A 57,191-nucleotide genomic window follows, 5' to 3' on the forward strand; every position below is an offset into this window, starting at 1 on the left:
TGATTCATTTATTAATAAAACTCATCATAGCGCATCTGATTTTGAAATTTGTGCATACAAGGAGTGAGCAATGCCAAGCACCATCCATACCCTGGGATTTCCGCGCATCGGCGCGCAGCGCGAACTGAAATTCGCGCTGGAACAATACTGGCGCAAGGAGATCAGCCTGCAAGCCCTGGAGGCGACCGGCGCCGAGCTGCGCCAGCGCCACTGGCAGGCCCAGCGAGACGCCGGACTTGATCTGGTGACCGTTGGCGACTTTGCCTTTTACGACCATATGCTCAACCACATCCAGTGGCTGGGGTGCGAGCCGGCGCGTTTCGGCTTTGACGGCGCGGAGGCCGACCTGCTGCGCGCGTTCGCCATGGCGCGCGGCGTGGCGCAGGAAGACGGAGCGGCCGAAGAGGGCGGCACCTTCGCGCTGGAGATGACCAAGTGGTTCGATACCAACTACCACTATCTGGTGCCCGAATTCCATCCCGACACGCGCTTTGCCGGGCAGGCCGACCGCCTGCTGGCGGAAGTGGAGCAGGCGCAGGCGCTGGGCCACAAGGTGAAGGTGGTGCTGGTGGGCCCGCTGAGCTTCCTCTGGCTGGGCAAGGAAAAGCAAGCCGGATTCGACCGCTTCAAGCTGCTCGACGATTTGCTGGGTGCCTACGAGCGCATCCTGGCGCGGCTGGCTGAGCGCGGCGTGGAATGGGTGCAGCTGGATGAGCCCATCCTCGGCCTGGATCTGCCTGATGCCTGGCGCCATGCTTTCGAGCGCGCGTACTGGCAGCTGGCCCGCAGCGCACCGCGCATCCTGCTGGCCAGCTATTTCTCGCCGCTGGATGACAACCTGCGCATGGCCTGCCAGCTGCCCGTGGCCGGCCTGCATGTGGATGCCGTGCGCGCACCGGCCGAGCTGCTTCGCGTGGCCGACTGGCTGGCGGCGCCACACAAGGTGCTGTCGGTCGGCATTGTCGACGGGCGCAATGTGTGGCGCACCGATCTGGACGCTGCGCTGGCACGCCTGCGCGAAGTGGCAGCCAAGCACAAGGGCGAGCTGTGGCTGGCGCCGTCCTGCTCGCTGCTGCACGTGCCGATCAGCCTCGAGTCGGAAGAGCGGCTTGATCCCGAGCTGCGTTCCTGGCTGGCCTTCGCACAGGAAAAACTGGCGGAACTGGGCTTGCTGCGTGCGGCGCTGGATCTGGGCGGTCAACTGCCGGCGGCGCAGCAATCCGCGTGGGACAGCGCCCGCGCGGCCCTGCAGAGCCGCCGCAGCAGCACCCGGGTCCACCGCGAGGAAGTGGCGCGGCGTATCGTCAGCAGCGTACCCGGTGACGACCAGCGGGCATCTGCCTTTGCCGTGCGGCAGGCGGCACAGCGCGCGCATCTGAAACTGCCGCTGCTTCCCAGCACCACCATCGGCTCGTTCCCGCAGACCCCCGCCATCCGCGCCGCGCGCGCGGCATTGCGCAAGAGAGCGCTGACCGAAGAAGCCTACCGCACGCGCATGCAGGAGGAAATCCGCGATGTCGTTCGCCGTCAGGAGGCGCTGGGGCTGGACGTGCTGGTGCATGGCGAGGCCGAGCGCAACGACATGGTGGAATACTTCGGCGAGCAGCTCGACGGCTATGCCTTTACCGCCAATGGCTGGGTGCAGAGCTATGGTTCGCGCTGCGTCAAGCCTCCGGTCATCTACGGCGACGTGCTCCGCCGCGCGCCCATGACAGTTGCGTGGACGCAGTATGCGCAAAGCCTCACGCCGCGCTGGATGAAGGGCATGCTTACCGGCCCCGTCACCATGCTGCAATGGTCCTTTGTGCGCGATGATCAGCCGCGCGCACTCACCTGCGAGCAGATTGCCTGGGCCATCCGCGACGAGGTGGTGGATCTGGAAAAAGCGGGCATCGCCATCATCCAGATCGACGAACCGGCTTTCCGCGAAGGGCTGCCGCTGCGCCGTGCCGGCTGGCGCAGCTACCTCGACCAAGCGGCACGCGCCTTCCGCATCAGCGCCAGCGGCGTGCGTGACGAAACGCAGATCCACACCCACATGTGCTACAGCGAGTTCAACGACATCCTGCCGGATATCGCCGCGCTGGATGCCGACGTGATCACCATCGAAACCAGCCGCTCGGACATGGAGTTGCTGCGCGGCTTCGGCGACTTCCATTACCCGAACGAGATTGGTCCCGGTGTGTACGACATCCACTCGCCGCGCGTCCCGGAGGCGCAGGAGATGGAGCGCCTGCTGCGCAAGGCGGCAACGGTGGTGCCGGTCGAGCGCCTGTGGGTCAACCCGGATTGCGGCCTGAAAACCCGCGGCTGGCCGGAGACCGAGGCGGCGCTGTCCCGCATGGTGCAGGCAGCGCAGCGGTTGCGGACGGAACTGGGCGGTGCGGCTGCCGGGGAGCGCGAGCGGGAGCCAGCCCTGATCGCCTGATCGCCCCGGGGCCATTGTGGCCGGGAGCCTGCAACCGGCCCGTTCAGGCCTTCGTCCTGCGCAGTTGCTCCAGCCGTGCAATCACCGCTTCATCCGGTTCGCGCACCGTGGCAATCAGCCCCGGATAAACCAGCCCGGCGTTGCCGTCCAGCGTGATGGTATCGCCTTCGCGCAGCGCCAGTTCGCCCAGCTGGATGCTGCGGTCGCCGATATCGATGCGCAGCGTTTCGCAGCCCACCAGGCACACCTTGCCCAGCTGGCGTGCCACCACCGCCGCGTGCGAGGTGCGCGCACCGTTGCGCGTCAGCAGGCCGACGGACTGCTCCAGCGCCCCGATGTCATTGGTCTCCGCATCATTGCGCACCAGAATCACGGGGTGGCCCTTGGCCGCACGCTTGGCTGCGCGTTCCGCATCGAGCGCGATCTCGCCACTGCTCACCCCCGAGCAGGCGCTGGCTGCCTGCGCCACGGGGCTGGCCGGGGCACCGCAGTCGCTGGCCAGATGGGCGGTGCACAAGTCGTCCTCCGCCAGCGTATCGGTGCGCTGCAGTGCCGTGGTGCGGTCGATCAGACCCTCTTCATGCAGGTCCAGCGCAATGCGCGCCGCCGCCAGCGGCGTGCGCTTGCCGGAACGCGCCTGCAGCAGGAACAGCTCGCTGTCCTCCACCGTAAACTCGAAATCCTGCATGTCGCCGAACAGGCGCTCCAGCGTGCGCGTGGCTTCCGACAGCTCGTTCCAGGCATCCGGTGCCAGATCGGCCAGCGCCTCGTGCCCGTGCGCATTGCGGCGGCCGGACACCACGTCCTCGCCCTGGGCATTGGCCAGAAAGTCGATCCACAGCGTCGGCTCGCCATTGCTCGGATTGCGCGTGAAACCCACGCCGGCGCCACTGCGCCCCCCTGCGTTGCCGAACACCATGCGCTGGATGGTCACGGCCGTGCCCATGGCGCTGTCGATGCCATTGAGCTTGCGGTACTCACGCGCCTTGGCCGAATCCCAGGAGGCAAACACCGCCAGCACGGCACGCGCGAGCTGCTGGCGCACATCCTGCGGGAACGGGTGGCCGGCATGCTCGGCATACAGGGCCAGATAGGTCTGCGTCAGCTGGCGCAGTTCGCTGAAATCGAGCAGACGCTCGTCGCGGCCCTGGGTCAGGTCCTGCAACGCATTTTCGAACAGGCTGGCCGGCAGGCCTTCGACCACTTCGCCATAGCTCGCCACCAGGCGGCGATAGGCATCCCACACCAGTCGCGGGTTGCCGGTCTGGCGCAGCAGGCCGGGCAGCGTGGCATCGCACAGTCCGATGTTGAGCAGGGTTTCCATCATGCCGGGCATGGAGATGGGCGCACCCGAGCGCACCGACACCACCAGCGGCTTGCGGATATCGCCAAAGCCATAGCCGGAGCTTTGTTCCAGCGCCGGAATGCCGGTGTCGAACAGCGGGTGGATGCACTGCTTGCGGTGGTGGGCGTAGTGCGTGCCCAGCACCAGTGCGGGCGGTACCGGCAGGCCCGCCTCGGCCATGCGCAGCAGGTTGTGCGCCTTCGACCCCATGGTTTCGCGGCTGGGCGACAGGCCGTTGCGCACGTAGGCAGCATGCTGCCTGTCGGGATGATCGACCAGATACAGGTGGTCGGGCCAGGGGAAGGGGTGGTGGTGGCTCATGCCGGGACTCCTGTCTTGAGGAAGGCCATCTGGCGCAACGCGTAACCAGTGGCCACCAGCGCGTCGGAAGCGCCTTCGATGGTGGTGGCGAGTTCGGTGGCCAGCAGCATGGCCGCCGGCTGCGCATGCAGCGTCTGCACGATGTGCTGGCGGGCCGTGCGCAGCAGATCGTCGCATTGGCGCTCGGCACGCAGCATGCGCCACAGAATCTGCAGGAAGGCATCACTGTCGGTGGTGTCGATGCCGGCATCGAGCAGGCGCGCGATCTCGATCGCCTTCACCAGATCCTGGATCGCCACCAGCGTGGTATCGGCCAGCTTGCCCAGCACCTCCATCACCGAGGGCGGCAGGCCGTTGATGGGTTCGGCCAGCGTCAGCGTATAGACAAAGGTGGATTCTTCCAGCGCATCGGCCACGTTGTCGGCCTGCACCAGCAGATCGACCACGGCGCGCCAGTGCGGCTGGCGCTCGGCCCGCTGGCGCGCGGTGGTGAGCAGATGGTCGGCGCGGTGCTCCCAGTTCTTGGCGCGCAGCACCACCTGTTCGCAATGGCCGTTGCAGCCCTGCGTCAGCACATCGCTCAGCGTCTGCGCCAGCGCATGGCAGAAGGCGGCGTGCTCGGCCAGCAGGTCGAACTCGACATGGCGTTGCTGCAGCACGCGGCCCAGCAGCAGGCGCGCCTTGTCCTGCACCAGCGTGAGCGGCTGCTGCTGTTGCAGCAGCTCGCTGCAGTTGCGCAGCAGCTCGATCAGGAAGGCGCGTGCGCCGTTTTCGCCCAGCACGGCATCGAGTCGCTCGCCGATGCGGAAAGTGTCGCTGCCCACGGCTTCCATGGTGTCGTACACCAGGAACTCACCACCGGCCAGCAGCCAGCCCATATGGCCCCAGCGGTGCTCCGAGGTGTGCTGCAGGATGGCCACCGCCTGCGCCTTGCTCACGAACAGCTGCAGGCGCTTGCGCGCACGGTTCCAGTCGATCACGAACACGATGCAAGAAGCGATGTCTTCCAGGCCCTGTTCCAGTGCAGCCTGGTCGGCGGCCTCCAGCGTGGCGATGCCCACGGTATAGGGCTTGCCCTCGTTCAGGTCGCGCGAGATGACGGGCTCGGACACTTTCCAGACAAAGCCGGCGTTCTCCAGCAGGCCCTGGAAGAACTTGAAGCGCGGCGGGTGCAGGTCGGAGTAGGTCAGGCGGATGGTCTGGCCTTCCACTTCGATCACCAGCACGTGCGCATCGTTGGTGCCGATGTCGTTCTGGATCAGCAGGCGCTTGCCATCACGCGTGACGGCGGTGTCCAAGCCGGGGTGGCTGAATTTGAGTGGCGCCGTGCTGTGCAGGCCGCGCATGAAGGCGCGCACCAGTGCGCGGTCGTCCTTCTGGATGTTCCAGACATGGGCGCCGTCGAGATTCTCGGTGGCGACGCTGCTGGCCAGGGCGTTGATCTGCTTGTGCAAATCCATCACCAGCAAGTGGAAGCTGTCACCGGCCTTGCGTTCGCCGTGGGTGAGGGAGGTGAGGGCGTCCTGCTCCAGACCTTCTGCATCATTCAATGCCTGCAGCACGTGCAGCCAGTGGTCGCGCCGCTGCACGAAGTCGGGGGCGTTTTTCACCATGCCGCCATCGACCACCGGGCGCGCCATCACCTGCAGGTCGTCGCCCAAGGCCTGCAGCAGTTGCGGCATGTGCGAGAGCACCAGCGTGTTTTCATCGTAATAGGCATGGCGCACCAGATCCTGCGTCCAGCCGGCATCGCGCAGGCCGGCGCGGGCCAGTTCCTGGCTCCAGTTGCCAATGCTGTCCTCGGGCTTGCGCGCATGCTGCGCGGCGGCCTGGGTCAGCGAGAGATAGAGCTTGAGTCGGTCATTGGCCGCCAGGGCGGCGGTGATCCAGGCCGGCATCAGCAGCGTCTGCTGGCCGAGCGAGGCCACGGCTTTGTCTTTGAGCAAGGCTTTGTCCTTTCCATGCTGCGAGGGCAGCATTAAAAAGACAATTTTGCGAACGTTATGTGAAAGCCCTATGTCTTCTGCACGGCCGTGCACCCTGAAGATGCGGGTTGCTTGCGCGCGCAGCGATCATGACCGCTGTCGCTGTTCACCAGCGAACCCTGTGGCTGCCCGCAGCCGGGCACAGGCTGCGGCGCCAACTGGCCTTACTGCCTGAACGCCTCAATCTGCGCAATGATGCGCACCTTCTTCGGCATGCCCATCTTGACGCCCCAGTCCATGCCCCATTGCGTGCGGTCGATCTCGGCCACGAAGTCGCCGCCGCAGGCTTCGGTCTTGGCGATGGGGTTGGGGTAACAGGTGAACTGGTTTGCCTTGAAAGTGATTGGGTGCGTCTTGCCCAGCAGGGTCAGCTTGCCTGTCACCTCCTTGAGGGTGTCGCCCTCGTAGACGAACCTGTCGGAGACGAAGCGGATGCTGGGGTGCTTCTCCACGTTGAAGAAGTCCGCGCCCATCAGGTGCTTGTCGAAATCCGGAGTGCCGCTGTTGATGGAGCGGGCGTCGAACTCCAGCGTGACCTTGCCGGTCTTCTTCAGCTTGTCGAACTCGACCGTGCCGCTCTTCCTGTCGAAACGGCCACGGTTGACCGAGGCGCCGAAGTGGTCGATCTCGAAAGTGGCGAAAGTGTGGGCCGGATCAATCTTGTAGCTTGCGGCCTGCGCGGGCAGGGCGGCCAGCAAGGGCAGAGCAGCAACGACGGAAACGAGGGTGGTTTTGCGCATGGGGCGTCCTTTCGGCAGGGAAACTCCGGTTTATGGGAGGGGCAGTCAATGCAAATGACTCGCAACGAATAATATAGCATTGCGCCCGATCGCCTAAGAAGATGCAAGGTCTTTGCCGGTGTGCACACAAAGGGTTGCCAGTGCCTGCCGGTGCGGGAAGGGGGTATGTGCTGCTGTCACTGAAAGGCGCTGGCAAGCCACTACAATCGGTTGCAAACCTGCTGTTCTCCACCCAATTTCCCGGGCCATGAAAATCCTTATCTGCAACGACGATGGCTACCAGGCCACCGGCATCGAGGCGCTCTACCAGGCGCTGCGCGGCGTGGCCGACGTCGAGGTGATCGCACCCGAATACAACAACAGCGCCAAGTCCAACGCACTCACGCTGCACTCGCCGCTCTACCTGCAGCAGGCTGCCAACGGCTTCCGCTACATCAATGGCACCCCAGCCGATTGTGTGCACATCGCGCTCACCGGCCTGCTGGACAATCCGCCCGATCTGGTGGTCTCCGGCATCAACAACGGCGCCAACATGGGGGACGACACCATCTATTCCGGCACCGTGGGCGCCGCCATGGAAGGCTATCTGTTTGGCATTCCGGCCATCGCCTTCTCGCAGGTAGAAAAGGGCTGGGAGCATATCGAGGCCGCGGCCGAAACGGCCAAACGCCTGGTGCTGCACATGGCGCGCTTCCTGCCGGAGCAGCCCGGCATGGCGCCGCCCTGGTTGCTGAACGTGAACATTCCCAACCTGCCGCTGGAGCAGCTCAAGCCCATGCGCCTGTGCCGCCTGGGCCGTCGGCATTCGGCCGAACGCGTCATCACGCAGCAGAACCCGCGCGGCGAAACCATGTACTGGATCGGCAATGCCGGTGCCGTCAAGGACGATGCCGAGGGCACGGACTTCCACGCCACCGCCAACGGCCATGTCTCGGTCACGCCGCTCAAGATCGACCTGACCGACCACGAAGCGCTGGGCTACTGGGCGCAGGCCTTTGCCGCCCATGCGCCGGATGCGGGAAGCGGAGGAGTCTGAGTCATGGGGCGTCCCACCTTTCCGGCGCGCAACCAGTGGAGCGCGGATACGTTACAGCCGGCGCGCCCGCCGGCGCCGCGTGCCGTGCCCCGGGTGCCGCCGGGCAGCGGCCCGCTGGTGCCCACGCTGCCGCTGGACGCCAGCCAGTACGACCGCATGACGGCCATGCAGCAATCGCGCCCCGCACCGGTACGCCCGCATGTGGTGCCGGTCCAGACGCGCAGTACCGTGGGCAACACAGGCCTGGGCAATGCTGCGGCCATGCGCGCCCGCATGGTGCAGCAGCTGCAGGCCGAGGGCCTGCAGGACCCGCGCGTGGTGCAGGCCATGCTGGCGGTGGAGCGTCACTGCTTTGTCGACAGCGCCTTGCTGAGCCAGGCCTATCTCGACACCAGCCTGCCGATCGGCCTGCAGCAGACCATCTCCAAGCCCAGCGTGGTGGCGCGCATGATCGAACTGCTGCTGTCCAGCCCGGCCATGCAGCGCCAAGCGCGCGATGCCAAACTGGGCCGCGTGCTCGAAGTGGGCACCGGCTGCGGCTACCAGGCCAGCGTGCTGAGCCAGGTGGCGAGCGAGGTCTACAGCATCGAGCGGCTCAAGGGCCTGCACGAAAAGGCACGCGACAACCTGCGCCCGTTCCGCATCCCCAACATCCACCTGCTGCTGGGCGACGGCATGCAGGGATTCGAGTCCGGTGCGCCCTACGCCGGCATCATTGCCGCGGCCGGCGGGCAGGCCATTCCGCAGGCCTGGGTCGACCAGCTGGCCATGGGCGGGCGCATCGTGGCGCCGATGGCCACCGGCCCGCAAAGCCAGGTGCTGGTGGTGCTCGACAAGACGGCGAACGGTTTGCAACAAACTGTGCTCGAGCCAGTGTTTTTTGTTCCCTTAAAATCCGGACTGGCATAGCCCGTACCCCTGCTGCCAGCCCTCGGGCTGGCCTGACTTTATCCGGGGTACTGTTCCAGGTTGCACAACAAGGATGGATTGCATGACTTTGAAACAAAGCCCTGGCCTCGGCGGACGCCTGTTCCGCGTGGCCGTGTGTGCAGGTATTGCTGCAGTACTGGCAGCCTGCGGCTCTTCCCCGCGTGCTCCGGTCGAGAACCGTTCCACGGGCGGTGTTAGCGTTCCCCGCGTCGATCCGGCCACGCTGCCGGGCTACGAATTCCGCAACAAGCCGGGCTACTACTCGGTGCAGCCGGGTGAAACCATCCGCAGCATCGCCCGCAACAACAATCTCGACTGGCGCGACATCGTGCGCTGGAACAGCCAGTGGGTGCCCAACCCCGACCAGATCGAAGTAGGCCAGGTGCTGCGCATCGAGCCGCCGGCCGGCTCTGTGGCCCGCGCCGCGCCGGTGGCCCCGCGCGTCACGCCGCCCGCCAGCACCACGCCGGCGCCGCGCGTCACGCCGCCGTCCGACGCCGGCGCTGCCAGCATCGCGCTGGCCTGGCCGACGCAGAGCCGCACCATCGTCACCCCGTTCGACGACGTGAAGAACAAGGGCATCGGCATTGGTGGCCGCGAGGGTGATCCCGTCACCGCGGCAGCCGACGGCACCGTGATGTACGCCGGCTCCGGCCTGCGTGGCTACGGCAATCTGGTGATCCTGAAGCACAACACCACCTTCCTCACGGTGTACGCCCATAACAGCAAGCTGCTGGTGAAAGAGAACCAGAACGTGAAGAAGGGCCAGACCATTGCCGAAATGGGCAAGACCGACGCCGACCGCGTGAAGCTGCACTTTGAAGTGCGCCGCAACGGCAAAACGGTGAATCCGCTGAGCTACCTGCCGCGCTGATCCGCATTACGCCTGCAGGCTGCCAGCCCGCTTCCCGTGCCTTGTGATGCGGGAAGCGGTTTTTGTTTTTTGAGTGATAGATGCCATGAGTAGCACCCAGTCCGACCGTCTTTCTGAATCTGCTGTTGCTGGCGCCGAGGCTGCCTGTATGCCTGCGTCCGGGGCTACGCCGGTGCCTCCCGTTGGTGCCGGGGCGGGCGCAGCTCCTGCCGGATCGGACCTTGGCTCCGCCCAAGCCGGTGGAACCGGCGACAAGCTGGCCGCCTTGCTGCCGCATTTCGGCAAACGCCCGCCGCACGCGCAGGACGACTGGCTGCTGGTGCACGCCCTGGATCTGGACGCCAAGGGCGTCGCACGGCGTGCCGACGGCAAGGTCATCTTCATCGAGGGCGCCTTGCCCTACGAATGGGTCAGCGCCACCAGCCACCGCAAGAAGGACGCCTGGGAAGCAGCCACGGTCACCGCCGTGCACAAGGAGTCCTCCCAGCGCGTCACGCCGCGTTGTCCGCATTTCGGGCTGCATGCCGGGGCTTGCGGCGGCTGCAAGATGCAGCATCTGCACCCGGCTGCCCAGGTGGCGATGAAGCAGCGCGTGCTGGAAGACAACCTCTGGCATCTGGGCAAGTGCAAGGCCGGCCATCTGCTGCGCCCCATCCACGGGCCGGACTGGGGCTACCGCTGGCGCGCGCGCCTGTCGGTGCGCCATGTGATCAAGAAGGGCGAGGTGCTGATCGGCTTCCACGAGCGCAAGAGCCGCTACATCGCCGACATGCAGAGCTGCGCCATCCTGCCGCCGCACGTCAGCGATCTGCTGCTGCCGCTGCGCGCGCTGATCGCCGGCATGGATGCACGCGACACCTGCCCGCAGATCGAACTGGCCTGCGGCGACCATGTGACCGCGCTGGTGCTGCGCCATCTGGAGCCGCTCAGCGAGGGCGACCTGGGCAAGCTGCACGCATTTGCGGCCGCACACCCGGGCGTGCAGTGGTGGCTGCAGCCCAAGGGGCCGGATACGGTGCATTGCATCAGCGAGAACACGCCGCAACTCAGCTACAGCCTGCCCGAGTTCGGTATCACCATGCCGTTCCGCCCGACCGATTTCACGCAGGTCAACCCGCACATCAACCGCGTGCTGGTGAGCCGTGCACTGCAGCGCCTGCAAGTGCAGCCGCAGGAACGCGTGATCGACTGGTTCTGCGGCCTGGGCAATTTCACGCTGCCGCTGGCGACGCAGGCGCGCGAGGTGCTGGGCATCGAAGGCAGCGAGACGCTGGTGGCGCGCTCGCGCGAGAACTACGCGGCCAACAACCCGAACGTCTACGGCCGCACGCTGGCGCCCACGCAGTTCGTGGCGCGCAACCTGTTCGAGATGACGCCGGAGATGCTGGTGCAGGACGGTATGGCCGACAAGTGGCTGGTCGATCCGCCGCGCGAGGGTGCGTTTGCGCTGTCCAAGGCGCTGGCAGACATCCACCAGCAACGCATCGGCCTGGGCGCGGAAGGCGCCTTCGTGGCCCCGGCCGACTGGCAGCCGCCCAAACGCATCGTCTACGTCAGCTGCAACCCCGCCACGCTGGCGCGCGATGCCGGCCTGCTGGTGCATCAGGCGGGCTACAAACTGGCTGCAGCCGGCGTGGTCAACATGTTCCCGCACACGGCGCATGTGGAGAGCATGGCGGTGTTCGAGCGGCACGATGGGGCGTGGGGGCTGACTGGCTGACTGGCAGGGCGCATGATGTGCGTTGCACGGGAGCAGCGCTGAACCGAAGCGGCTACACAGGATCAGGAGCGAAGCGGGCGGCGATGATGCGCCGTGCATTCAGGCGCTTGCAGCTGGTAGCCTGCTTGCCTCGTCAACTGGTACGAAAAAGCCCCTTGGCCATCCGGCGCAAGGGGCTTTGTCTTGAGTGCGTCAGCGCTTAGTCGCTGCTGCCACCAATGCCGAAGATGGCCAGGAAGCCCTGGAACACGTTGTAGATGTCCAGATACAGCGCCAGCGTGGCGCTGATGTAGTTGGTCTCGCCGCCGTCGACGATGCGCTTGAGGTCGTACAGCATGTACAGGCTGAACACGCCGATCAGCAGCACGGACAGCGCCATCATGCCGGCGGTGGAGCCGACGAAGACGTTGACGATGGCGCCGAAGAACACCACCAGGGCGCCCACGAACAGCCACTTGCCCATGCCGGACAGGTCACGCTTGATGACGGAGGACAGCACGGCCATTACGCCGAACACACCGGCGGTGGCGGCAAACGCCGTCATGACGATCTGTTCGCCATTGCCCATGCCGAGCACGACGGACAGCATGCGCGAGAGCATCAGGCCCATGAAGAAGGTGAAACCCAGCAGCACGGCCACGCCGGTCCCGGAGTTTTTGGTCTTCTCGATGGCGTACATGAAGCCGAAGGCGCCGCCCAGGAACAGCACCAGACCCAGGCCGCCGCCGAGGCGGGCCGTGATGCCGGTGGTGACGCCGATCCAGGCGCCCAGGACGGTGGGCAGCATGCTCAGGGCGAGCAGCCAGTAGGTGTTGCGCAATACCTGGTTGCGCTGGGCGGCCGTGCTGACGGCATTGCCACGGCCCCAGCTGTGACCGAGGGGGCTGTTGCCGGTTTGCAGACGGTTGTCCATAAGGTCAATCTCCATTCAATTGATGTGCTTGCCGGAGCGGGACCATCCCGCAACGGCAGACCGCATCATACATGCGGATTTTTTCACGGAATTCAAGCGCTTGCGCGCCGGTTTCAGCGCAGGCCGGACGAGGTGGTGGTGCGGCCGTTGACCGTGGTGCGGGTAGTGCCCACCCCGACGTCGACCACGCCGTACATCTGCACGCCGCTGTCACTGGAGCCGCTGATGCCGATCCCGCTGGAGCCCAGGGGCGGAGTGGTCTGGCCTACCGGTTGTGAATGGCCTGCACAGGCCGTCAGGCTCGTCAGCACCAGGGCGACGCCAGTTGCTGCAAGCCACCGGGATACTGCGCGGTGGGAGGGTGGTGTCATGTAGTGATACTCCTTTGTATCGCAAAGAGTAACGTAAAACATGGCCAATAGTGGACAAAACGGCCATGCGCAATGGTTTCCATTGGTAAGCGCGACCTTGCCGGGACCCCTATTTGGTCAGGATCAGTTTGCCCTGGCGCGTCGCCTGCAGGCGGTAGGTGATGCCATTGTGCCGGATGGCGATGGTGCGGTGACCTCGCATGAGTTCGCTGCTGGCGAAGCAGGGCGGGGTGTCTGTGTCCGGCCCGGCCTGGGCAGACAGCGAGGCACGCACCTCGCGCATAGCCGGCACCGGAAGCGTTGCCTGTGTTGCCGGCTCGGGATGCTGCCTGTGTTCCGGCCAGGCGGGGAGTTCGCTCATCGCACCGGCTCCGTCACGAAGCCGATCCGGGTCAATCCGGCCTGCTGCGCGGCGGCCAGCGTGCGCGCCACGGCGTCGTAGCGCACATTGCGGTCGGCGCGCAGTTGTACCGCCGGCTGCGGCTGCTTGCCCGATTCGGCACGCATGCGTGCCGGCAGTGCGTCGGCGGAGACCGGCTGGCCGTTCCAGAACATCCCGCCCTGCGCGTCGATGGCGATCTGGATATGGTCGGGCTTGAGTTGCTCGGGGGTGCTGTTGGCGCTGGGAAGTGAAAGCGGCACCGCATGCTGCAGCACCGGCACGGTGATGATGAAGACGATCAGCAACACCAACATCACGTCCACCAACGGGGTCATGTTGATTTCGCCCATCACGGCATCTTCATTTGGATGATGGAAGGACTGCATGGCCATGTGCTCACCCCTTGCTGGCGACGCGTGCGCCGGTAATCAGGTAGGCGTGCAGATCGTGCGCGAAACGCTGCAGCTGGAGCAGCACGCGGCGGTTGCCGCGCAGCAGCGCGTTGTAGGCCAGCACGGCAGGAATGGCGACGGCCAGGCCCAGCGCGGTCATGATGAGGGCTTCGCCGATCGGGCCGGCCACCTTGTCGATGGTGGCAGCGCCGCTGGCACTGATGCCCATGAGTGCGTGATAGATGCCCCAGACCGTGCCGAACAGGCCGACGAAGGGGGCGGTGGAGCCAATCGAGGCGAGGATGGACAGGCCGGACTGCAGGCGCGCCTGACTGCCGTCCATGCTGTTGCGCAGGCACATGCTGATCCAGTCGCTGGCGCTCAGGCTGCCGTGCAGTTCGTTGGCATTCTGGCGGTGATGGGCGAGGGCTTCCTGGCCCTGGGTGGCCAGCTGGTGGAAGGGGCTGTCGCTCGCGCCCAGGTGGCGCATACCTTCGGGCAGGCTGGCGCTGTGCCAGAACTGCTCGGCGCCTGCGGCCTGGCGGCGCGCACGCCACAAATCCCAGCTCTTGAGGGCAATCACGCTCCAGGTGGCAATGGACATGGCCAGCAGCAGCAGGGCGACGCTGCGGGTGACCCAGTCGCCCTGCGTCCAGAGCAGGGACAGGTCCATGGCGGCTACGGGGGAGGGGCTTGTCATTCGAAACGACCTTTCGGAAAACGCTTGGGGAAATGGAAGGGGGGTTATTCCAGACGGAAGGCGATGGGGACCGTGTATTCCATGGCAACGGGTAGTCCGTTGCGCTTGCCAGGCACGAAGCGCCAGCGGCGCACGGTGTCCAGCGCGGAGGAATCCAGGGCGTCGAAACCGCTCGACTTCTTCAGGGCAACGCGCTCCGCACTGCCGTCGGCACCCACCAGCACGCGCAGCAGCACGGTGCCGGTTTCGCCCAGACGCTTGCTGGAGGCAGGATAGGGCGGCTTGGGGTTGTTGAGGTAGCTGGCACGGGTGCTGGGCAGTTCGACTGCGGGGGCCGCAGGCACATCGTCTTTGGCCTGATCCAGCCCGGTGCTGGCTGCGCCCGCGCGGGCGGTGGCAGGCGGAGCAGGGTCCGCGCGGCCATCGGCGGGTGCGGGCCGGACCGGGGGCTCTGTGACGGCTCCAGGTTCGGGCGCCGGGACTTCCCGGGCCGGTGTTCGGGGACGTGGAGCGGGGTCGGGTTTGCGCTCCGGGTTGGCGGCGGGCTTGGGCAGAGCGGGACGTTTGGGTGCTTGTGTGCGCTGCTGCGCTCCGGGTAGGGCTGGCGCCGCTGCGGGCTCAGGCGCGAGTGCGACAGGTGTGGGCTCCGGTGCCAGGGCGATCAGTTGCACCGGAGTGACTTCCGGCAGGGTGGCAGGCGTGGTGGCACGGGCTGCCAGTAGCCCGAATACGACGAGGTGCAGCAGCGTGATGCCGGTGCTGACGAGGACGTGTCGGGAAGATCCGGAAAAAGACAGAGGCAAGGACATGCGGAGGCGGGAGAAACATCAAGGACGCAGGATGAGCCAGCAGGCGGGGGCAACAATCAGTGCGGCAATCAACAGGCTGTAGGCCATGGTGGAACTCCTCAGGCTTGGAAAGCGATGCACGAATTATAAATGAGAATCATTAGCAATGATAGGAGGGGCCGAAGTATAAAGGTGACGGAGACCGATGTCGTCGACAGAAGCGCAGCCGCAGAGCGTCATGCAGGCTTCGAACTCGTCGCGCAACTGGCGCAGCATGCTGGTGACGCCGACGGCTCCGGCCGCTGCCAGGCCATGGATTTGCGGCCGTCCGATCAGGACTGCCTTGGCGCCCAGGGCCAGCGCCTTGAAGACATCTGTGCCGCGGCGGATGCCGCCATCCACCAGAACGGGGTAGCCGGAGCCGACGGCGGTGCGTATGGCTGGCAGCAGGGTGGCCGTGGCAGGCAGGGTGTCCAGCGTGCGTCCGCCATGGTTGCTGACGACGATGCCGGTGGCTCCCAGCTCGCGGGCCAGTTGCGCGTCCTCGGGGTGGGTAATGCCCTTGAGCCAGACGGGCAGCTGTGTTTGCTGCAACAGCCACTGCACATCGTCCCAGTCGGGGGCCAGCGCGGCCAGGCCATGGCACAGGCCGCCGGGGGGACGGTCTGCTGCGGTTGCCGGCAGAGCAAGCAGATCATGCAAATGGGGGGCGGGAAACTGCGCCGGCACGCGAAAACCGGTGCGCCGCTCCAGATCGCGTACGCCTTGCACCGGTGCATCGACGGTCAGCACCAGAGCTTCACAACCGGCCGCTTCGGCGCGCCGGACCAGGGCCCGGGTGTGTGCGCGACCGTGCTGCCAATAGAGCTGGAACCAGAGCGGCGGTGCGCTGGCAGTGCCTTCCGAGTGAAGAATGGCGCGGATGTCTTCCACCGTGACGCTGGACTGGGTGCTCAGCACCATGCCGGTGGCACAGGCGAGCGCGGCGTGGGCCGTCGCGATTTCTCCATCCGGGTGCGCGAGACACTGGTGTGCGACGGGTGCCAGCAGCACCGGCCAGTCGATCGTGCGGCCGGACAACACGGTCCGGGTATGGCTGCCGGCCAAAGTGCGCAGCACGCGTGGCTGCAATGGCAGATCGCTCCAGGCGCGATGGTTGGCGCGCAGGGTGTGCTGGTCAGCCGCTCCGCCCAGAAAATAGGCAGCGACCGCGGGATCGAGCGTGGCGAGCGCGTGGCGCTCGAAGTCGGCAGGAGTCACCAGATCCGGCGGCAATGCGTCGATGCGGGGCAGCGGAATGGAGCCAGTCATCAGGTGTCCGCCCACATGCGCAGCAGGTTGTGATAAGTGCCGGTCAGCGTGTGCGTTTGCGGCGTTTCGCCGTGCTGCGCGCGCAGGCTGGTGATCGCCATGTCCAGCTCGTGCAGCAGTGCGCGTTGGGGGTCGCTGCGGACCATGCTTTCGATCCAGAAGAAGCAGGCCAGGCGCTGCCCTTGCGTGACCGGTCGCACCTCGTGCAGGCTGGTGCCGGGATACAGGACCGCACTGCCGGCAGCAAGCTTCACGCGCTGCTCGCCGTAGGTGTCGTGAATCACCAGTTCGCCACCTTCGTATTCGTCCGGCTCGTTCAGGAACACCGTGCAGGAAACGTCGGAGCGCACCTGCTGCCCGTCGGCGCGGCGCAGGACGGCATTGTCGTAATGCATGCCGTAGTGCCCGCTCCCCTGATAGCGGTTGATGCGCGGGGTGAACACCTTTTTCGGCAGTGCGGCGCTGAAGAAGCGCGCATGACAGTCCAGCGCTTGCAGCACGGCCTGGCGCACGGCCGCGGCGGTTTCACAATCGGAAGGCAGCTGGTCATTGTGCTTGACGTGACGTGCCTGGCTTCCGGCGGTGCGCTGTCCGTCTGTCCAGGGGGCGGCGTCCAGCAGCGGACGCAGGCGGGCGATGTCGGTAGCAGACAGCACGGAATCGAGGGTGACGAGCATGGCGGTACAGGAACAAAAGCCACCGCTCCGAAACGAAGCGGCGGCAGGGGGGTCAGAACTTCAGCGTGGCGGTCAGCGCGTAGCTGCGGCCGGCACCTGGTACGTAGAAGCCGCGATACAGCTCCGCGGCATGGTGCTTGTTGGTCAGGTTGCTGACGTTGGCCCTGAAGCTCAGGGCATCGCTGTGGCGGTATTCGGCCATCAGGTCATAGGTGGCGTAACCCGGCACCTTGATGTCCGACAGCACCGGCTTCTGGCTGCTGCGGAAGTTCACGCCGGCGCCGGCGCGCCATTTCGGATGGAACTGGTAGGTCGTCCATACCGTGCCGCTGTGCTTGGGCGTCAGACCCGGGCGCTCGCCCACGCGCTCGCCGGGCTGGTTCTGGCTGCAGCTGCCGGTGGCGGGGCAGGGCGCGGCCTTGTCCACCTTGGCGACCGGCAGGTACATGTAGGAAGCGTAGATTTCCCACTTCGGCGTGATGCGCCCGGTGATGTCCATTTCCAGACCGGCGGTGTGGCGCTGGCCGCTCAGGTTGGCCACGGGCAGGTCGGGATCGGTGTTACGCTCGTTGTACTTGGTCGAGTGAAACAGCGCCACGCGCGTGCTGAACTGCTTGTTCGGGCTGTCGAAGCGCGCCCCCAGTTCGATGTTGCGGCTTTTTTCCGGGGCGATGCCGGCATTGCTGGCGTTGAGGGAATAGGTATCGCCCGAGGTGTTGAATGAGGTGCCGTAGGACAGATGGTAGGACTGGCTTTCCGTCGGCTGGTACAGCACCCCCAGGCGATGGCTCCACTCGGACACCTTCATCTGGTAGCGACTGGTGTTGCCGGTGGCGGTGTAGGTTTCGTAGTCGCCCTTGAGATGGTCATAGCGCAGGCCGCCCACCAGTTTCCAGTGTGGCGCCACCTGGGCCACGTCCTGCACATAGGCGCCAAAGGCATTGGAGCGATAGTGGCTGGAGCGGTACAGCGGGCGCGCGTCCTCGTTGATCCATGCGCCATCCGCCGGCGTGCCGATGGTGGTGCCGGGCTTGTCGCCCGTGCTCAGCGGTGAGTAGACATCCTTTTCCTCGCGCCCGAAATCGACGCCGGCCGTGATGCTGTGCTCGACGCTGCCGGTACGGAACTTGTTGGTGTAGTCGCTCTGGGCGTGCAGCGTGTCCACGTCCTGAATCTTGAACTTGGGACGGCGCATCAGCGCAGACGCGTTGCCGAACGTGGTCTCGTCGGTGCTGCGGTCGGCAAAGCCGATGGCGCTGGAGCGGATGTCGCGCTCGAACCGGCCCTTGCGCACACGCGTGGTCAACTCGCCGCCATCATCGAAACGGTGGGTGTGCGACAGCCCCAGCAGCGTGGCCTTGCTATGGTTGCGGTCGCTCGCCATGGCGTAGTTGTTCTTCGGATCCACCGGCAGCAGCTTGCGATCGGACGCGCCGGACGGATTCGCCGGCAGCAAGTAAGGCAGACCGTAGTTGATGCCGTTGCGGTTGTCCAGATGGAAGAGGTTCACCAGGAACTCGTCCTGCGTGCCGATACCCCAGCGGTAGGCGGCGGCAATGCCTTTCTTGTTTTCCCTGGCGCCGATGCCGTTCTCGCTGGCGCGGTCGCCCATGACGTTGATGCGCAGGGCCTGGTTCTCGCCGGTCTGCTTGTTGAAGTCGCCGGTCACGCGCACACGGCCGCCGCTGCCGATGGTGGCGGACACCTCGTTTTCGTCAATCAGACGCGGCAGCTTGTTGACCTGGTTCACTGCGCCGCCGGTCGAGCCCCGGCCGAACAGCATGGAGGCAGAACCCCGCAGCACTTCCACCTGGTCCATGTTGAAGGTGTCGCGGTCGTAGAACGCCGGATCGCGCATGCCGTCCACGAAGATGTCGCCGCTGGCGGCGAGCGAGAAGCCGCGCAGGCGGATGTCCTCCTCGCCGGTTTCGCCGGCCTGGAAGGTGACGCCGGCGGTGTTCTTCAAGACTTCCTTGACAGTATCGAGTTGCCGGTCGTCGATCAGCTTTTCGGTCACGACAGTGACGGATTGGGGAATGTCGCGGAGCTTCTGCTTGCCCTTGCCGATGTGGGCGGTAGCGGCGCGCAGCGTGTCCTTGCCTTCCGGGACGAGGGCCGCCTCGCGCACTTCCACCGTGGGCAGAGTGGCATCTCCGGAAGGGGTCGTCTGTGCGAGGGTGGAAGTGCCCAGGCTGCCAAGCAGCAGGGCGGCCCCGAGGGGGACGACCTTGCGAGCCGGGGAGGAAGGCGCGATGGCGGCGCGTCGCGATGAAGAATCTTGGGTCATAGCCGCAAAGGAAATGCGGAGGGAACAACTTGCTGGCTATGTCTGCGCGGCGCGCGGCAGTGTGGCTGGCTAACGCGATGCCGGGCCTGCCGGCCCGGTATCAGGTTGCCATTGTATACAAATAAAAACCATTATCATTTGTATATGCGTGCTTGTTTGCTCCGCGCAACAGCACGCCGGACTGCCGTACTCAACCGTAACGTTTGAGCAGGCGCATCACTTTCTCGAAACGCTCGCCGTACGGCGGTTGCAGCCAGCGCGTGCCGCTGTGGCGCGACTGTGCGAACACCGGCTTGAGTTTGCTGAAGGTATTGAAGCCCCACTCGCCATGGTAGGCACCCATGCCGCTGGCGCCTACGCCGCCGAAAGGCTGGGATTGCTGTGTCAGGTGGTACAGGCAGTCATTGATGGTGACGCCGCCGGACAGGGTCTGCTCCAGCACCTTGTCGCGCGCATGGTGATCGTTGCCGAACCAGTACAGTGCCAGCGGGTGATCGCCCTGACGAATGAGTTCGATGGCCTGCTCGGCGTTGTCATAGACAACCACCGGCAGGATGGGGCCGAAGATCTCTTCCTGCATCAGCTGCATGTCTGCCTGTGGCTGCAGCACCAGACAGGGAGCCAGCTTGCGCTGTGCCATATCGGTATCACCCAGTGGCACGATCTGCGCGCCGCCCTGATGCGCCTGTTCCAGCATGCCCACCAGGCGACCGAAATGCTTCTGGCTGATGATGCAGGTGTAATCGGGGTTGTCGCCAATGGCGGGATAGAGACGGCGCACGGCCCGGGTATAGGCCTCGACAAAGGCATCCTGCTGGCTGCGGTGCACCAGCACATAGTCGGGTGCGACACAGGTCTGGCCGGCGTTGAGCAACTTGCCGGCGGCAATGCGGTCGGCGCTGAGCGCCATGTCGGCCGAGAGGTCGATCAGGGCCGGCGACTTGCCGCCCAGCTCCAGCGTGACCGGAGTCAGGTTGCGGGCTGCCGCCTTGGCTACCTGGCGGCCCACGGCGGTGGAGCCGGTGAACAGCAGGTGATCGAAAGGCAGTTGGACGAAGGCCTTGCCCACTTCGGCATCGCCCAGCACCACCGTCATTTCGTTGGCGGCAAAGTATTTGCCAATGGCCTGCTGCAGTTCCGCCGAGAAACGCGGCGTCAGTTCGGACGGCTTGATCATCACCCGATTGCCAGCGGCCAGCGCTCCCAGGGCAGGGGCCAGGGCCAGTTGCAGCGGATAGTTCCAGGGCGAAACCACGCCGACCACGCCCAGCGGCTGTGGCATCAGGCGGTTGCTGCCCGGCAGGTAGCTCATGGCAGTGGGCATGCGGCGCGGCTTCATCCAGCGTCCCAGGTGCTTGCGCGAGTGTCGCAGCTCCAGCTCGACCACCAGGATCTCGGCCATGCGGGTTTCGTGGGCCGAGCGGTGGCCGAAGTCGGCCGAAATCGCATCGATGAAGATCTGGCTGGTGTGCTCCAGCATGCGCTGCAGGCGGTCCAGCCGCTCCAGGCGCTGGCGCAGCGAAGGCAGCGGATCGGCATGGTGGGCAGCCTGCTGCTGTTCGAGCAGGGCGTGCAGGTCGTCGGCAGAGGCGGAAAACCCCGCGGGGCTGGCGGAAGTGGCTCCAAAAAGCGGAAGGGAAGCAGTCATGGACTCAAGTGTACGAAGTCTGTATGGCACTTGGGCCCAGGCGGGACATGCAGATGGCGTGGTTTTGTAAGGAAGTTTGTCAGGCGGGTGGCAAAGGCGCCATCCCGTTTATACCGTCAGCCAGATGCTGCCTTCAGCCGCGGTGGCCAGCATCACCTCGTCCTGCGAGCGGCCCAGGGCGGCCGTCAGGGCCAGCGAGGCCAGTTCGGGCAGATTGTTGCGTTCGCTCAGGTGGGCGGCCAGCACGTGGCCCAGCGCGGCGTGGTTGATGCGCTGCGCCAGTGCCGCTGCCGCGGCATTGCTCAGGTGACCGAAATCCCCCGCCACGCGCCGCTTCAGGAAGGGCGGGTAGCGCGAGGCGGCCAGCATGTCGGGATCGTGGTTGGCCTCCAGCAGCAGCGCATGGCAGCGCTCCAGCATGGCGATCACGTGCGCGCTGGCATGGCCCAGGTCGGTGGCGATGCCCAACTGGCGGTCGCCGTCCGAGCACAGCAGCTGCAGGGGCTCGCGCGCATCGTGCGGCACGGTAAAAGGCTGCACCAGCATGCTGCCGAGGTCGATGGCCTCGCCGTCGCGGGCAAAGTGCAGCAGGTCATCGAGTGATTCGGGTCGGCCGACGGCGGCGTGGGTGCCGCGGCTCATCCACACCGGAATGCGGTGGCGTGCCGCGAAGACTGGCGCACAGCCGATATGGTCGCTGTGCTCGTGGGTGATGAAAATCGCCGTGAGTTGCCCGGGTTCCACGCCGGCCTGCTGCAGGCGCAGCGTGAGCTGGCGCGGCGACATGCCGCAGTCGATCAGCAGGCGGCTGGTATGCAGGCCCTCGGTGGACTCCACCAGCGTGGCATTGCCGGCGCTGCCGCTGCCCAGGCTCTTGAAACGGATGGCCACGAAATCGGTAAGACGTCAGAAGAACAGTCGATGCCAGAAATGGCAACCGCCCGGCTGCGATCAGGCGGGCGGTTGTGGCTCTGGCGGGATGCGCGGATCAGATGCGCTTGAGATCCTCGGCCAGCACCTTGAGGATACGGTCGCGGTCGATCGGGTTAGCCTGCTGGCCGGACTCGGTCAGCACGCCGACGACGCTGGTGGCCCCCTGGGACTGCACCACCACGCGGTAGCGCACCGGCTTGGCCTCGGGCGCCTTGCGCTTGAACAGACGGCCCAGGAAGCCCGGCTGCTCCTGCTTGCCGGTTTCGTAAGGCACGTAGCGTACGTAGTAGGTGCCTGCAGCGCGGTCGCGGTCTTCCACCGTGAAGCCGGTACGGTCCAGCGACAGGCCGACACGGCGCCAGGCACGGTCGAAATCCTCGTTCAACTGCAGGGCACCGGTGTTGGTGGCGTAGGACACGGTGTTGGCCGGAGCAGCGCCGGCCTTGCTGGAGCTCAGCATAGCGTCGGCACGCTCCTTGCTCACGCCCAGCGACATCATCAGGCGGCGCAGCATTTCGTCCTCGAGCGCCGGATCGTTGGCGCGCTGCTGCCAGGTGGATTGTTCCTTGTCGCGGCCGCGCAGCACTTCTTCCATGCCGCGGTGGCTGACGTACACATTGGTGCCGCCGGCAGCATTGCTTTCCAGGCGGGTGCGGAAGCGGTCCAGCTCGCCGGTGGAGTAGAGCGAATCCAGCGCCTTGCCAATGGTGCGGCGGATCGGATCCAGCGGGATCTTGGCGCGGTTTTCGGCCCAGTCGGTCTCCATTACGCCCACGCGGCGGTCTTCCATGGCCAGCACGAAGCCGTTGTCTTCCCAGAAGGTCTTGACCGGATCCCACAGCTGCTGCGGCGTGCGTGCCACGACCAGCCAGCGCTGGTTGCCTTCGCGCTTGATCTGCACGTCACCCACATTGTCGAGCGCGGTGGCACCGGATTTCCTGCCGGCTTCGCGCTGGGCATCGTAGGCGGTGGCGCTGGCGCTGCCCGGGATGTTGTAGCGGCCGTCATTGCTGATGCGCGTCAGGTCCGGCGGAACTTCGAGCGGATTGCCGCGCTGGGCCGACTTGTAGTCGACGCCGGTGGGGCCGGCAAAGGGGGAGCAGGCGGCCAGGGTGGCAGCAGCCAGGGTTAGCACGGACAGTTTCTGCAAATTCTTCACAGAGGATTTCCTTTGGTGCAGGAGTAAGAATCGGATGCGGATCAGAGCAGGCCGGCGGCCTTGAGTGCGGACTCGACCACGGCGTGGTTGCCCGGAGACAGCGGCGTGAGCGGCAGGCGCAGCGTGCCGCCGCACAGGCCCAGGCGTTCCGCGGCCCACTTGACCGGGATCGGGTTGGCCTCGACAAACAGGTGCTTGTGCAGCGGCATCAGCTGGAACTGGATGCTCATGGCGGTTTCGCGATCGCCCGCGATCGCGGCGACGCACAACTCGTGCATCAGGCGCGGCGCCACGTTGGCGGTGACGCTGATGTTGCCCTGGCCACCACAGAGCATGAGGGCGACGGCGGTCGGGTCATCGCCCGAGTACACGCCGAAACCCTTGGGCAGGTCGCGGATCAGCCATTCGGCCTTGGCGATGTCGCCCGTGGCTTCCTTGATGCCGACGATGCCCGGCACTTCGGCCAGGCGCAGCACGGTGTCGTTCTCCATGTTGGCGACGGTGCGGCCGGGCACGTTGTACAGGATCATGGGCAGGTCGCCCACGGCCTCGGCAATGGCCTTGAAGTGCTGGTACTGGCCCTCCTGGGTGGGCTTGTTGTAGTAGGGCACGACCTGCAGCTGGCAGTCGGCGCCGACCTTCTTGGCCGCCTTGGCCAGCGTGATGGCTTCTGCCGTGGAGTTGGCGCCGCAGCCGGCCATTACCGGGATGCGGCCGGCAGCATGCTCGACGGTGACGCGGATGATCTCGACGTGCTCGTCAACGTTGACGGTGGGCGATTCGCCCGTGGTGCCGACCACGCCCAGGCAGTCCGTGCCCTGTTCGATGTGCCAGTCCACCAATTTGCGCAGGGCGGCGTAATCGACCTGGCCATCAGGCTGGAAGGGGGTGACGAGTGCAACAATGCTGCCGGAAAGGGGTTGCATGGGGAATTTCTCTCGATGAACGATAAGGCTGGCGCTGCCGGCCATGACTGCCGGCGACGCGACATCTGATTGTAATCAACAGATATTGCCACACAAACCGGCCTTCTGCCGATAGCCGCGGACAACAAATCCGTTACTTGGCGTATCGCGCAACAGCAGGCGAGCCTGTTGAGGCGATGAGGAGTTTGTCTGTTCCGTGATCGGCAGCCGGCTTGCAGCGGGCGGAACAGGCTCTCCTGGCTCCGGCATTACTGCCCCGGGGCCGGTCCGAAGCAGCTCCACACCAGGTTGCTCACATCCACCATGAAATCCGGCCGGGCATAGAGCAGGAACACCACGGCCAGCACCAGCAGGGCCAGCAGCCAGAGCAGGATACGTCCGGTGACCGACATGGCTGCCCTCACGCCGCCTGTGTCCGCAGCTGGCGCTGGATGGCGCTTTCGCGGATCGGCAGGTTGAGCACGGCGGCCAGCACGCCCAGCGCGATGGCGATGTACCAGACGATGTCGTAGCTGCCGGTGCTGTCATACAGCACGCCGCCCAGCCACACGCCCAGGAAGGAGCCGACCTGGTGGCTGAAGAAGACGAAACCGCCCAGCATGGACAGGTGGGCCACGCCGAAAATCTGCGCCACCATGGCGTTGGTGGGCGGCACGGTGGACAGCCACAGGAAGCCGATCACGGCCGAGAAGATGTAGACGCTGGTGGGCGTGAGCGGTGCCAGCAGGAAGATGCTGATGACCACCGAGCGCGAGATGTAGATTGCGGCCAGGATGTACTTCTTGGACAGCTTCTGCCCCAGCGCACCGGTCAGGTAGCTGCCGAACACGTTGAACAGGCCGATCAGCGCCAGCGAGTAGCTGGCCACTTCGGTTGGCATGCCGTAGTCGCGCAGGTAACTGGGCATGTGCACACCGATGAACACCACCTGGAAGCCGCAGACGAAGTAGCCGCCCATCAGCAGCAGGAAGCTGGGATAGCGCAGGGCTTCCTGCATGGCTTCGCCGATGGTCTGCTCGCGGCGGGGCGCGGCGCTACCGTGAAAGCCCGGCTCGCGCAGGCCCAATGCCAGCGGCACGATCAGCAGCGTGGCCAGGCTCAGCCACACCAGTGCCTGCTGCCAGCCCAAGGTGCTGATCATCCATCCCTCCAGCGGCAGCATCAGGAACTGGCCGAAGGAGCCGGCGGCAGCCGCAATGCCCATGGCCCAGGAGCGCTTCTCGGGGTCGATGTTGCGGCCGATCACGCCATAGATCACCGCGTAGGTAGTGCCCGCCTGTGCCAGGCCGATCAGCACGCCGCAGGTGAGCGCCAGCAGCGTGGGAGTGGGCGAATAAGCCATGCCGACCAGACCGAGCGCATAGAACAGCGCACATGCCACCAGCACCTTGAAGGCGCCGAAGCGGTCGGCCAGCATGCCGGCGAAGATGCCGGTAAAGCCCCAGGTCAGGTTCTGAATCGCCATGGCGAGCGAGAAATGCTCGCGCGTCCAGCCGTTGTCCGACGTCATGGGCTGCAGCCACAGGCCGAAGCCATGGCGCACGCCCATCGACAGCGTGACGATCAGCGCCCCGCACAGCAGGATCTGGAACAGGGGCAGGGGGCGGTGCTGGGCAGGGCTGGACATGGGAACTGCAAGAAAAAACCGGCACTTGCGGGCCGGGATGTAGATGGGTATGTCGATAGTAGCAGTATTGGCACAGGCGTGCAGATGCCTGAAGCGCGCCATGGACACAAGCGCCCCAAAGTGTTGCAAAGTCGGCGGAGTAGCCGGGAAACGCTGTAAGCAAAACCAGTGTTTTTCGCGTTCGTGGCCTAGAATCCAGCGCCATGGCCAGCAAAACACCCGATACCGCTTACTCCGAAGGTTCCATCCGCGTGCTCAAGGGGCTGGAGCCCGTCAAGCAGCGCCCCGGCATGTACACCCGCACCGACAACCCCCTGCATATCGTGCAGGAGGTGATCGACAACGCCGCCGACGAGGCGCTGGCGGGCTTCGGCAGGAAGATCAAGGTGGTGCTGCACGAGGACCAGTCCATCACCATCGAGGACGATGGCCGCGGCATTCCCTTCGGCATCCATCCGGAAGAGAACGCGCCAGTGCTGGAACTGGTGTTCAGCCGCCTGCATGCGGGCGGCAAGTTCGACAAGGGGCAGGGCGGGGCCTACAGCTTCTCGGGCGGCCTGCACGGCGTGGGGGTGAGCGTGACCAATGCGCTGTCCAGCCGCATGGAAGTGACCAGCTACCGCGAAGGCCAGGTGGCAACCATGGTGTTCTCGCATGGGGATGTGATCGAGCCGCTCAGCGTGCGCAGCGCCGTGGCCGGAGACCGCAAGCAGGGCACGACGGTGCGCGTCTGGCCCGAGCCGAAGTATTTTGAAAGCTCTGCGTTGCCCTGGGCCGAACTGGTGCACCTGCTGCGCAGCAAGGCGGTGCTGATGGCCGGCGTGAGCGTCTGGCTCAGCAACGAGAAGACGCGCGAGCAGCTGCAGTGGCAGTACAAGGGCGGCCTGCGCGACTACCTGATGCAGGAGCTGCCGGCCGACCCGATGTTTCCGTTGTTCGAAGGCGAGCAGTATGCGGACAACAGCGAACAGTTCTCCGATGGCGAAGGCGCGGCCTGGTGCGTGGCCTTTACCGAAGAAGGCACTCCGGTGCGCGAGAGCTATGTCAACCTGATTCCCACGCCGGCCGGCGGCACGCACGACAGCGGTCTGCGCGACGGCCTGTTCCAGGCGGTCAAGAGTTTCATCGATCTGCACGCGCTGCTGCCCAAGGGCGTCAAGCTGATGCCGGAGGACGTGTTTGCCCGTGCCAGCTTCGTGCTCTCGGCCAAGGTGCTCGATCCGCAGTTCCAGGGCCAGATCAAGGAAAAGCTGAACTCGCGCGATGCCGTCAAACTGGTGTCGGGCTTTGTGCGCCCTTCGCTGGAGCTGTGGCTGAATGAGCATGTGGACTACGGCCGCAAGCTGGCCGAGATCGTGATCAAGGCGGCGCAATCGCGCCAGCGCGCCGGCCAGAAGGTGGAAAAGCGCAAGGGCAGCGGCGTGGCCGTGTTGCCGGGCAAGCTGACCGATTGCGAGAGCCGCGACATCCGTGACAACGAGATGTTCCTGGTGGAAGGCGACAGCGCCGGCGGCAGCGCCAAGATGGGGCGCGACAAGGAAACCCAGGCCGTGCTGCCGCTGCGCGGCAAGGTGCTCAACACCTGGGAAGTGGAGCGCGACCGCCTGTTTGCCAATACCGAGATCCACGATATTTCCGTCGCCATCGGTGTCGATCCGCACGGGCCGGACGACAAGCCCGATCTGTCCAATCTGCGTTACGGCAAAGTGTGTATTTTGAGCGACGCCGATGTGGATGGTTCGCATATTCAGGTACTTTTGCTCACACTGTTTTTCCGCCATTTCCCTAAACTGATAGAGGCAGGCCATGTATATGTGGCCCGGCCGCCGCTGTTCCGGGTGGATGCACCCGCGCGCGGCAAGAAACCGGCCGCCAAACATTACGCGCTGGACGAGGCCGAATTGCAGGCCATCCTGGAAAAACTGCGCAAGGATGGCGTGGCGGAAGGCAAATGGACCATCTCCCGCTTCAAGGGGCTGGGAGAGATGACGGCCGAACAGCTCTGGGAAACCACGCTGAATCCGGATACGCGCAGGCTGTTACAGGTGCAGCTGGGAACTATGGACTGGCTGCAGACCCAAATCACCATGTCCAAACTCATGGGCAAGGGCGAGGCCGCGGCGCGCCGCGAGCTGATGGAACTGCATGGCGATGCCATGGAACTTGAACTGGATATCTGAATGAAGCAACTCCGCGGTGGTTTTCTCCTGCTGGCGCTGGCTGTGGGCAGCATGCTGCCCCTGGCCGCGCAGGCGGACGTGTGGGGCTATGTCGACGAGAACGGCATGACGCACTTCGCCGAGAAGAAGCTGGATGCGCGCTACCAGCTCTATTTCAAGACCGAGAGCTTCAAGTTCGATCCGCGCAAGGCGACGGTGATGGCCTCTTCCGGCCGCGGTGCCCGCAGCGCCGGTGCAGTTGGTCTGGTCTACAACCCCCGGGCGGATTCGGCGGCTGGCACCAAGGCACAGCGTCTGGTGGCGCTGATCAACCATTCGGGCGCCTACCGCAATGTGAGCAAGCACATGCAGCGCGAAGCGGCGCGCACGGGTGTGGATTTCGAGCTGATCAAGGCGGTGGCTGCGGCGGAGTCCGGTTTCAACAGCAGCGCGGTATCGAGCGCGGGCGCGGTGGGCCTGATGCAGATCATGCCGGCCACGGCGCGTGACATGGGCGTGCAGTCCGACGAGCGCTATACGGTGGAGCAGAAGCTGACCGATCCGTCCCTGAACGTCAAGCTGGGCACACGCTACCTGAAGTTCCTGATGAACAAATTCCCGGGCCGCCTGGATCTGGCGGTGGCTGCCTATAACGCCGGCCACGGAGCGGTGCAGCGTGCCGGCTACGCCGTGCCGCGCTATACCGAAACGCAGAATTACGTGCGCACGGTGCTGGCCATCTACCAGACGCTGAAGCCGGGTGCGGCCGGTGCCACGGCCTATGCGGGTGTCACGCCGATTCCGCTGGCGCGCAATCCGAAGAGCAATGGCCGCGTCAGCATGACGCTGGCGGGCTCCAGGGCCAAGACGCCGCCGGCGGTGCCGAACCCGGTGGTGCTGACTTCGCACCAGACGCCGCAGACCGTGGCGCTTGCCAAGGATGTGGCCGACAAGGCCGAGGCGCCGAGCGCCATGGATACGGTGGCCAGCAAGGTGACCGTGGCCGAGGCGGCACCGGTACCGGCGAACATCGTGGGCGACGATGTGGTGATCAAGGATCCCACCGACCTCACGCCGCCAATTCACTGAAAGCACCGAGCCGGACGCCCGTTGCCAGAAGCGACGGGCTTTTTTTCGGGCTGATCCTTGCTCGCGCCGCCCTTGTTTGCCGACGCGCAGCTGCTGGCAAAATGGATGCCATACACCAGCGCGGAACACAGGGGCCACAGCTTCCGTTTTCGCGCCCAGACTATTGCTGACCCTGCATGACCATCCCCGACGATCTTCCGCTGCCCGAATCCGCGCCTGCGCTGCCGCAGGACGACAACCCCAACCTCGCCGAATATGCCCAGCGCGCCTATCTCGAATACGCGCTGAGCGTGGTCAAGGGCCGTGCGCTGCCCGATGTGTGCGATGGCCAGAAGCCGGTGCAGCGCCGCATCCTGTATGCCATGGACCGCATGGGACTGTCCTTTGGCGGCAGCAATGGCGCCGCCGGGGCCAAGCCGGTCAAGAGCGCGCGCGTGGTGGGCGATGTGCTGGGTCGCTTCCATCCGCACAGCGATCAGGCCGCCTACGACGCGCTGGTGCGCATGGCGCAGGATTTTTCGCAGCGCTATCCGCTGATCGACGGCCAGGGCAACTTCGGTTCGCGCGACGGCGATGGGGCTGCCGCCATGCGCTACACCGAGGCGCGTCTGTCGAAGATTGCCACGCTGCTGCTGGACGAGATCGACCAGGGCACGGTGGACTTTGTACCCAACTATGACGGATCCACGCAGGAGCCGGCGCAGTTGCCGGCGCGCCTGCCGTTTGCGCTGCTCAATGGCGCCAGCGGCATTGCCGTGGGCATGGCGACCGAAATTCCCAGCCACAACCTGCGCGAAGTGGCCGATGCCTGCGTGGCGCTGGTCAAGAACCCGAAGCTGCCGGAAGATGAGCTGCTCGCATTGCTGCCGGGACCGGATTTTCCGGGCGGCGGGCAGATCATCAGCAGCCCGTCGGATATTGCCGATGCCTACCGCAGCGGCCGGGGCAGTCTCAAGGTGCGCGCGCGCTGGACGATCGAGGATCTGGCACGCGGGCAGTGGCAGCTGGTGGTCAATGAATTGCCGCCCAACGTCAGCGCGCAGAAGGTGCTGGAAGAGATCGAGGAGCTGACCAATCCCAAAGTCAAGTCCGGCAAGAAGGCGTTGAGCCAGGACCAGTTGCAGCTCAAGGCCAGCGTGCTGGCAGTGCTCGATGGCGTGCGCGACGAATCGAGCAAGGAAGCGGCGGTGCGCCTGGTGTTCGAGCCCAAGAGCCGCACCGTGAGCCAGCAGGACCTGATCACCACGCTGCTGGCGCAGACCAGTCTGGAAACCACGGCACCGGTCAACCTGACTTCGGTCGGCATCGACGGCAAGCCGGTGCAGAAATCGCTGCGCGAGATGCTGGAAGAGTGGATCAGCTTCCGCCAGAACACCATCACGCGCCGCAGCCAGCATCGCCTGGGCAAGGTGCTGGACCGCATCCACATTCTCGAAGGCCGGCAGATCGTGCTGCTGAACATCGACGAGGTGATCCGCATCATCCGCGAGAGCGACGAGCCCAAGCCGGCGCTGATGGAGGCGTTCAAGCTGACCGATCGTCAGGCCGAGGACATCCTGGAAATCCGCTTGCGCCAGTTGGCGCGGCTGGAAGCGATCAGGATCGAGCAGGAACTCAAGGAGCTGCGGGCCGAGCAGGCCAGACTGGGAGACATTCTGGGCAGCCCGGCCAGCCTGCGCCGTCTGATGGTGAAGGAAATCGAGGCAGATGCGAAGAATTTCGGCGACGAACGTCGCACGCTGATCCAGCACGAGAAGCGCGTGGTGGCCGAGGTGCGCGTGGTGGACGAGCCGGTGACGGTGGTGATCAGCGAGAAGGGCTGGGTGCGCGCGCGCACCGGGCACGGCCATGAGCCGGGCAGCTTTGCCTTCAAGGCCGGCGACGGGCTTTATAGCACCTTCGAATGCCGCACGGTGGACCAGCTGATTGCCTTCGGCAGCAACGGGCGCGTGTACAGCGTGCCGGTGGCCAGCCTGCCGGGCGCGCGGGGCGATGGCCAGCCGGTGCAGACGCTGATCGAGTTGGAAAAGGGCACGCAACTGCTGCATTACTTTGCCGGGCCGCTGCAGGCGCAATTGCTGCTGAGCAGCAGCGGGGGCTATGGCTTTCTGGCGCAGGTGGAGCACATGCTGTCGCGCCAGCGCGGCGGCAAGGCCTTTATCGGCTGCAACGAGGGCGAGACTGTGTGTGCGCCCTCGCATGTGGCGGGCAGCAGCGGCAGCGTGGCGCTGCCGGAAGCGACGCACGTGGCCTGCGCCAGTGCGGGCGGCCGTCTGCTGACCTTTGCCCTGAGCGAGTTGCGCCAGATGCCCAAGGGCGGCCGCGGCCTGATGCTGATGGGGCTGGACGACAAGGACACGCTGGTGGGCGCTGCCGCCTACACGCGCAGCATCCGTGTGGAAGGCACTGGGCGTGGCGGCAAGGAGCGCGAGGAAGTGCTGGAAATCCGCTCGCTCAACAACGCCGCTGCCGCGCGCGGGCGCAAGGGCAAGGCGGCGAACTGGGGCTTCAAGCCGCAGCGCATTGCGCGGGTGGAGTGAGCGGCCATGAGCAGACCGGTCATCCTCACTCTCTCCGACATGCTGTTTACCCAGGGCTTTGGCACGCGCCGGGTCTGTGCCGGGCTGGTGCAGCAGGGGCTGGTGCAGCTGGAGGGCGCCACCATCACCGATGCCTTGCACGATGTGGAAGTGCGCGAAGGACTGCCTTTTGCCGTGCAGGGCCAGGCCTGGGAATACCATGCTCCGGCTTATGTGCTGCTGCACAAGCCGGCCGGCACCGAGTGCTCGCAGAAGCCCTCGGCCTGGCCCAGCATCTACACGCTGCTGCCGACACCGCTGCGCCAGCGCCCGCAGAAGGGCGCCGTGCAAGGTGTGCAGGCCATCGGCCGGCTGGATCAGGACACTACCGGCCTGCTGATCCTGACCGACGACGGCAAGCTGATCCACCGCATGGCATCGCCCAGGCACCACGTGCCGAAGGTCTACCAGGTGACGTGCAAACACCCCGTCGAGGCACGCCAGGTGCAGCGCCTGCTGGACGGCGTGGTGCTGGATGACGACCCGAGGCCGGTGAAGGCAGCGGCCTGCGAGCAGACTGGCGAGCACACGCTGGACCTGACCCTGACCGAAGGCAAGTACCACCAGGTCAAGCGCATGCTGGCGGCTGTCGGCAATCGCGTGGAAGGGCTGCACCGCAGCCGCATCGGCGCGCTGGAGCTGCCGCCCGATCTGGCGCCCGGGCAGTGGCGCTGGCTGGCTCCCGAACAGCTGGCTGCGCTGACGACCCGATAAACCCGACTGCGCCGATGCCGCCCGTCGAAAACGCTGCCGGCTGCCGCGCACTGTCACACTGACTTGCTACACTGCATGCCATGAAAATCATGCTGGATGCCTTCTGGCGCGCGGTGGCCTACTGCCTGCATCCGCGCGTTATCCTGCTCTCCCTGCTGCCGCTGCTGCTGATGGTGCTGGCGGGCCTGGCCTTTGCCCAGTGGGGCTGGTGGCCGGTGGTGGATGCGGTGCGTCTTTGGCTGGATGGCACGGCGGTACAGACCGTGATCGACCAGGGCTTCGACTGGCTGGGCGTGCCGCAATTCAAGTCGGTGGTGCCGGCGCTGGTGGTGGTGGTGCTGGTGACGCCGCTGATCGTGATCCTCTCGCTGCTGGCGGTGGCCACATTGATGACGCCGGCGCTGGTGAAGATGGTGGGGGCACGCCGCTTTCCCGATCTCGAGCGTCGCCACGGAGCCGGCTTTTTCGGCAGCCTGGGCTGGTCGCTCGGCCACACGCTGCTGGCGCTGATGCTGCTGATGGTGAGCATTCCACTCTGGTTTCTTCCTCCCCTGATGCTGGTGGTGCCGCCGCTGATCTGGGGCTGGCTGACCTATCGCGTGATGAGTTTCGACGCCTGGGCCGAGCACGCCAGCAGGCAGGAGCGCCGTGCCCTGATGCAGCGCCATCGACTGGAACTGCTGACCATGGGCATCGTCACCGGCCTGCTGGGCGCTGCGCCGAGCGTGGTGTGGGCTTCGGCGGCGGTGTTCATTGCCGCTTTCGTGGTGCTGATTCCGGCGGCAATCTGGATTTATGCGCTGGTGTTTGCCTTCTCTTCGCTCTGGTTCAGCCACTTCTGCCTGCAGGCCCTGCAGCAGTTGCGGCAGGAGCAGGAATCCGGCTACCGCGGCTCGACTGGCGTGCAGACCACGCTGGATGTACAGGCACGCGAAGTCGGGCGTGCGTCCGCCACCGGCGCCGGAGAGTCCGCGGCCCTGCCGCCTGCTGCCGTGCCAGGCCCTACTGACACTGCCAACAGGGAGGTTTCGTGAATTCCCCGACCCCGCTTGATCCGTCCGGCATCGTGCTGCCGTCCCCGCCCCCGCATGTCACGCTGCCACGCTTCGGTCTGCTGCTGGTGGGTGATGAACTGCTGTCCGGCCGCCGCTCCGACCAGCATCTGCCCAAGACCATCGAGTTGCTGGCCGCGCGCGGGCTGACGCTGTCCTATGTGCACATGGTGGGGGATGCGCGGGCCGATATCGCTGCGCAGTTGCGCCAGGTGCTGGCGAGTGGTGACGTGGTGTTCTCCTGTGGCGGCATTGGCGCCACACCCGATGACCAGACGCGCCAGGCCGCAGCCGAAGCGCTGGGGGTGCCACTGGTCCTGCAGCCGCAGGCGAAAGTGCTGATCGACCAGCGTTTTGCCGAGCTGGCGGAGCAAAAGGGCATCTCTTTCGAGCCCGAAAGCGCAGACCACCAGCAGCGCCTGCAGATGGGGGTATTTCCGCAGGGGGCGCAGATCGTGCCCAATCCCTACAACCGGATTCCGGGCTTTTCGGTCGGGCATGTGCATTTCTTCCCCGGCTTTCCTGCCATGGCCTGGCCCATGATGGAGTGGGTGCTCGATACCTATTACGCGTTCTGGTTCGACCAGCGTGCCTGGGCCGAAAATGCGGTGGTGGTCAAGAACGCCTCGGAAGCCATGCTGACGCCGATGATGGAAGCGCTGGAGGCGCGTTATCCCGGCATCAGGGTGTTCAGCCTGCCCACGCTGCAGCACCCCGTGCATGGTCCCCATATCGATCTGGGGGTGAAAGGCGATCCGGCACAGGTGACGCAGGCCTTTGCCGAAATGATGGCGGGCTTGCGCAGCCTGGGTTGCGAACTCGGGCCGGTGCAGCATCCCGCAGCGCTGTAGGCACGGCTGGCGCCGGCATGGGGCAGCGTCCGACAAACTGTGCACCGATTGGGTGCATCTCCTTGGTTGCGCAAATGCACCAATTTGGTGCGATGTCCTCCATTCGACCGAAGCACGCGGCGGTTGCCCGCAATGCCGCCCGCGGCGCTCCGGGAAATTTTCTCGCGCCAGCGGCATTTCGCCCGGCCAAAGCATGCTCCGAAGGTGCACAATCACAGGCGAAACCTTTCTGTCACAGGAGCCGGGCTCGGTGGACAGGCACTGTTTCTGTTGGTCTTGAAAGTTGGCACGCTTCCTGCTTGTATTGCTGTCAGACCCGGGAAGGTCGCCTGTATGCCAGACCGGATGACAACCTATACGTAACCTCTTGAGGAGAAACAGCATGGCAAAGAACGTCGCTGATGTGATGAAAATGGTCGAAGAAAACGAAGTCAAGTTCGTCGACTTCCGTTTCACCGATACGCGTGGCAAGGAACAGCACGTGACCGTGCCGATCTCCCACTTTGACGAAGAAAAATTCAACGAGGGCCATGCCTTCGACGGTTCTTCCGTGGCCGGCTGGAAAGGCATCGAGGCGTCGGACATGCTGCTGATGCCCGATCCCAACACCGCCAACATCGACCCCTTCTTCGAAGAAACCACGCTGATTCTGAGCTGCGACGTGCTGGAACCGGGTGACGGCAAGGCCTATGACCGCGATCCGCGTTCCATCGCCAAGCGCGCCGAAGCCTACCTGAAGGCCTCCGGCCTGGGCGACACCGCCTACTTCGGTCCCGAACCCGAGTTCTTCATTTTCGACAACGTGCGCTGGAGCACCGAGCCGGGCAACACGTTCTACACCATCGACGAATACGAAGCGCCCTGGAACAGCGGCCGCCAGTTCGATGGTGGCAACAAGGGCCACCGTCCCACCACCAAGGGGGGCTACTTCCCCGTGCCCCCGGTCGACAGCACGCAGGACATGCGCGCCGAAATGGTGCTGATCCTCGAATCGCTGGGCATCCCGGTCGAGGTGTTCCACCACGAAGTGGCCGGTGCTGGCCAGAACGAGATCGGCACCAAGTTCAGCACGCTGGTGGAGCGCGCCGACTGGACGCAGCTGCAGAAGTACGTGATCTGGAACGTGGCCAACGCCTATGGCAAGACCGCCACCTTCATGCCCAAGCCCTACCACGGTGACAACGGCTCCGGCATGCACGTGCACCAGTCCGTGTGGAAGGACGGCAAGAACCTGTTCGCCGGCAACGGCTATGCCGGCCTCTCCGATTTCGCCCTGTACTACATCGGCGGCATCATCAAGCACGCCCGTGCCCTGAACGCCATCACCAACCCCGGCACCAACAGCTACAAGCGCCTGGTGCCGCACTTCGAGGCGCCGGTGAAGCTGGCCTATTCCAGCCGCAACCGTTCCGCTTCCATCCGCATCCCGCACGTGGCCAGCGACAAGGCACGCCGCGTCGAGGCCCGCTTCCCGGATCCGCTGATGAACCCCTACCTGGGCTTTGCGGCCCTGCTGATGGCCGGTCTGGACGGCGTGGAGAACAAGATCCATCCGGGCGAAGCCGCCACCAAGGACCTGTACCACCTGCCGCCGGAAGAGGACAAGCTGATCCCGACCGTGTGCCACAGCCTGGACCAGGCGCTGGAAGAGCTGGACAAGGACCGTGCCTTCCTGACCAAGGGCGGCGTGTTCTCCGACAGCATGCTCGATGCCTACATCGACCTGAAGATGACCGAAGTGAACCGTGTGCGCATCCAGGTGAACCCGGTGGAATTCGACATGTACTATTCGCTGTGATGCAGTGATGACCCCAGGAAAAGGCGGCTTCGGCCGCTTTTTTCATGGCGGGGGCGTTACCATGTCTTCACGAAATTTTCATCGAGTTGCGATATAGTATTTTGGTTTTAGTGAATGTTGCTGCTCCGCCTTGCATGGGCGGGCAGGGATGATGATGTTCTGTGCCATGGTCCGCCTGCGTTTTTTCCACCTGTTGTCGTCTGCTGCTTCTGCTGCCGTGTTTCTCCTGGCGGGCATGGTGGCTGCGTCTGCACAGGCTTCGGGCAGCGTCTATCGCTGCGGCAATGAATACACCAACCAGCCCAGCAGCATCCAGCGTGGCGGCTGTGTGCTGGTAACGGGCGGTGCGGTGACGGTGGTGCGCAATGCCGGCCGCGGAGGCGGGCAGCCGGTGGCAGTCGCCAGGGCCGCAGCGCCGCGTCGGCCGGCTGCCAATGTACAGGCAGTGAGCCTGCCGGCCTCGCGTCATGTGGTGGCCAGTTCGGTGCAGCGCGCCCGTGATGGCGGTGCGCGCAGCATCCTGCAGGCCGAGCTGAACAAGGCCATGCAGCGCCTGGGCGAGTTGCGCCGCGAATACAACAATGGCGAGCCGGAGCGTCTGGGCAGCGAGGCGAAAAACTACCAGAAATACCTCGACCGCGTGTCCGGCCTGCGTGCCGGCATCCAGCGGGCGGAGAGCGATATTGCCGGCCTGCAGCGCGAACTGGGCCGAGCGGGCAGTTGATCCGAGATCGTCGTGCGCTAGCATGGCAGCATCATGAGCCCCTCCGAATCGCCCACTGCTGCAGCGCCTACGCACCCTGACTCCGCGTTTGCGGCCTTCGACCGGCTGGCCACGCTGATTGCCGTAGTCGGTCAGGATGCGCGCATCCGCTTTGCAAACACGGCACTGGAAAACGCCTGGGGCCTGTCGCGCCAGCTGCTGCACGGCCTGGCGCTGGATCGCAGCATGGCTGATCCGGCCGCGTTTGCGCGGGCGGTGCGCGATGCGGGCAGCGGCGCCTTTTCTGCATTGCGCTATGACAGCCAGTTGCTGCGCCCGGGACAGGAGCCCTTGCCCGTGCATGTGGTGGTGGAACAAGGGGAGCAGCCGGACCAGGTGGTGATCGAGATGCTGCCGCTGGACACGCAGGCACGCCACGAACGGGAAGACCGTCTGCTGGCAGAGGCGCAGGCGCACAAGGAGCTGGTGCGCAACCTCGCGCACGAGATCAAGAATCCGCTCGGCGGGCTGCGCGGGGCCGCGCAGCTGCTCGAAATGGAGCTGGAGGATGCGGCGCTCAAGGAGTACACGCAGGTGATCGTGCGCGAAGCCGACCGCCTGCAGGCGCTGGTGGACCGCATGCTGGCGCCGCATCGCAGCGCCCCCAAGCGCGAGTCGGTGAATATCCACGAGATCTGCGAGCATGTGCAGCGGCTGGTGCTGGCGGAGTTTCCGTCCGGGCTGACGGTGGTGCGCGACTATGACGCGTCGATTCCGGAGTTTCAGGGAGACCGCGAGCGATTGATCCAGGCAGTGCTGAACATCGTGCGCAATGCCGCACAGGCGCTGCGGCCGCAGATGCAGGAGGGCACGGCCTGCATTACCCTGCGCACGCGGGTGGTGCGACAGATCACGCTGGGCAGGCAGCGGCACAAACTGGCACTGGAATTGCTTGTGATCGATAACGGTCCGGGCATCGCGCCCGGGCTGCTGGAACAGGTGTTCTATCCGCTGGTAACCGGCAAGGCCGAGGGGACCGGTTTGGGGCTGACCCTGGCCCAGTCGTTCGTGCAGCAGCACCATGGCCTGATTGAATGCGAAAGTGCGCCGGGACACACCGTGTTCCGCGTGACGATTCCTCTGGTCTGATCGCGCTGGTGCACGGGTGGTCGCTAGCATGCACCAAAAAGGTGCATACTGGCATTCCCAACAAGGTGCACGCCATGAAATCAGTCTGGATTGTTGACGACGACGCTTCCATCCGCTTCGTGCTGGAGCGGGCGCTGCAGCGCGCGCAGCTGCCTTCCACCGCTTTCGAGAGTCCGAGCCAGGTGCTGGCGGCGCTGGAAGACCCGGCCACCCATGGCGTGCCGGAGGTGCTGGTGAGCGACATCCGCATGCCGGATGCAGCCGGACTATCGGGGCTGGATCTGCTGGCGCGGGTGCATGCGGCATATCCGCAGTTGCCGGTGATCGTGATGACGGCGTTTTCCGATCTGGACAGTGCGGTGTCGGCGTTCCAGGGCGGGGCCTACGAGTATCTGCCCAAGCCGTTCGATGTGCAGCGCGCGGTGGAACTGGTGCGGCGTGCGGTGGAGCAGAGAAGGGGGGCTGCGGAGCCCGAGCGCTCCGGTGAGCAGCCCGAGCTGGCGCAGGAAATGCTGGGGCAGGCGCCGGCGATGCAGGAAGTATTTCGCGCCATCGGCCGGCTGGCGCACAGTGCGGCGACGGTGCTGATCACGGGGGAAAGCGGTACCGGCAAGGAACTGGTGGCGCGCGCCCTGCACCGCCATTCGCCACGGGCAGACGGGCCGTTCGTGGCCATCAATACGGCGGCCATTCCCAGGGACTTGCTCGAGAGCGAGCTGTTTGGCCATGAGCGTGGCGCGTTTACCGGGGCGCAGGCGCAGCGGCGCGGGCGCTTCGAGCAGGCGGAGGGTGGCACGCTGTTCCTGGACGAGATCGGCGACATGCCGTTCGAACTGCAGACGCGGCTGTTGCGGGTGCTGAGCGACGGGCAGTTTTTCCGTGTGGGCGGGCAGCAGGCGGTGAAGGCGCGGGTGCGCATCATTGCGGCCACGCACCAGGATCTGGAGGAACGGGTGCGCGAGGGCGTGTTCCGCGAGGATTTGTTCCACCGCCTGAATGTGATCCGGCTGCGGCTGCCGGCGCTGCGCGAGCGGCGCGAGGATATCGGCATGCTGGCGCGGCATTTTCTGCAGCGCAGCGCGCAGCAGCTGGGCATGGAGCCGAAGCGGCTGGGCGTGGAGGCGGGGCGCCAACTGGCGGCGTTCGACTTTCCGGGGAACGTGCGGCAGCTGGAGAATATCTGCCACTGGCTGACGGTGATGGCGCCTTCGCAGGTGGTGGAGGTGGCGGATTTGCCGGAGGAGGTGCGCGAGGCCGTGCGGGAGGTGGCGGGTGCGGCAGCCGGGGGCTCCGAGGAGACCTTGGCTGATGAAGTGCTCGTCCAGAGTGTTGGGGAAGGCGGGCTGGACATTGCTCCCCCCTGGCAGGAGGGCCTGCGCCAGCATGCGCTGGAGTTGCTGATGACGGGCCATGGCGGCGTGTGGGACACGCTGATGGCGGAGTGCGAGCGGGCGCTGATTCTGGCGGCGATGGAGTGGACCGGGCAGCGCCGCATCGAGGCGGCGCAGCGCCTGGGCATCGGGCGCAACACCATCAGCCGCAAGATGAACGAGCTGGGTCTGGACTGAGCAGGAGGCCGGGATGTTTGAACTATCTGTACCGTGGTGGGAACTGGTGCTGCGGGTCACCGTGGTGTATGCCTTCCTGATCCTCTTGTTGCGGGTGACGGGCAAGCGGCAGATCGGGCAGTTGTCGCCAATGGATTTGGTGCTGTTGCTGGTGTTGTCCAATGCAGTGCAGAACGCGATGAATGCGGGGGACAACTCCCTGGTGGGCGGCTTGATCTCCGCGGTGGTGCTGGTGTTGCTGAACTGGCTGCTGAACTTTGCCACCTTCCGCAACAAGCGGCTGGCCACCCTGGTGGAAGGGCGGGCACAGTTGCTGATCCACAACGGCGTGGTATATGAAGAGGTGCTGGAAGCGGTGCAGATCACGCGGCATGAACTGAATGCTGCCTTGCGCGGAGGCGGCTATCTGTCGGTGGAGGATGTGCATACGGCGGTGCTGGAGACGAATGGCACCATCAGCTTTACGCCGCGGATTGGGGGCGGGCAGGGCGACGGCAACGGCGGTACGAGTCGTTCTGCTTCTGCGGCGAATTGATTGCGCACAGGCAATGGTGGCGTGCGCAGCCATTGCGACCTACCGGCTTCCAGGCTGCCACGACGCGGGACGCGCTTTGATAAACAAGCTCAGCGGCCGAGCTTCAGCCATCCGGCGGTGGCCAGTCCCAGCAAGGTCATCACCAATGATCCACCCAGGTGCAGGGTGATGGCGCCCGCTGCCATCATGGTTCTGCCTTGCTGCAATAGTGCAACCACTTCGGCCGAAAAGGTGGAAAAGGTCGTCAACCCCCCCAGAAAACCGGTGATGACCAGCAGGCGCCACGCAACTGGCAATTCGGGGTATTGCGCAAACCAGGCGATGGCCAGCCCGACCAGGTAGCCGCCTACGAGGTTGGCAAGCAAGGTACCTAGGGGAATGGCAGGGAACAGAGTATTGAGTCCCAAGCCCAGCAGCCAGCGCAGGATGGCTCCGATGGAGGCGCCCAGGCTGATCGCGAGGAGTGACTGAAGGAGGGCAGGCATAGGCGGAGGGGTGTCGATGATTGAATTGTAGGGAGGTGTACAGCCTCGAGGATGGGGAGCTTGCCAAACCTCAAGCGCGGAAAACTTCACGCAATTGTTAAGCATCATTAAGCTTTGGGGTGCGACGAAAGAAGAACCGCCTCGACAATGCCCAAGGTTTTTCACGGTTTGAGCAATTTGAGTCAGGATAGGCAGTCCCCAGGTGAAAGTTTTTCGGACGTTCATGCGGCTCGCTCGGACGGCCTTGTCAACCTTGTCGGGCCTTGTCGACCTTACACCGTACAATGCAACGAAGCCATTACAGTTGTTGGCAAAGGTATAGAAACGGCATGTCCTCTTCGCAACCCTCCACGCTGATCGACGGTATCGCCCTGCTCACCCGCCTGCAGGGCGACCCGCTTTCCGCCAACGCCCTCTCCGCGCAAACTCTGCGCAACGCCGAGGGCCGCCCCGACCTGCAAAGCCTGCGCGAGGTCCTGCTCAGCCACGGCTACGACAACCAGCTCAGCCAGCGCCCGCTCGACCAGGTCCCGGCACTGGCCGTCCCCGTCCTCCTGCTCACGCAGGACGGCGGCGCCGTCGTCGCCACCGACATCAGCGGCCACGGCGCAGACCGTCGCTACACCCTCATGCGCGAAGACGGCGGCACCGACCTGGTCGGCCAGGCCGAAATGGCCGAGCGTTACCTGGGCTACTGCTGGTTCGTCAAGCGCAAGCCCGAGCAGGACAACCGCTCCGAGTTGCCCGAATACACCATGGGCAAGGCCTGGTTCTGGAAAGTCATCTGGCGCTTCAAGTCCTACTACATGCAGGTGGTGCTGGCCACCGTGCTGGTCAACTTCCTGGCGCTGGTCGGTTCGCTCTACGTGATGAACGTGTACGACCGCGTCATCCCCAACAGCGCCTACGAAACCCTCTGGGTGCTCAGCATCGGGGTGCTGGTGGCCAACCTGTTCGAGTTCATCGCGCGCAACATTCGCGCCCGCCTGACCGACATCGCCGGCAAGAAGGCCGACCTGATCATCAGCTCGGCCCTGTTCCGCCGCGTCATGGCGATCGACCTGTCGCAAAAGCCGGTCTCCTCCGGCTCCTACGCCAACAACCTGCGCGATTTCGAGTCCGTGCGCGATTTCATGACCAGCGCCAGCCTGCTGGCCCTGGTCGATCTGCCGTTCGTGCTGCTGTTCGTGTTCGTCATGTTCCTGATCGCCGGCCCGCTCGCCATCGTGCCGCTGCTCACCATCCCCATCGTGGCGCTGGCCGGCCTGGCGGTGCAGAAGCCGCTGGCCGAATCCATCAACGCCTCCATGCGCGAAGGCTCGCAGCGCCAGGGTCTGGCGGTCGAGGCCATCGAGGGCATCGAGACCCTCAAGGCCAACAACGCCACCAACTGGGCACAGCAGCGCTGGGAACGCTTTACCGCCTCCACCGCAGCAGCCGGCCTGCGCCAGAAAGACCTCTCCAATCTGGTGATGAACTTCGCCATGCTGGTGCAGCAGGCCAATACCGTATTCCTGGTGGTCTACGGCACCTACCTGATCCACCACGACAACCCCGCCAGCCGCATCACCATGGGCGCGCTCATTGCCTGCGTGATCCTGTCCGGCCGTGCGCTCTCGCCGCTGTCGCAGGTAGCCAGCCTGATGATCCGTTTCCAGCAGGCGCGCACCGCGCTGCAGGGCCTCAACAGCGTGGTCGACCGCAAGACCGAGCGTGACCCCAACCGCAGCTACATCAGCCCCACCCACATCGAGGGCAAGCTCGCCTTCGACAACGTCAACTACCACTATGGCGAGAAAGGCCCGCTGGTGTGCAAGGAGATGCGCTTCACCATCCAGCCCGGCGAGCGCGTCGGCGTACTGGGACGCATCGGCAGCGGCAAGTCCACCATGCTGCGTCTGGCCGCCGGCCTGTACGAGCCGCAGCAGGGCAACGTGCTGCTCGACGGCATGGACATGCGCCAGCTCGACCCGAGCGACCTGCGCTCGCACGTCAGCCTGCTCGGCCAGCACCCGCGCCTGTTCCTGGGCACGCTGCGCGAAAACCTCGAAATGGGCCGCATGGACCGCCTCAGCACCGACGAGGAACTGATCGCCGCACTGCGCCGCTTCGGTCTGGACCGCATCATCCAGGCCCATCCGCAGGGCCTGAACATGCCGCTGGGTGAAGACGGCGCAGGCCTCTCCGGCGGCCAGCGCCAGCTGGTCGGCCTGTCGCGCCTGACGCTGCGCGACCCGCGCATCGTGCTGCTCGACGAGCCCACCAGCGGCCTCGACCAGATGACCGAAATGCACGCCCTGCGTGCCATGGCCGACTGGGCGCGCGAGGGCAAGCGCACCCTGGTGGTGGTTACGCATCGCCCGCAGGTGCTCAACATCGTCGACCGCATCCTGGTCGTGGAGGGCGGGCAGATCGTCATGGACGGCCCGCGCGATGCCGTGCTGCAGCGCCTGGCCGCCAACGAGCGTGCGGCGCATCAGGCCCAGGCGGGGCATGTTGCCGTTGCTCCAGGCGCGCCTGCAGCCCCGGGTGCAGGCTCCGTCGCCGCCGGCACCGCTCCGGCTGCCGCTCCCGGTCAGCCCGCGCAGGCCCGTCCCGCTGCTGTCGTCCAGCCGGCCACCACGCGTGTCGTCGTGCGACCCCAGGCAGCACCCGCAGGCGAGCCCCAGCAACAAGGCCTCCGCACCCAGGTCGTGCGCGTAGCCAATCCGCAACAATCAGGCCAGGTTGACCTGCAGGTGGAAGCAACACCCGCTACCATCGCGCCAACGAAGGACGCAGGAAAGTAAGCATGTTCGGCAAGAAATCAACACGGGAGTCTGCATCTTCCCGCCCCGCAGGGGAGGCGGTCGACAAGCGCGACCTGCCCCTGCTCAATGACCTGCAGGCAGCCATGCAGCACGAGCGCCACCGCGGCATGTTCTGGACGGTGGGTCTGCTGGCAGCGTTTCTGCTCACCTTCCTGGTCTGGGCCTACTTCAGCAACGTCGAGGAAGTCGCACGCGGTCAGGGCAGTGTGATCCCCAGCAGCAAGGAACAGATCATCCAGAGCCTGGATCCCGGCGTGCTGGCCGAAATGCTGGTGCGTGAAGGCCAGGTCGTCGAAAAGGACCAAGTGCTGCTGCGCCTGGATGACACCCGCAGCACCGCCATCTTCAAGGAAGCGGAGAACAAGGTCCAGGCCCTGGAAGCCACGGCTTCCCGCCTGCGCTCCGAGGCTTATGGCGTCCCGCTGCAGTTCAAACCCGACCTGAGCCCCGAGCTGGTACAGCGCGAAACTGCTGCCTACTATTCGCGCCTGCGCGCCATGCAGCAAAGCGTGCGCGGCCTGCAGCAGAGCAAGGCGCTGCTCGACCGCGAAATCGCCATCACCGCCCCCATGGCCGGCAAGGGCGTGGTATCGGAGGTGGAGCTGCTGCGCATGCGCCGCCAGGCCAGCGAACTCTCGCTGCAAATCACCGAGCGCCGCAACAAGTTCCGCGCCGACGCCAATACCGAGCTGGTCAAGGTCGAAGCCGAACTGGCGCAAAGCACCGAGAACATGGCGGCGCGTGCCGACCCGATGAAGCGCGCTTCCATCAAGGCTCCGCTGCGCGGCATCGTCAAGAACATCAAGATCAACACCGTGGGTGGCGTGATCAGTGCCGGCCAGGACATCATGGAAATCGTGCCGCTGGAAGGGCCGCTGCTGGTCGAGGCCTATATCCGTCCGCAGGACGTGGCCTTCATCCGCCCGGAGGCGCCCGCCGTGGTCAAGCTCACCGCCTACGATTACGCCATCTACGGCGGCCTGGACGGCAAGGTCACCCACATCAGCCCCGACACGCTGCAGGACAACCGCCGTCCGAGCGAACTCAAGCTCAATCCGGACGAATCCTACTATCGCGTCATCGTGCGTACCGACAACAATACGCTCAAGGACAAGAACGGCAAGGACATGCCCATCATCCCGGGCATGATCGCCAGCGTCGATATCAAGACCGGCGAAAAAACCGTATTCCAGTATCTCATCAAGCCCATCACGCGCCTGAAGCAGGCCCTGCGTGAGCGCTGACCAGAAAACACGATTGCAGGGAGGAGCGGGCACTGCCCGCCATAATCACAGCATGGCGCAACAGAAACATCCACCCCATTCCTCCGCGCGACCCGGCGCCCGGCGCACCGCGGCGGTCCTGCTGGGCCTGGCGGGCCTGTTGCCGGCACCGTTTGCGCTGGCCCCTGTGCATGCGGCCAGCCTGGCTGCCCTGATCCACGAGTCGGCCCAGGAAGACCCGAGCGTGCTCGAGGCGCGCGCCCGCCAGGAGCAGGCCACCATGCAGACGCAGGTCTCTCGCAGCGGCCACTGGCCGGTGCTGGGCGTGCAGGCACAGCAGGAGTTCGACCAGAAGTACAAGGATCTGACCAATCCGGATCCGGTTGCGCTGACCGGCAAGCTCAACCTGTTCTCTGCCGGCGCCATTTCCTCGCGCGTGGAGCGCGACAAGTTCCGCGAGGAGTTCTACGGCAACAAGACCCTGGAAGCGCAGGAGAACCTCGCCATCAATATGGCGCAGCTCTACCTGAGCGCGTTGCGCCATGCCGAACTGCTGCAGACCGAGCAGCAGAACCTGCAGCGCCATGACAAGATCATCGGCGACCTCAACACCATCGTGCGCCATGACCCGGGCCGCAATTACGAGCTGGTGCAGGCACAGTCGCGCGCCCTGCAGGTGCGCATGCGCATGGTGCAATACGAGAAGGCGATGCGCCTGGCTCTGAGCAAGCTGGCGCGCTACACCACGCAGAAGGTTACCCTGGCCGACCCGTTCAACGGGACCGAATGGCGCAAGCATTACCAGGGCGGCAAGGACACGGCGTCGCATCCCAGCGTGCAGGCGCAGATGAACGAGATGAAGGCCACGCGTTCCGAACTGGACAACCTGCGCCGTTCGCGCTGGCCCAGCGTCGATCTGGTGGTGGCGGCAGGCAAGGAGCATCGCAGCACGCGCGTGGTGCTGAACTGGAACTTCCTCGATCGTGGCGCCTTCTACAGCCAGCAGGGCGCCGCCAAGCAACTGGCGGCCGCCGAAAGCCGCGTGCAGTTGCTCGAACGCGAAATCAGCGAGCGCAGCCAGACCGCGCAAGCGGATATGGCGCAAAGCCAGCTGCAGGCCGCGGCGGCCCAGGCGCAGATCGGCGCCTCCCGCCAGGTCGTTGATCTGTATGAAATGCAGTTCCGCATCGCCCGCCGCAGCCTGCTCGACGTGCTCAACGCCTATGCCGAACTGGCCAACGTCGAAGTCTCCAAGGTGACGGCAGACAACGACTACCGCACTGCCGTAGCCAGCTACCTCGATGCCAATGCGGCCCTGGTGGACTGGGCCCGCCAGGCGGCCATCGGACAGGTGCCGCAGCAGCGCACCACCCGGTCGCTGGCCCCGGAAAAGCCGGCTCCCGCCATGGCGGTTCCGGTCACCGAGCCGGTGCCTGAGCCGCAGACCTCCGCAGAGGCACCCGTGGGCAGCGCGCCCATGCAGGAGGCGGTTCCCACGCCCGAGCCAGTAGCAGCTCCTGCCGCACCCGTGGTCACGGAGCAGACAGCCGCGTCCCAGCCGCTGGTAGCACCCGAAGCTGCGCCGGCTCCGGTGGTCACTCACGCCGAAGAGGTGCCCGCCCCGGCGGTCCCGGCTCCGACCTACCAGGAATCAGCCGACATGCAGATCGGCGTTTCGGCCTTTGCTCCTGCGCCGCGCGCAGACAAGGAAGACGCCCCGCGCGCTGTCTCGGCCAACGAACTGGCCGAACAGCAGGCCGCCGACGCTGCCGCCAGCGAACAGACAGCGCCGACCGGCGAGTTCAAGCCGATCCTGACGACGCAACCCCTAAGCGCCGAGTTCCGCGACACCCCCTGAGCGCTCAATCCGTAGGAGGCAGCCCGTCCCGCGCCTCCTGCGCACTGTCACGCTTGCGGCTGGCCAGCAGCAATGCAGCCTGGATCTGTTCGGCATCCAGCGCAAACGCCTTGCCGAATCCCGCATTGAAACTCGCCCGCACCGGCCGCAAGCGCCAGAACGCAAAATCCGCGAAATCGACATACAGCGCCGCCTTCGGTTGCCAGGCCACGAAGCGTTCCCGGAGGGCAGGGCGCTCGGCATCTCCCACCCGCTCGGCCAGGCAATCCATGCTCAGCCGGGCATAGGCCAGGGGATCGCCGCTCCCCGGCTCTCCCACCAGCAGGCAGCAGCGCCCGTCAGCCTCCAGCGCGCCAAAGTGCGCCGACAGCTGCGAAATCAGGATCAGCGGCACGCCCTCCGCATCCCGCCCCAGCGCCACCCGGCTCAACCCGGGCCAGCCACTGCCGGGCTGCAGCACTGCCAGATAACCATGGCGGGCCGGCCCAAGCACGCCGGCAGCAAGGGCCAGTGCGGCTTCATCGACCGGATTGAGCAGGTCTTCACGCGAACGGGTATTCATAGGGTTTGCTGGTGCATGTGATGTGCCGCGAAAAGTGCATAATCGATACCATATGCGCCGGCCGCGGAGCGCCGATGCAGTACAAGGAATCCAGTATATGGCGACGTCCAGAACGGTCAAGCAGTCAGACATTCCCGCAGACGCAGCAGCACCGGCCCCCGAGGCCGCCGAAGACAAGGTGCGCGTCATCAAGAAATACCCCAACCGGCGCCTGTACGACACCGCCAGCTCCAGCTATGTGACGCTGGCCGAGGTCAAGGCCCTCGTCATGGCGGTCGAGCCCTTCGTGGTGCGCGACGCCAAGACCAACGAGGACCTCACCCGCAGCATCCTGCTGCAGATCATCCTCGAGGAAGAGGCCGGCGGCAGCCCCATCTTCACCGAGCAGGTGCTCTCCAACATCATCCGCTACTACGGCCACACCTGGCAGGGTTTCTTCGGCGCCAACCTCGAAAGCAGCATCCAGGCCTTCGCCGACATGCAGAAGAAGGTGATGGAAATGACGCCCGGCCTCAACCCGGAAGCCTGGCCCAAGATGATGCAGATGCCCGGCCAGAAGATGGTGCAGGAGATGATGAACAACTACACCGAGCAGGGCAAGCACATGATGCAGCAGATGCAGGAGCAGCTGCAGCACCAGTACCAGGCCAATCTGCAGCAGTGGCTGTCGGCGTTCCAGCCAAAGCGTTGACGCCTCGTCTACGCGGCAGGCAGACAGTCCATTGATTGTTTTCAGCTGCCTGGCGCCGGTGTCCGGTAAGCTGCAAGGGAAGGGCGCTGGCCTGCAGCATGGGAAGACCGTTGCAGCAGATGCACGCTGCAATGCGGGCGGGCGCTGCCGGCAAACCCCGATCCCGTCGAAACTGCGACAATAGCGGCCATGACTGAAACCGCCGCCATTGCCCCCGCTTCCGCCACCCAGCAGCCACCGAAAATCGGCTTCGTCAGCCTGGGCTGCCCCAAGGCGTTGACCGATTCCGAACTGATCCTGACCCAGCTCTCCGCCGAGGGCTACACCACGTCCAAAACCTTCGCCGGCGCCGATCTGGTGATCGTCAACACCTGCGGCTTCATCGACGATGCCGTCAAGGAAAGCCTGGACACCATTGGCGAGGCGCTGGCCGACAACGGCAAGGTCATCGTCACCGGCTGCCTGGGTGCGCGCGCCGGGCATGAGAGCGACAACCTGGTCAGGGAAATCCATCCCAGCGTGCTCGCCGTCACCGGCCCGCACGCCACGCAGGAAGTGATGGATGCCGTGCACACTCACTGCCCCAAGCCCCACGATCCCTTCCTCGATCTGGTGCCCGGCGGTTTCGGCGTGGCCGGCCTCAAGCTCACTCCCAGGCACTATGCCTACCTGAAAATCAGCGAGGGCTGCAACCACCGCTGCACCTTCTGCATCATCCCGTCCATGCGCGGCGATCTGGTCAGCCGTCCGATCGGCGATGTGCTGAAGGAGGCGCAAGCCCTGTTCGAAGGCGGCGTCAAGGAACTGCTGGTCGTCAGCCAGGACACCTCTGCCTACGGCGTGGACGTCAAATACCGCACCGGCTTCTGGGACGGCAAGCCGATCAAAACGCGCACCTTCGAGCTGGTGCAGGCCTTGGGCGAACTGGCCAAGCAGCACGGCGCCTGGGTGCGCCTGCACTACGTCTATCCCTATCCCAGTGTGGATGAACTCATCCCGCTGATGGCCGAAGGCCTGGTGCTGCCCTACCTGGACGTGCCGTTCCAGCACAGCCACCCCGATGTGCTCAGGCGCATGAAGCGTCCTGCCAGCGGCGAGCGCAACCTGGAGCGCCTGCAGCGCTGGCGTGAACTGTGCCCGCAGCTGGTGATCCGCAGCACCTTCATCGCCGGCTTCCCCGGCGAGACGGAAGAAGAATTCCAGCACCTGCTCGACTTCGTGCAGGAAGCGCAGATCGACCGCGCCGGCTGCTTTGCCTACTCGCCGGTCGAGGGTGCCACTGCCAACGAACTGCCCGGTGCGCTGTCGGACGAGGTGCGTGAAGAGCGCCGCGCCCGTTTCATGGCCGTGGCCGAGCAGGTCTCCGTCAACAAGCTGCGCCAGCGCATTGGCAGCACCATGCAGGTGCTGGTCGACAGCGCGCCCAACCAGGGCAAGAAGGGCGCCATCGGCCGCAGCTACGCCGATGCCCCCGAAATCGACGGCCTGGTCAGGCTGCTGCCGCCGCAGAAGATCAGCAAGACCCTGAAAGTCGGCACCTTCACGCAGGCCCGTATCGTCGACACCGACGGCCACGATCTGGTGGCGCTTCCGGTCTGAACGAGGCGCTTGCGCAAAGGCAAATGCCTCGTTGACACGGACACCGGCCCAGGAGCGTCCGGATGGCTCCCCGAGACGCTTATTCCGGCGCCAGCACCCCCTTCACCCGGCGGCTCTGCTCCACCAGATCCGCCGCATCCTCGCGCAATGCACGGATGCGGTTTTCCAGCACGTTGTGCACCTCGTGCGTGGGGTGGGGCAGGCGCTCCCCCTCACGCTGCGCGGCTTCCGGTACAGGCGCCACACCGTCCGTAGCGCCGGCGGCGCCCAGCACTTCGGGCAGCTCCAGCACCCGCACCGGTGCACAGCTTTCCTCCGACACGCACAGAATCGTGCGCGCCTCCTCCACCAGTGCGTGGGTCAGCACCATCGATGCCTGCATCTGCTGCCGATAGTCCGCCTGCCGCTGCAGCCAGGGCTGGCGGCGCAGCAGCATGCGCAGCGCCGCCACATGCGAGGTCATCAGGTAGGTGCGCACCAGCAGCCGGTTGATCTCGCTGATGCCGCGCTGGCGCACGCGCGGCTCGTCGAGCATGCGCAGCAGGGCGGCGTTCACGCCGGCAATCTCGTTGAGAAACTGCTTGCGCGACAGCCGGTAGGCTTCATCCTGCGTCACGTCTCCCAGCAGCAGCGCATGGCTCTCGCGCAGATAGCGGCGCGCCCCGTCGAACAGGCGCTGCAGCAGCCCCGGCAGGGCCTGGCGCTCCCAGTTGGGGAACACATAGGCAAACACAGTCGCGATCAGCACCCCGAGCGCGGTATCCATCAGCCGCTCCATCACCAGACCGGGCCCGCCCTGGCTGGTCGTGAGGTGCAGCAGCACCAGCACCGTCAGCGTGGCGGCCGTGGCGGTATACACATAGCGCAGCTGCACAAAGGTGGATGACACCATCAGCGACAGATACAGCACCAGCAACAACGGCAGCGTACCCTGTACCAGCTGCAGCACCACCGCCGCCACGATGCAGCCCAGCACCGTTCCCAGCATCCGCTGGCGGCGCCGGTCGCGCGTCATGCTGTAGCTGGGTTTCATGATGATCACGATGGTCAGCATGATCCAGTAGGCATGCGCCTTGTAGGGCAGGGCCTGCACCAGCAGCAGCGCAGCCACCATCGCCAGGCTGATGCGCAGCGCATAGCGGAAAATCGGCGATTGCAGGTTCAGGTTGTGCTGCAGCAGCTTCCAGTCGATGCGCGGGCGCGACACGAACAGCGCCATGTCGATGGCCGGCAACCGCTCCGGCGAGCTGCGCGTGGCGGCATGCATCTGCCCGATGCGGGTGATGGTGTCCAGAATCTTGTAGTAGGTGGAGCGAAGCAGCAGGAACACATCGTCGGACACCGGCACGCTGTACTCTCCCTGCTCCATCAGGTGCAGCTCGAACGCAATCGCGCGCTGCTCGGCCACATAGGTCACCGGCGACTCCGACGGCAGCCCGCGCGTCACGGCAAAGGCCACGGCTTCCACATCGCGCGTGGCCTTGGCGATCAGGTCGCGCAGGAACAGCATGATGTCGCTCTGCCCGAAATGCTGGTGCAGCGCGCGGTAGTCGGTATGCGTGCTCAGCACTTGTTCGTACACGTCCAGCATGCCCAGGTGGATCTGGATCAGCCGCGCGTCCTGCGGCCCCTGCAGCGGCTGCAGCACCAGGTCGCGAGCGGCCTGCTGGCGATCGGCCAGAACCACCTGCTGCCGGATCAACCGGGTGAATTGCTGCTCGATGTCGGCATTGCGCTCGTAGAAGCCGCTCTTGATGTCGAAATAGCGCGCCAGCTCGAACAGGCATTCGGCCAGCACCTGCTGCTTCAGGCGATGGCGTTGCCACCAGGCCACACCCAGCGCATAGACGAAATAGCACAGCCCGCCCAGAAAGAAACTGGCACAGGTGGCCAGCGGGTCTGCCTTCTGCCCGATATGCTCCACCGACAGCGTCATCGCCAGCAGCATGGCAAACTGCACCGGCATGGCACGATTGCCGTACAGCAGCAAAAAGGCCGAGCCAAAGGTCAGCAGGACCATGCTCGCGGCCTGCAGGAGCGGCCATGGTGTGAGCATGCCTACCAGCAAGGCTGCCAGGGTGTTGAGCAGCAGCGAAACGCCCAGCTCGCGCCGCTTGTAGCGCAGGGGACCGAGCTGATCCACCAGTGCCAGAGCGGCCGCCCCGAAGGCTGCGGCCATGGCCCAGCCGGGCGGCAGCAGCGCCAGCGCCGCCAGCGCAATCAGCAGGATGCCGCTGCTGGTACGCAATCCGGTCGACAGATAGTGGCTGAACCAGAAAGTTCGCATGTCCAGCGCATACCGCATAGGCCCGGTCGTATCCGGTACCAGCAGGGAAAGAATGCGGTCGCGCAGCAGCATGGGTGGAAAACTCCTGTAATGGCGAGCCCAAAGAAAGAGGCAGCAGTCCCGGGTGGGATCTGCTGCCTGTGGATTGTGGCACGGGCTGCATGCAGCCCGCGCACGTGAGGTATCAACCCTTGATCAGACCATTCAGGCGTGCCGTGTGGATGGCCTGGGTGCGGCTCTTCACGCCCAGGCGGCGGAACAGACGCCACAGGTGCACTTTCACCGTGTGTTCGCTGATGCCCAGACGATCGGCAATGTCGCGGTTGCTCAAGCCCTGCTCCAGTGCCACCAGCAGCTGCGACTGGCGCTTCGACAGCTTGCTGTTGGCAAGCTCGGCCTCTTCACCCTCTGCCTCCGGCAGCATCAGGGAGCGCAGCGCGGAGAACAGGGCGGGCGTGGGCGTCTGCTTGGACAGGTAGCCATCGGCCCCGGCTTCCAGGCACAGCGGCTCGTTCTCTTCACCGCTCTGGTCGGAAATGGCGACCAGTTGCGATTCGGGGTAGGCGCGCTTGACTTCGCGGATGCCGGAGTGGCCCAGCGTATCGCTCAGCGTGAGGTCGAGGAAAACGGTGGCCGGCTGGCCATGCGACTTGACGGCCTGGGGCAGGTCGCCAATGCGGTCGAGCTCCACGACTTCTTCGCCCGGCTTGAGCCGGCGCAGCAGGTTGGCAAAGGCTTCTCGGTAGAGGGGGTGATCTTCAATCAGGTATACAGCAGACATGGTTTGTTTAGATGAAATGGCCGCAAATTCGGTTGCGATGGCCTGTAAATGTTTAACGTGGCCAAATCATAGAGTACAAAGGCTGGCATCTGCTTGGATGATTATTCAAACACCCTGCCAAAAATGTGAAAAGAATCAACTTTTGGCTTGAAATTTTAAAATTATGTTAAGAAAACAGCAATTTCAGCGGTGTGAGCAGCAGTTCGAGCAAACCATAGGTTGCATTCATCAGGGGGCGCATCCACAGCGAGCTGACCACGCCGCTCACCACCAGCGCCATCACGATGAAGAAGCCGTAGGGCTCCACGCGCGCGAGCGCATTGGCCGCCTCGCGCGGCAGCAGGCCGGTCAGCACCCGGCCACCGTCCAGGGGCGGCAACGGAAACAGGTTGAATACGAACATCACGATGTTCACCAGCACGCCGCCCTTGCACATCTGCAGGAAGAAGGGCTCATGCAGGCCCAGGCCCAGCAGCACATAGAGCAGGGCGCCCCAGAACAGCGCCTGGATCAGGTTGGAGGCGGGCCCGGCCAGGGCGACCCAGATCATGTCGCGCTTGGGGTGGCGCAGCCGGTCGAAGCGCACCGGCACCGGCTTGGCATAGCCGAACAGGAAGGCACCCGAAGTGGCCACATAGAGGAACAGCGGCATCAGGATGGTGCCGACGGGGTCGATGTGCTTGAGCGGATTGAGCGTGACGCGTCCCAGCATCCAGGCCGTGTTGTCGCCATAGTGGCGTGCCACGTAGCCATGCGCAGCCTCATGCACGGTGATGGCGAACAGCACCGGAATGGCGTAGATCGCGATGGTCTGGATGATGTTGGCGATGTCCATGTGGGCTTTCGTTGAAAGTTTGCAACAGTATGGAGCCTGCTCCCTGCTGTTTCCGGGCGCAAATGATGCCTTCGTATCAAAAAAATTTCAAAGATGGCGGTTCAGAGAGTACTACAGTCCGAGCAGCGAAGCTTCGCCGGCGCCCTGGCGCACCAGCTCCGGCGCATCGCCCTTGCCCATGGGAGTCAGGTCGACCACGGTGGTGGGCAGGTGCGGACAGGCGCCACTGTCGATCACGCCGGCCACCTGCTTGTCCAGCAGGTCGGCCACTTCCGACACATCATGCAGCGGCTCGTCGCTGTCTGGCAGGAACAGCGTGGTGCTCAGCAGCGGACCATCGTGTTGCTCCAGCAGGGCCTGCAGCACCGCATGCTGCGGCACGCGCAGGCCGATGGTCTTGCGCGAGGGGTGGCTCAGGCGGCGCGGCACTTCCTTGGAGGCTTCGAGAATGAAGGTGAACGGCCCCGGCGTGCCGAGTTTGAGCATGCGGAACTGGCGGTTGTCCACGCGCGCGTAGCTCGACAGTTCGCTCAGGTCGCGGCAGATCAGCGTCAGCAGATGCTTGTCGTCCATCTGGCGGATCTGGCGCAGGCGGTCGCTGGCCGCCTTGTCGTCGATGTGGCACACCAGCGCGTAGCTGGAATCGGTGGGTACCGCCAGCACTTCGCCGGCATCCAGCAGCGCGACGGCCTGCTTGATCATGCGCGGCTGGGGATTGAGGGGGTGGATGTCGAAAATCTGGGCCATGGACTGCTCGGCAGCGGGCCAGCGGGTGGCCCGCTTCACAACGGGAAGGAATCAGGTGGAAGAAAGGGTGGCGCTGGCGCCATCGGGCATGCGCACGCGATGCCCCAGGTGTTCCCAGACAGGAGTGAGTCCGGATGGCAGCGGCGGCAGCAGGCCCAGGTCGAGCCGGCTTTCGCCGGGCGAGTGAAAGTCACTGCCGCGCGAGGCGTACAGGCCGAAATCCAGCGCCATCCGGTGGTAGACCTCGACCTCTTCCGCGGTGTGGCTGCAGGTAACCACTTCCACCCCCTGGCCGCCCAACTGGCAGAAGCTGCTGAACAGCGCGTGCTCCTGTTGCGGCGTAAAGCCGTAGCGGGCCGGATGGGCAATGATGGCCATGCCGCCGGCATCGCGGATCCAGCCAACCGCCTGCTCCAGCGTGGCCCATCGGTGCGGCACGAAGCCAGGCTTGCCTTCGGTCAGGAAGCGGCGGAACACCTCGCCGATATCGGCGCAGGCGCCAATCTCGACCAGATAGCGCGCAAAGTGCGAGCGCGAGATCAGGTCCGGATTGCCGACATACCTGAGTGCGCCCTCGAAGGCGCCGGGAATGCCGACCTGCTCCAGCTGCCGGGCCATCTCACGCGCACGTTCCTCGCGGCCGCCGCGGGTGCGACGCAGGCCTTCGATCAGGGCAGGCTGGGTGTGGTCGATGCCGAGTCCGACGATATGTACCGTCTTGTCGGCCCAGGTCACGGAAATTTCCACACCGGCCAGGAAGGGCAGGCCAAGGGCCGCCGCTGCAGCAGCAGCGCGGTCAATGCCGCCGACTTCGTCATGGTCGGTCAGAGCCCACAGCTGCACGCCATTGGCGTGTGCGCGCTCTGCCAGCCATTCCGGAGTCTGCGTGCCGTCGGACACCACGGAATGGCAGTGCAGATCGGCGTTGAGCGAAGGGGAAAGGGTCAGCATGTTCACCGGTTCATTGTAGGGAGCGCCAAAACCCTTTTTGCCATCAGGTCTTGCGGGATTGCAGCTGTTCGGCCAGCTGGCGCAGCGCCTGGGTATGGGCGTTTTCGGGCATGCCGGCGGTTGCGGCGATGGCGCGCTGTGCCTCGGCCGCAGCGGCGCGGCGGGCGCCGTCAAGGGCTCCGGTATTGCGCACGATGGCCACCACGGCTTCGAGGGCGTCGACCGAGCCCTGCTCGATCGCATTGCGGATCACTGTGGCCTGCTCCGGCGTGCCTTCGCGCATGGCGATGATCAAGGGCAGCGTGGTCTTGCCTTCGCGCAGGTCGTCGCCCAGGTTCTTGCCCATGTCTTCCACCGTGCCTTCGTAATCCAGCACGTCGTCGATGATCTGGAATGCGGTACCCAGGGCCTGGCCATATTCGGCGCAGCGCTCCTCCTGGGCAGCATCGCAGCCGGCCAGTACGGCAGCGATACGGGTGCTGGCCTCGAACAGCTTGGCGGTCTTGGAGCGGATGACGTGGAGATAGTCCTCTTCGCTCAGCGAAGCGTCGTGCATGTTGATGAGTTGCAGCACTTCGCCTTCGGAGATGATGTTGGTGGCATTGGCCAGGATGTCCATCACGCGCATGCTCTGCGTTTCCACCATCATCTGGAACGAGCGCGAATAGAGGAAGTCACCCACCAGTACGCTGGCCGGATTGCCGAAGGTGGCGTTGGCAGTGGGACGGCCCCGGCGCAGGGTGGACTCGTCCACCACGTCGTCGTGGAGCAATGTGGCCGTGTGGATGAATTCGACCACTGCGGCCAGGCTGTAATGCTTGTCGCCCTTGTATTCGAGCGCCTCGGCCATCAGCAGCAGCAGGGCGGGGCGCAGTCGCTTGCCGCCGGCCGAGATGATGTATTGCGACACTTGTGCCACCAGCGGCACGCCCGTGGTCAGGCGGTCATGGATGACACGGTCCACCTGCTGCATGGCAGGCGCGATCAAGGCGAGGGCAGACGGGGGAGCGGAAGCAGACAAGATGGTTGTCCTGGACACGGAAAACGGAGGGCCGAACCAAAGCCTGGATGGAATATCCGGCCCGGTGTGTAAGCATTCATTATAGGGAGTGGCGGGGCCCGTCCCCGGGGAGCGGGGCGGGTCGGGCAATACTTTGCGGGTACTGTTGCGCAGTTGCCCGGGCCGGTCCCGGCCCGCCGCAGGAGCTTGACTGCCGCGGGGTTTGTGCCATCGAGCCAACGGAGCTTGCTCCGCTAGACAATTCATAGTAGAATCATTGGCTTGCTGGAAATCCGTCCGGCAAGATTTCAATGTATTGAGGTTTACACAATGTACGCAGTCATAAAAACCGGTGGCAAGCAGTATCGCGTTGCTGCTGGCGACAAGATCAAAGTAGAACAGATTGCTGCGGACGAAGGTAAAGAGATCACCATTGATCAGGTTCTGGCCGTCGGCAACGGCGACAGCCTGACTGTGGGTTCTCCCCTGGTTTCCGGCGCAACCGTGGTGGCCAAAGTGGTCGCCCATGGCAAACACGACAAGGTCCGCATCTTCAAGATGCGTCGCCGCAAGCACTATCAGAAGCGCCAGGGCCATCGCCAGCAGTTTACCGAGCTGGAAATTGCCTCCATCAACGCTTGATGCACCAAGGAGAGTAACTCATGGCACAGAAAAAAGGCGGCGGCTCTACGCGCAACGGGCGTGATTCCAAGCCCAAGATGCTGGGTGTGAAGGCATTCGGCGGCCAGTTGATCAGCGCTGGTTCCATCATCGTGCGTCAGCGCGGTACCCGTTTCCACGCTGGCAACAACGTGGGCGTGGGCAAGGACCACACCCTGTTCGCCCTGGTGGACGGCCACGTGTCCTTCGGTCAGCGCGGCGCGCTGAACAAGTCCGTGGTGGACATCACGCCTGCCGAATAAGCAGCGTATGCCCCTCCGGGTCAGGCTACGGCCTGATCCCCAGCAAGCCCCGTCCTGTGCGGGGCTTGCCTGTTTCTGGCGTCGGCAGAAAGCAGCACGGTGGCCGGTTCCATGGCCTTGAAGGCGCCGGAGGGCGGATGTTCCGTGGCCGGCATGCCGGTTTTGGCTTGGGCCGCGACGGCCCATCCCCTACAATCAATGATTCAACGGTGCAGGGTTCTGCGCCTGGATGCGTGTTGCGCATCCCCTGACTTGCGAGTGCAATCCCCATGAAATTTGTAGACGAAGCGTTCATCGACATCGCTGCGGGCGACGGCGGCAATGGCTGCGCTTCGTTCCGCCACGAAAAGTACAAGGAATTCGGCGGACCGGACGGCGGCGATGGCGGCCGTGGCGGCCATGTCTGGGCGATTGCCGATGTCAACCTCAACACCCTGGTCGACTACCGCTATGCGCGCCGCTTCGAGGCCAAGCGGGGCCAGCATGGCATGGGCTCGGACATGTTCGGCGCTGCCGGCGACGACATCACGCTGAAGATGCCGGTCGGCACCATCATCACCGATGCCGAAACGGGCGAGGTGCTGTACGAGCTGCTGACGCCCGGTGAGCCGGTGCTGATTGCCAAGGGCGGCGATGGCGGTTTCGGCAACCTGCGCTTCAAGAGCGCCGTCAACCGGGCGCCGCGGCAGAAGACGCCGGGCTATCCCGGCGAGCGCAAGAGTCTCAAGCTCGAACTGAAGGTGCTGGCC

The 57,191-nt window shown here is 65.1% G+C and carries 50 protein-coding genes (1 of these 50 running past the window's edge); 24 read left to right on the forward strand and 26 right to left on the reverse strand.

The features are described from left to right. Nucleotides 1-70 precede the first annotated feature (70 nt). Nucleotides 71-2,428 (forward strand): 5-methyltetrahydropteroyltriglutamate--homocysteine S-methyltransferase, encoded by a 2,358-nt coding sequence (gene metE / locus KKQ75_RS00860; RefSeq protein WP_213358915.1) that lies wholly within the window; start codon nt 71-73, stop codon nt 2,426-2,428. Between the two features lie 43 nt (nt 2,429-2,471). Here metE and KKQ75_RS00865 read toward each other — a convergent pair whose 3' ends face one another. From KKQ75_RS00865 to KKQ75_RS00875, 3 genes are all read right to left on the reverse strand, one after another. Then, nucleotides 2,472-4,094 carry a PEP/pyruvate-binding domain-containing protein gene (locus tag KKQ75_RS00865; protein WP_213358917.1) on the reverse strand — a complete coding sequence of 541 codons (1,623 nt, stop codon included), beginning with the start codon at nt 4,092-4,094 and terminating at the stop codon, nt 2,472-2,474. Beyond that, the gene (locus tag KKQ75_RS00870; RefSeq protein ID WP_250130953.1) at nt 4,091-6,040 is read right to left on the reverse strand and encodes a DUF47 family protein; all 1,950 of its coding nucleotides are present in this window, start codon (nt 6,038-6,040) and stop codon (nt 4,091-4,093) included. Before KKQ75_RS00870 ends, KKQ75_RS00865 begins: the two co-directional genes overlap by 4 nt. 203 nt (nt 6,041-6,243) lie before the next feature. Then, nucleotides 6,244-6,819 carry a YceI family protein gene (locus KKQ75_RS00875; protein ID WP_213358921.1) on the reverse strand — a complete coding sequence of 192 codons (576 nt, stop codon included), beginning with the start codon at nt 6,817-6,819 and terminating at the stop codon, nt 6,244-6,246. A gap of 247 nt (nt 6,820-7,066) precedes the next feature. On the opposite strand from KKQ75_RS00875, the gene surE reads away from it, so the two are divergent. The 4 genes from surE (at nt 7,067) to rlmD (ending at nt 11,379) form a co-directional block, all read left to right on the forward strand. Further along, complete coding sequence (surE, locus tag KKQ75_RS00880) at nt 7,067-7,855, forward strand: 5'/3'-nucleotidase SurE (protein WP_213358923.1); 789 nt, start codon at nt 7,067-7,069, stop codon at nt 7,853-7,855. A gap of 3 nt (nt 7,856-7,858) precedes the next feature. After that, the gene (locus KKQ75_RS00885; RefSeq protein ID WP_213358931.1) at nt 7,859-8,764 is read left to right on the forward strand and encodes a protein-L-isoaspartate(D-aspartate) O-methyltransferase; all 906 of its coding nucleotides are present in this window, start codon (nt 7,859-7,861) and stop codon (nt 8,762-8,764) included. A gap of 82 nt (nt 8,765-8,846) precedes the next feature. Continuing rightward, entirely contained in the window at nt 8,847-9,659 is an 813-nt protein-coding gene (locus KKQ75_RS00890; protein WP_213358933.1) for a peptidoglycan DD-metalloendopeptidase family protein, read from the forward strand. 85 nt (nt 9,660-9,744) lie between these two features. Continuing rightward, a complete protein-coding gene (gene rlmD / locus KKQ75_RS00895) occupies nt 9,745-11,379 on the forward strand; it encodes a 23S rRNA (uracil(1939)-C(5))-methyltransferase RlmD (protein ID WP_250130954.1) in 1,635 nt (544 codons plus the stop codon). 199 nt (nt 11,380-11,578) lie between these two features. On the opposite strand, the gene KKQ75_RS00900 is transcribed toward rlmD, so the two are convergent. The 15 genes from KKQ75_RS00900 to KKQ75_RS00970 form a co-directional block, all read right to left on the reverse strand. Further along, entirely contained in the window at nt 11,579-12,292 is a 714-nt protein-coding gene (locus KKQ75_RS00900; RefSeq protein WP_213362603.1) for a Bax inhibitor-1 family protein, read from the reverse strand. A gap of 113 nt (nt 12,293-12,405) precedes the next feature. Next, a complete protein-coding gene (locus KKQ75_RS00905; RefSeq protein WP_213358935.1) occupies nt 12,406-12,663 on the reverse strand; it encodes a hypothetical protein in 258 nt (85 codons plus the stop codon). 109 nt (nt 12,664-12,772) lie between these two features. Then, on the reverse strand, nt 12,773-13,024 hold the full coding sequence (locus KKQ75_RS00910) for a hemin uptake protein HemP (protein WP_250130955.1): 252 nt from the start codon (nt 13,022-13,024) through the stop codon (nt 12,773-12,775). After that, on the reverse strand, nt 13,021-13,437 hold the full coding sequence (locus KKQ75_RS00915) for an ExbD/TolR family protein (protein WP_213358937.1): 417 nt from the start codon (nt 13,435-13,437) through the stop codon (nt 13,021-13,023). The genes KKQ75_RS00910 and KKQ75_RS00915 overlap by 4 nt, the downstream gene beginning before the upstream one ends. A 4-nt stretch (nt 13,438-13,441) precedes the next feature. Then, nucleotides 13,442-14,137, reverse strand: a complete 696-nt coding sequence (locus tag KKQ75_RS00920) for a MotA/TolQ/ExbB proton channel family protein (protein WP_250130956.1) — start codon at nt 14,135-14,137, stop codon at nt 13,442-13,444. A 44-nt stretch (nt 14,138-14,181) separates the two neighbouring features. Beyond that, nucleotides 14,182-14,946 (reverse strand): energy transducer TonB, encoded by a 765-nt coding sequence (locus tag KKQ75_RS00925; RefSeq protein ID WP_213358943.1) that lies wholly within the window; start codon nt 14,944-14,946, stop codon nt 14,182-14,184. Nucleotides 14,947-15,069: 123 nt separating this feature from the next. Beyond that, nucleotides 15,070-16,236: an alpha-hydroxy acid oxidase gene (locus tag KKQ75_RS00930; protein WP_213358945.1), complete on the reverse strand. Its 1,167-nt coding sequence runs from the start codon at nt 16,234-16,236 to the stop codon at nt 15,070-15,072. Further along, complete coding sequence (locus tag KKQ75_RS00935; protein ID WP_213358948.1) at nt 16,236-16,913, reverse strand: Fe2+-dependent dioxygenase; 678 nt, start codon at nt 16,911-16,913, stop codon at nt 16,236-16,238. Before KKQ75_RS00935 ends, KKQ75_RS00930 begins: the two co-directional genes overlap by 1 nt. 52 nt (nt 16,914-16,965) lie before the next feature. Continuing rightward, nucleotides 16,966-19,200: a TonB-dependent receptor gene (locus KKQ75_RS00940; protein ID WP_213358950.1), complete on the reverse strand. Its 2,235-nt coding sequence runs from the start codon at nt 19,198-19,200 to the stop codon at nt 16,966-16,968. 190 nt (nt 19,201-19,390) lie between these two features. After that, the gene (locus tag KKQ75_RS00945) at nt 19,391-20,848 is read right to left on the reverse strand and encodes a coniferyl aldehyde dehydrogenase (protein ID WP_213358952.1); all 1,458 of its coding nucleotides are present in this window, start codon (nt 20,846-20,848) and stop codon (nt 19,391-19,393) included. Nucleotides 20,849-20,956: 108 nt separating this feature from the next. Continuing rightward, the gene (locus KKQ75_RS00950) at nt 20,957-21,739 is read right to left on the reverse strand and encodes an MBL fold metallo-hydrolase (protein WP_213358965.1); all 783 of its coding nucleotides are present in this window, start codon (nt 21,737-21,739) and stop codon (nt 20,957-20,959) included. Nucleotides 21,740-21,836: 97 nt separating this feature from the next. Next, a complete protein-coding gene (bamC, locus tag KKQ75_RS00955; RefSeq protein ID WP_213358967.1) occupies nt 21,837-22,940 on the reverse strand; it encodes an outer membrane protein assembly factor BamC in 1,104 nt (367 codons plus the stop codon). A 41-nt stretch (nt 22,941-22,981) separates the two neighbouring features. Beyond that, complete coding sequence (gene dapA / locus KKQ75_RS00960) at nt 22,982-23,911, reverse strand: 4-hydroxy-tetrahydrodipicolinate synthase (RefSeq protein WP_371687159.1); 930 nt, start codon at nt 23,909-23,911, stop codon at nt 22,982-22,984. A gap of 203 nt (nt 23,912-24,114) precedes the next feature. Then, nucleotides 24,115-24,258: a hypothetical protein gene (locus KKQ75_RS00965; RefSeq protein WP_213358971.1), complete on the reverse strand. Its 144-nt coding sequence runs from the start codon at nt 24,256-24,258 to the stop codon at nt 24,115-24,117. A gap of 8 nt (nt 24,259-24,266) precedes the next feature. Beyond that, complete coding sequence (locus tag KKQ75_RS00970; protein ID WP_213358973.1) at nt 24,267-25,493, reverse strand: MFS transporter; 1,227 nt, start codon at nt 25,491-25,493, stop codon at nt 24,267-24,269. Nucleotides 25,494-25,696: 203 nt separating this feature from the next. On the opposite strand from KKQ75_RS00970, the gene KKQ75_RS00975 reads away from it, so the two are divergent. From KKQ75_RS00975 to KKQ75_RS01025, 11 genes are all read left to right on the forward strand, one after another. Next, nucleotides 25,697-27,673, forward strand: coding sequence for a DNA topoisomerase IV subunit B (locus KKQ75_RS00975; protein WP_213358975.1), 1,977 nt, complete (start codon nt 25,697-25,699; stop codon nt 27,671-27,673). Beyond that, nucleotides 27,674-28,741, forward strand: coding sequence for a lytic transglycosylase domain-containing protein (locus KKQ75_RS00980; RefSeq protein ID WP_213358977.1), 1,068 nt, complete (start codon nt 27,674-27,676; stop codon nt 28,739-28,741). Between the two features lie 176 nt (nt 28,742-28,917). Further along, nucleotides 28,918-31,281 (forward strand): DNA topoisomerase IV subunit A, encoded by a 2,364-nt coding sequence (gene parC / locus KKQ75_RS00985; protein WP_213358979.1) that lies wholly within the window; start codon nt 28,918-28,920, stop codon nt 31,279-31,281. Nucleotides 31,282-31,287: 6 nt separating this feature from the next. Continuing rightward, complete coding sequence (locus KKQ75_RS00990; RefSeq protein WP_213358986.1) at nt 31,288-32,034, forward strand: 16S rRNA pseudouridine(516) synthase; 747 nt, start codon at nt 31,288-31,290, stop codon at nt 32,032-32,034. Nucleotides 32,035-32,114: 80 nt separating this feature from the next. Next, nucleotides 32,115-33,068 carry an EI24 domain-containing protein gene (locus tag KKQ75_RS00995; RefSeq protein ID WP_213358993.1) on the forward strand — a complete coding sequence of 318 codons (954 nt, stop codon included), beginning with the start codon at nt 32,115-32,117 and terminating at the stop codon, nt 33,066-33,068. A gap of 35 nt (nt 33,069-33,103) precedes the next feature. After that, a complete protein-coding gene (locus tag KKQ75_RS01000; protein WP_250131100.1) occupies nt 33,104-33,937 on the forward strand; it encodes a competence/damage-inducible protein A in 834 nt (277 codons plus the stop codon). Nucleotides 33,938-34,319: 382 nt separating this feature from the next. Beyond that, nucleotides 34,320-35,735 carry a type I glutamate--ammonia ligase gene (gene glnA / locus KKQ75_RS01005; RefSeq protein ID WP_213358995.1) on the forward strand — a complete coding sequence of 472 codons (1,416 nt, stop codon included), beginning with the start codon at nt 34,320-34,322 and terminating at the stop codon, nt 35,733-35,735. Nucleotides 35,736-35,901: 166 nt separating this feature from the next. Beyond that, nucleotides 35,902-36,459, forward strand: a complete 558-nt coding sequence (locus tag KKQ75_RS01010; protein WP_250130957.1) for a hypothetical protein — start codon at nt 35,902-35,904, stop codon at nt 36,457-36,459. Nucleotides 36,460-36,492: 33 nt separating this feature from the next. Next, nucleotides 36,493-37,587: a nitrogen regulation protein NR(II) gene (glnL, locus tag KKQ75_RS01015; protein WP_213359003.1), complete on the forward strand. Its 1,095-nt coding sequence runs from the start codon at nt 36,493-36,495 to the stop codon at nt 37,585-37,587. Nucleotides 37,588-37,661: 74 nt separating this feature from the next. Further along, nucleotides 37,662-39,155, forward strand: coding sequence for a nitrogen regulation protein NR(I) (ntrC, locus tag KKQ75_RS01020; RefSeq protein ID WP_284069723.1), 1,494 nt, complete (start codon nt 37,662-37,664; stop codon nt 39,153-39,155). 13 nt (nt 39,156-39,168) lie between these two features. Beyond that, nucleotides 39,169-39,690 (forward strand): DUF421 domain-containing protein, encoded by a 522-nt coding sequence (locus KKQ75_RS01025; protein WP_213359005.1) that lies wholly within the window; start codon nt 39,169-39,171, stop codon nt 39,688-39,690. A gap of 89 nt (nt 39,691-39,779) precedes the next feature. Here KKQ75_RS01025 and crcB read toward each other — a convergent pair whose 3' ends face one another. Further along, nucleotides 39,780-40,175 (reverse strand): fluoride efflux transporter CrcB, encoded by a 396-nt coding sequence (gene crcB / locus KKQ75_RS01030; RefSeq protein ID WP_213362615.1) that lies wholly within the window; start codon nt 40,173-40,175, stop codon nt 39,780-39,782. Between the two features lie 329 nt (nt 40,176-40,504). Between crcB and KKQ75_RS01035 the strand changes: the two genes are divergently transcribed. Genes KKQ75_RS01035 through KKQ75_RS01045 form a run of 3 tightly spaced genes read left to right on the forward strand, consistent with a single transcriptional unit; the run spans nt 40,505 to nt 46,066 of the window. Continuing rightward, nucleotides 40,505-42,964 (forward strand): type I secretion system permease/ATPase, encoded by a 2,460-nt coding sequence (locus KKQ75_RS01035; protein ID WP_250130958.1) that lies wholly within the window; start codon nt 40,505-40,507, stop codon nt 42,962-42,964. A 2-nt stretch (nt 42,965-42,966) separates the two neighbouring features. After that, complete coding sequence (locus KKQ75_RS01040; RefSeq protein WP_213359007.1) at nt 42,967-44,229, forward strand: HlyD family type I secretion periplasmic adaptor subunit; 1,263 nt, start codon at nt 42,967-42,969, stop codon at nt 44,227-44,229. Nucleotides 44,230-44,281: 52 nt separating this feature from the next. After that, nucleotides 44,282-46,066 (forward strand): TolC family protein, encoded by a 1,785-nt coding sequence (locus KKQ75_RS01045; RefSeq protein ID WP_213359014.1) that lies wholly within the window; start codon nt 44,282-44,284, stop codon nt 46,064-46,066. A gap of 4 nt (nt 46,067-46,070) precedes the next feature. On the opposite strand, the gene KKQ75_RS01050 is transcribed toward KKQ75_RS01045, so the two are convergent. Then, nucleotides 46,071-46,628 (reverse strand): HugZ family protein, encoded by a 558-nt coding sequence (locus tag KKQ75_RS01050; RefSeq protein WP_213359016.1) that lies wholly within the window; start codon nt 46,626-46,628, stop codon nt 46,071-46,073. Nucleotides 46,629-46,725: 97 nt separating this feature from the next. Here KKQ75_RS01050 and phaR point away from each other — a divergent pair, with 97 nt between their 5' ends. Both phaR and rimO read left to right on the forward strand, forming a co-directional pair. Continuing rightward, complete coding sequence (gene phaR / locus KKQ75_RS01055; protein ID WP_213359025.1) at nt 46,726-47,319, forward strand: polyhydroxyalkanoate synthesis repressor PhaR; 594 nt, start codon at nt 46,726-46,728, stop codon at nt 47,317-47,319. Nucleotides 47,320-47,508: 189 nt separating this feature from the next. Next, a complete protein-coding gene (gene rimO / locus KKQ75_RS01060; RefSeq protein ID WP_213359028.1) occupies nt 47,509-48,918 on the forward strand; it encodes a 30S ribosomal protein S12 methylthiotransferase RimO in 1,410 nt (469 codons plus the stop codon). A gap of 79 nt (nt 48,919-48,997) precedes the next feature. Here rimO and KKQ75_RS01065 read toward each other — a convergent pair whose 3' ends face one another. From KKQ75_RS01065 to KKQ75_RS01090, 6 genes are all read right to left on the reverse strand, one after another. Beyond that, the gene (locus tag KKQ75_RS01065; protein WP_213359037.1) at nt 48,998-51,277 is read right to left on the reverse strand and encodes an FUSC family protein; all 2,280 of its coding nucleotides are present in this window, start codon (nt 51,275-51,277) and stop codon (nt 48,998-49,000) included. 112 nt (nt 51,278-51,389) lie between these two features. Continuing rightward, on the reverse strand, nt 51,390-51,986 hold the full coding sequence (locus KKQ75_RS01070; RefSeq protein ID WP_213359047.1) for a response regulator transcription factor: 597 nt from the start codon (nt 51,984-51,986) through the stop codon (nt 51,390-51,392). A 166-nt stretch (nt 51,987-52,152) separates the two neighbouring features. Then, nucleotides 52,153-52,821: a site-2 protease family protein gene (locus KKQ75_RS01075; RefSeq protein ID WP_213359050.1), complete on the reverse strand. Its 669-nt coding sequence runs from the start codon at nt 52,819-52,821 to the stop codon at nt 52,153-52,155. Between the two features lie 111 nt (nt 52,822-52,932). After that, nucleotides 52,933-53,568: an L-threonylcarbamoyladenylate synthase gene (locus tag KKQ75_RS01080; RefSeq protein WP_213359057.1), complete on the reverse strand. Its 636-nt coding sequence runs from the start codon at nt 53,566-53,568 to the stop codon at nt 52,933-52,935. A 51-nt stretch (nt 53,569-53,619) separates the two neighbouring features. Continuing rightward, entirely contained in the window at nt 53,620-54,519 is a 900-nt protein-coding gene (locus KKQ75_RS01085; protein WP_213359060.1) for a 3',5'-nucleoside bisphosphate phosphatase, read from the reverse strand. 43 nt (nt 54,520-54,562) lie between these two features. Then, the gene (locus tag KKQ75_RS01090; protein WP_213362616.1) at nt 54,563-55,492 is read right to left on the reverse strand and encodes a polyprenyl synthetase family protein; all 930 of its coding nucleotides are present in this window, start codon (nt 55,490-55,492) and stop codon (nt 54,563-54,565) included. Nucleotides 55,493-55,849: 357 nt separating this feature from the next. Between KKQ75_RS01090 and rplU the strand changes: the two genes are divergently transcribed. From rplU to cgtA, 3 genes are all read left to right on the forward strand, one after another. Then, nucleotides 55,850-56,161 carry a 50S ribosomal protein L21 gene (gene rplU, locus KKQ75_RS01095; RefSeq protein WP_091815956.1) on the forward strand — a complete coding sequence of 104 codons (312 nt, stop codon included), beginning with the start codon at nt 55,850-55,852 and terminating at the stop codon, nt 56,159-56,161. Between the two features lie 20 nt (nt 56,162-56,181). Further along, on the forward strand, nt 56,182-56,442 hold the full coding sequence (gene rpmA, locus KKQ75_RS01100) for a 50S ribosomal protein L27 (protein ID WP_091815958.1): 261 nt from the start codon (nt 56,182-56,184) through the stop codon (nt 56,440-56,442). 269 nt (nt 56,443-56,711) lie between these two features. Continuing rightward, nucleotides 56,712-57,191: the 5' portion of an Obg family GTPase CgtA gene (gene cgtA / locus KKQ75_RS01105; protein WP_213359064.1), read on the forward strand. 690 nt of this gene lie beyond the right edge of the window; 480 of the gene's 1,170 nt are visible here — the first part of the coding sequence; it begins with the start codon at nt 56,712-56,714; its stop codon lies beyond the right edge, outside the window.

Source organism: Brachymonas denitrificans (genome assembly GCF_907163135.1).
Lineage (GTDB): Bacteria > Pseudomonadota > Gammaproteobacteria > Burkholderiales > Burkholderiaceae_C > Brachymonas > Brachymonas denitrificans_A.

Bases quoted from the DNA above. Each gene is read 5' to 3' on its own strand.
- KKQ75_RS00905 (WP_213358935.1), bottom strand. From the start codon at position 12,663: ATGACACCACCCTCCCACCGCGCAGTATCCCGGTGGCTTGCAGCAACT.
- KKQ75_RS01070 (WP_213359047.1), bottom strand. From the start codon at position 51,986: ATGTCTGCTGTATACCTGATTGAAGATCACCCCCTCTACCGAGAAGCC.
- KKQ75_RS00975 (WP_213358975.1), top strand. From the start codon at position 25,697: ATGGCCAGCAAAACACCCGATACCGCTTACTCCGAAGGTTCCATCCGC.
- KKQ75_RS00875 (WP_213358921.1), bottom strand. From the start codon at position 6,819: ATGCGCAAAACCACCCTCGTTTCCGTCGTTGCTGCTCTGCCCTTGCTG.
- KKQ75_RS00970 (WP_213358973.1), bottom strand. From the start codon at position 25,493: ATGTCCAGCCCTGCCCAGCACCGCCCCCTGCCCCTGTTCCAGATCCTG.
- glnL (WP_213359003.1), top strand. From the start codon at position 36,493: ATGAGCCCCTCCGAATCGCCCACTGCTGCAGCGCCTACGCACCCTGAC.
- KKQ75_RS00930 (WP_213358945.1), bottom strand. From the start codon at position 16,236: ATGACTGGCTCCATTCCGCTGCCCCGCATCGACGCATTGCCGCCGGAT.
- KKQ75_RS01050 (WP_213359016.1), bottom strand. From the start codon at position 46,628: ATGAATACCCGTTCGCGTGAAGACCTGCTCAATCCGGTCGATGAAGCC.
- KKQ75_RS00885 (WP_213358931.1), top strand. From the start codon at position 7,859: ATGGGGCGTCCCACCTTTCCGGCGCGCAACCAGTGGAGCGCGGATACG.
- KKQ75_RS01075 (WP_213359050.1), bottom strand. From the start codon at position 52,821: ATGGACATCGCCAACATCATCCAGACCATCGCGATCTACGCCATTCCG.
- KKQ75_RS01080 (WP_213359057.1), bottom strand. From the start codon at position 53,568: ATGGCCCAGATTTTCGACATCCACCCCCTCAATCCCCAGCCGCGCATG.
- KKQ75_RS00965 (WP_213358971.1), bottom strand. From the start codon at position 24,258: ATGTCGGTCACCGGACGTATCCTGCTCTGGCTGCTGGCCCTGCTGGTG.
- KKQ75_RS00940 (WP_213358950.1), bottom strand. From the start codon at position 19,200: ATGACCCAAGATTCTTCATCGCGACGCGCCGCCATCGCGCCTTCCTCC.
- KKQ75_RS00995 (WP_213358993.1), top strand. From the start codon at position 32,115: ATGAAAATCATGCTGGATGCCTTCTGGCGCGCGGTGGCCTACTGCCTG.
- KKQ75_RS01090 (WP_213362616.1), bottom strand. From the start codon at position 55,492: ATGCAGCAGGTGGACCGTGTCATCCATGACCGCCTGACCACGGGCGTG.
- surE (WP_213358923.1), top strand. From the start codon at position 7,067: ATGAAAATCCTTATCTGCAACGACGATGGCTACCAGGCCACCGGCATC.
- KKQ75_RS01010 (WP_250130957.1), top strand. From the start codon at position 35,902: ATGGTCCGCCTGCGTTTTTTCCACCTGTTGTCGTCTGCTGCTTCTGCT.
- crcB (WP_213362615.1), bottom strand. From the start codon at position 40,175: ATGCCTGCCCTCCTTCAGTCACTCCTCGCGATCAGCCTGGGCGCCTCC.
- dapA (WP_371687159.1), bottom strand. From the start codon at position 23,911: ATGGCCGGCAGCGCCAGCCTTATCGTTCATCGAGAGAAATTCCCCATG.
- KKQ75_RS00925 (WP_213358943.1), bottom strand. From the start codon at position 14,946: ATGTCCTTGCCTCTGTCTTTTTCCGGATCTTCCCGACACGTCCTCGTC.
- KKQ75_RS01035 (WP_250130958.1), top strand. From the start codon at position 40,505: ATGTCCTCTTCGCAACCCTCCACGCTGATCGACGGTATCGCCCTGCTC.
- rpmA (WP_091815958.1), top strand. From the start codon at position 56,182: ATGGCACAGAAAAAAGGCGGCGGCTCTACGCGCAACGGGCGTGATTCC.
- KKQ75_RS01040 (WP_213359007.1), top strand. From the start codon at position 42,967: ATGTTCGGCAAGAAATCAACACGGGAGTCTGCATCTTCCCGCCCCGCA.
- KKQ75_RS00980 (WP_213358977.1), top strand. From the start codon at position 27,674: ATGAAGCAACTCCGCGGTGGTTTTCTCCTGCTGGCGCTGGCTGTGGGC.
- KKQ75_RS00990 (WP_213358986.1), top strand. From the start codon at position 31,288: ATGAGCAGACCGGTCATCCTCACTCTCTCCGACATGCTGTTTACCCAG.
- KKQ75_RS00935 (WP_213358948.1), bottom strand. From the start codon at position 16,913: ATGCTCGTCACCCTCGATTCCGTGCTGTCTGCTACCGACATCGCCCGC.
- KKQ75_RS00920 (WP_250130956.1), bottom strand. From the start codon at position 14,137: ATGACAAGCCCCTCCCCCGTAGCCGCCATGGACCTGTCCCTGCTCTGG.
- parC (WP_213358979.1), top strand. From the start codon at position 28,918: ATGACCATCCCCGACGATCTTCCGCTGCCCGAATCCGCGCCTGCGCTG.
- KKQ75_RS01045 (WP_213359014.1), top strand. From the start codon at position 44,282: ATGGCGCAACAGAAACATCCACCCCATTCCTCCGCGCGACCCGGCGCC.
- KKQ75_RS00910 (WP_250130955.1), bottom strand. From the start codon at position 13,024: ATGAGCGAACTCCCCGCCTGGCCGGAACACAGGCAGCATCCCGAGCCG.
- KKQ75_RS00915 (WP_213358937.1), bottom strand. From the start codon at position 13,437: ATGGCCATGCAGTCCTTCCATCATCCAAATGAAGATGCCGTGATGGGC.
- glnA (WP_213358995.1), top strand. From the start codon at position 34,320: ATGGCAAAGAACGTCGCTGATGTGATGAAAATGGTCGAAGAAAACGAA.
- phaR (WP_213359025.1), top strand. From the start codon at position 46,726: ATGGCGACGTCCAGAACGGTCAAGCAGTCAGACATTCCCGCAGACGCA.
- KKQ75_RS00945 (WP_213358952.1), bottom strand. From the start codon at position 20,848: ATGACTGCTTCCCTTCCGCTTTTTGGAGCCACTTCCGCCAGCCCCGCG.
- rimO (WP_213359028.1), top strand. From the start codon at position 47,509: ATGACTGAAACCGCCGCCATTGCCCCCGCTTCCGCCACCCAGCAGCCA.
- metE (WP_213358915.1), top strand. From the start codon at position 71: ATGCCAAGCACCATCCATACCCTGGGATTTCCGCGCATCGGCGCGCAG.
- KKQ75_RS00865 (WP_213358917.1), bottom strand. From the start codon at position 4,094: ATGAGCCACCACCACCCCTTCCCCTGGCCCGACCACCTGTATCTGGTC.
- KKQ75_RS01085 (WP_213359060.1), bottom strand. From the start codon at position 54,519: ATGCTGACCCTTTCCCCTTCGCTCAACGCCGATCTGCACTGCCATTCC.
- rlmD (WP_250130954.1), top strand. From the start codon at position 9,745: ATGAGTAGCACCCAGTCCGACCGTCTTTCTGAATCTGCTGTTGCTGGC.
- KKQ75_RS01065 (WP_213359037.1), bottom strand. From the start codon at position 51,277: ATGCTGCTGCGCGACCGCATTCTTTCCCTGCTGGTACCGGATACGACC.
- KKQ75_RS00890 (WP_213358933.1), top strand. From the start codon at position 8,847: ATGACTTTGAAACAAAGCCCTGGCCTCGGCGGACGCCTGTTCCGCGTG.
- rplU (WP_091815956.1), top strand. From the start codon at position 55,850: ATGTACGCAGTCATAAAAACCGGTGGCAAGCAGTATCGCGTTGCTGCT.
- ntrC (WP_284069723.1), top strand. From the start codon at position 37,662: ATGAAATCAGTCTGGATTGTTGACGACGACGCTTCCATCCGCTTCGTG.
- KKQ75_RS00900 (WP_213362603.1), bottom strand. From the start codon at position 12,292: ATGGACAACCGTCTGCAAACCGGCAACAGCCCCCTCGGTCACAGCTGG.
- KKQ75_RS01025 (WP_213359005.1), top strand. From the start codon at position 39,169: ATGTTTGAACTATCTGTACCGTGGTGGGAACTGGTGCTGCGGGTCACC.